We start from the raw sequence: 48,806 nt of genomic DNA, 5'->3' as shown, positions 1-48,806 counted from the left end.
GACCCGAGAACCACTACAAGGGCTGCACCCATATCACCAGCCGAAACGCCGAAAGTTGCACTGCCGATCGAACCCCTAACCGAACGGCATTGGGGTTAGGGCCTCTCGTTTGGATCATGCCGGCCGAGGCGGCGGCACGTAGGCTCGGATCATGAGCCTGCGCCTGAGCACCGTGATCCTCCCTGTCGACCGCTGGCACGAGGGGGGCCGGGCGAAGTGGCAGCGCGCCGAGGAGCTCGGTTTCCACACGGCGTACACCTACGACCACCTCTCCTGGCGTACCTTCCGCGACGGCCCCTGGTTCGGCGCCCTGCCCACCCTCACCGCCGCCGCGACGGCCACCACCCGCCTCCGGGTGGGCACCCTCGTCACATCGCCGAACTTCCGGCATCCGGTGACGCTCGCGAAGGAACTGATCTCCCTCGACGACGTCTCCGGCGGCCGGGTCACGCTGGGGATCGGGGCCGGCGGGAACGGCTTCGACGCGACGGCGCTGGGGCAGAAGGCGTGGACGCCGCGTGAGCGCGCGGACCGTTTCGGCGAGTTCGTGCCGCTGCTGGACCGGCTGCTCACCGAGGACGCGGTGACGCGGGAGGGGGCCCTCTACTCGGCGGTCGAGGCGCGGAACATCCCGGGCTGTGTGCAGCGGCCCCGGCTGCCCTTCGCCGTCGCCGCGACCGGCCCGCGCGGCCTCGGCCTCGCCGCGCGATACGGGCAGGCGTGGGTGACCACGGGCGACCCGAAGCTCTACGAGGAGGGCACGCCGGCCCAGTCGGACGAGGCGCTGCGCGGGCAGGTCGCGAGGCTCGGGGCGGCGTGCGGGGAGATCGGACGGGATGCGTCCGAGCTGGACAAGGTTCTGCTCACCGCGTTCACCCCGGACCGCTCCAGGATGCTTGCGTCGGTGGACGCCTTCGTGGACTTCGCGGGCCGGCACCGCGAGATCGGCTTCACCGAGATCGTGGTCCACTGGCCGATCCCCGACTCCGACTTCGCCGCCGATCAGGGCGTCTTCGAGCGCATCGCGACGGAAGCCCTCCGCCAGCTGGGCTGAGCCCGCCACGGTCTCGTCGTTGGCCGGAGCGCGGGGTGGCCGGCTCCAGGCCACCGGGTGCGTAGCCGTCCCGCTCCCGGGTCAGCCGGGCAGGCGCAGGAACTCCGGGGGCACCGCGGCGGTGAGCCAGACCCCGTTGGCGCTGACGCAGAAGGTGTGACCGGCCAGGTGCATCGCGCCGGTGTCCACGGACAGCACGACGGGCCGGCCGCGCCGGGCCCCGACGCGGGTCGCCGTCTCACGGTCCGGCGAGAGGTGTACGTGGGTGCGGTTCATCGGCCGCAGCCCCTCGCTCCGGATCGCGTCCAGGAACCGGCCGACCGTGCCGTGATAGAGGTACGCGGGCGGCTCGGCCGGTGGCAGGTCCAGGTCCACGTCGACGGTGTGTCCCTGGCTCGCCCGGATACGGCCGCCTTCGACCGCGAAGCGCTGCTTGTCGTTGGAGGCGACCACCTGGTCGAGCTCGGCCCGGGTGAGCGGGAAGTTATGGCGGTCCGTGGCCCGGAGCAGGTCGTCGATGGCGACCCAGCCGTGTGCGTCGAGCTGGAGGCCGATCCGTTCCGGCTGGTGCCGCAGGTGCTTCGAGAGGTACTTCGACACCTTGACGGTGCGTCTTTCGTCCATCCGTCCAGGGTGCCCGCGGCGTCTCCTCCCGCGCATCCGGATTTCGTACGCGATTCACAGAGCCAGTTCTTGTGCACAGGTTTGATCCACAGCCAACTCGACTTATCCACAGGTAATTTGCTGGTTCTGTGGACAAGTGACGTGCGATTCAGGCTAATTGGCGAAGTTAGTCTGCATTAACGTGAGATGAGGCAAGTGCATCTAATGTCCGTGCCTGTACCTCACGTTCGGTGGCCGCGGTGATGAAGGCGGCAGTGTTCTCCCGGCCAACCAGTCGCTCCACAGCGGTGATTGTCCCGGGCGGCAGAGCCACCGGCTTCGGCGGATGTGCGGTGGAGCCCGAGGTGAAGGGCTCCTCCGCGGTGAGGTGGTGTTCCAGATGGCGTGCGGCGAACGTACGCATGGCACGGGCGAGTTCGGCGTCCACCGTCTGCTGGGCGAGCGGGCGGAGTCTGCGTACCAGTGACGCGGCCTCTGCCGCGTCGGCGTCGGTCGGCGGCCGATGACCGAGATAGCGGGCGAAGACGTGCTCCGTGGTGAACTCCAGGAAACGGGAGGCTATCTGCTCGACCTGTCCCCGAAGCTCCCTCAGGTGCCCGGAGATCGCGCTCAACGGGACGCCCGCCGCGTGCAACTCCACAGCCACCGAGAGTTCCTGGGGACTCGGCACCAGGAACTCGTCCTCGCGGCCCGGGATGCGCTCCAGCACACCGAGATCCACCGCCTCCGCGACGGCCTGCTCGTCCTGGGTGCCGCCGAACCTCGCGTCCAGCTCGGTCCGGGTGATCCGGTCCGCCCGCTCGTCGGTCCACGGCCCGTGCACCTCCGCGACGAGCCCGAGCACCCCGCCGAGGCCACGGCCGGTGTCCCAGGCCTCCAGCAACTCCTTGATGCTGGCCAGGGTGTAGCCGCGGTCGAGCAGGTCCGCGATCTGCCGCAGCCGGGCGAGATGGGTGTCCCGGTACACATTGGCCCGGCCCCGCCGTTCCGGGGTCGGCAGCAGCCCGCGGTCCTGATAGGCGCGGATCGTGCGGACCGTGGCACCGCTGGCGTGCGCGAGGTCCTCGATCCGGTACTCCGACACCGCCCGCCCGGACGACGGCCCTTGGCCGCTCACAGCGGCGGCTTCAGCCGGGCGATGCCACGCAGCGCCCCGGGGCTGAGCCGGGACAGGAACCGGGCGGCATGCGACTCCGGCGTCACCGGGACGACGGCCTGGTTGCGTACGACCGCGCGCAGGACCGCCTCGGCGACCTTCTCCGGCGGGTAGTTGCGGACTCCGTACAGCTTGCTCGTCCGTTTCCGCAGCCGCTGTTCCTCCGCCGCGTCGGTCCCGGCGAAATGGGTGGTCGCGGTGATGTTGGTGTTCACGATGCCGGGGCAGACCGCGCTGACTCCGATCGACTTCTCGGCCAGCTCGGCGCGCAGGCATTCGCTGAGCATCAGCACGGCAGCCTTCGACGTGCTGTACGCCGGGAGCGCGCGCGAGGGCTGATAGGCGGCGGCGGAGGCCGTGTTGACGATATGGCCGCCCTGCCCGCGCTCGGCCATCTGCTTGCCGAAGAGGCGGCAGCCGTGGATGACACCCCAGAGGTTGACGTCGAGGACCTGCTTCCAGTCCTCGACCGTCGTGTCCAGGAACGAACCGGACAGCCCGATCCCGGCGTTGTTGACCAGCACATCGACGATCCCGTACTCGGTGGCGACCTTCTCGGCCAGCTTCTCCATGGCCGCCTCGTCACTGACGTCGACCGTCTCCCCCCAGGCGGCCGGCGCGCCGATCAGCCTGGCCAGCTCCGCCGTCCGGGCCGCACCCTCCGCGTCCCGGTCCACGGCCACCACCCGGGCGCCCGCGTCGGCGAAGGCGAAGGCGGTGGCCCGCCCGATGCCGCCGGCCGCGCCCGTCACCAGGACGAGCTGTCCGCCGAACCGGTCCGCGTGCGCACCCTTCGGCGCGGCGTCCCCCACCGGGACACCTCCCTGCATGGCCGATTCGTTGGCGGCGGCGAACTCATTGATCCAGGAGGCCAGCTGGTCCGGCCTGGTGCGCGGCACCCAGTGCTTGGCCGGCAGCGAGCGGCGGGTCAACTGCGGCACCCAGGAATCGAGTCCGTCGTAGAGCTGCTCCGAAAGGAAGATGTCGCCCGTCGGTGTGATCAGCTGGACCGGCACGTGCGCGTAGGCGTCGGTGCGGGGCCTGCGCAGCCGGGTCCGGACGTTGTCGCGGTAGAGCCAGGCCCCGTGCGCCGCGTCTTCGGGCAGGGACGCAGTCGGATAGTCGCCCGGCGGCACCTTCTCCAGCCGTTGCAGGATGCCGGGCCACCGCTTGCCGAGCGGCCCGCGCCAGGCGAGCTCCGGCAGGACCGGCGTGTGCAGCATGTACACGTACCAGGACTTGGCACCCTGGCCCAGCAGCTGGCCGACCCGGCGCGGAGTGGGCCTGGCCATCCGCTGCTTGATCCAGTGCCCGAAGTGGTCGAGGGAGGGGCCGGACATCGAGGTGAAGGACGCGATCCGGCCCTCGGTACGGCTGACCGTCGCGAACTCCCAGGCCTGGACCGAGCCCCAGTCGTGACCGACCAGGTGCACCGGACGGTCCGGGCTCACCGCGTCGACGACGGCCAGGAAATCGTCGGTCAGCTTCTCCAGGGTGAAGCCGCCGCGCAGCGGGACGGGCGCCGTCGAGCTGCCGTGGCCGCGCACGTCGTACAGCACGACGTGCCACCGCTCGGCCAGTTGCCGGGCGACCTGCGTCCAGACCTCCTTGCTGTCCGGATAGCCGTGCACGAGCACGATGGTCGGACGCGTCGCCTCGCCCAGCTCGACGACGCACAGTTCGATACCGCCCGTGGCCACCCGGCGCTCGCGCGCCCCCGGCAGATCCAGCAGACTCATGCCCCCACCCTCTCCTCGGCCCAGCGCCGCACGTGCGGCAGATCCTCGTCCAGCCAGAAGGCGCTCTGCTCGGGGTCCCGTGAGTCGGTGACGACCAGGATCTCCTCGAACTTCGCGCCGGTACCCCGGAATCCGATGTGGGGTTCCACCGCCCACAGTCCAGGCCGCGGGGGATGGTCGGAGAAGCGGTGCGGACTCCAGAGCGGCGACCAGCCGTCCCGGTGCCCGTGGACCGCATCGCTCAACAGTCCCTTGAGTGACTGGCTGCCGAACCCGAACACCCTCGGCGACCAACGGCGTTCGATGACGCGGTCGACCTTGTGGGCGATCACGCCGAATGGATACGCGCGGTGCCGGTTGGCGTAACCCTGCCTGATCATCAGGCGCTCGACGTCCTCGTATATCTCGCGCAGCGGGCGCCGCTCGCGCACCTCGCGCAGGATCAGGTCGCGGTGGGCCTCCAGGTCGGCGAGCAGCCTGTCGTGCAGCGGGTTCAGCCCCAGGCAGCCGGAATAGCCGATGTCCGCGGTGAACCCCTTGTACACAGGCGCCATGTCGAGGATGAACGGCATCCCCGGCTCCAGCCGCCGGTCGGTCGGGAAGAACTGCAGCGGCACCTTGAATCCGGTGAACGCCGTGCGGTCCCCGAACCAGGCGAAGGGCAGATGGAACCAGTCCCGCACCCCGCGCGAGGTCAGCCACTCGCGCTGCATCCGGGCCGCTTCCCGCTCCGTCACCCCCGGCCGCAGGCGGGCGGCGACCGCTTCCGCGCAGGCGGACGCGAGGCGCTGCACCTCTCTGAACCCACGAAGCTCCGGGGTCAGTTGGCTGTTCACTCGCGCACCCATGCCACCGTCCGTTCCCTGCCGTGTGCGGTACGTGCCCGTAACGTGACACTGATGAATGTGACAATGTCCGGCGGCTACGTCAAGAGGTCCGCCGGACCTGTGGACAACTGCGCGCACCATCCCGAGACCGTGCAATACGCGGTGGCCGCACACCACCCGGAGCGGCAACCGGAAGCCGGACCGCCTGCCTCCTCCCTCCTGGGGTCCCCCTACGGGTCTGTACATCTGGAGTCTGAGGGGAAACCAGCCGCCAGGTCTGACGACCGTTGTGGCCCGCGCCACTAACGTCGCTTACGTGACTGTCATTGCGACCGAAAGCCTGAGCAAGCGGTTCCCACGGGTGACCGCGCTTGACCGGCTCTCCTTGGACATCGGCCCCGGCGTGACCGGGCTGGTGGGCGCCAACGGAGCCGGCAAGTCCACCTTGATCAAGATCCTGCTGGGTCTGTCTCCCGCCACCGAGGGCCGGGCCGCGGTGCTCGGGCTCGACGTCTCGACCAGCGGCGCCGCCATCCGGGAACGGGTCGGCTACATGCCCGAACACGACTGCCTGCCGCCCGACGTCTCGGCCACCGAGTTCGTCGTGCACATGGCGCGAATGTCCGGACTCCCGCCGACCGCCGCCAGGGAGCGGACCGCGGACACCCTGCGCCACGTCGGCCTGTACGAGGAGCGCTACCGCCCCATCGGCGGCTACTCGACCGGCATGAAGCAGCGGGTGAAACTGGCCCAGGCGCTGGTCCACGACCCGCAGCTGGTCCTCCTGGACGAGCCGACCAACGGGCTGGACCCGGTCGGCCGCGACGAGATGCTCGGCCTGATCCGGCGGGTGCACACCGACTTCGGTATCTCGGTCCTGGTCACCTCGCACCTGCTGGGTGAACTCGAACGCACCTGTGACCACGTCGTCGTCATCGACGGCGGAGCGCTGCTGCGCTCCAGCTCCACCAGCGACTTCACCCAGACCACCACGACCCTCGCGGTCGAGGTCACCGACAGCGACACCCACCCCGACGGCACCGACGCGCTGCGCCGGGCCCTCAGGGAGACGGGTATCAAGCTGGTGGGCCTCGACGGGCTGGACGCGGAAGGGCTGCCCGGGGCGGGCCACATCCTGCTGATCGAGGCGACCGGCGAGGAGACGTACGACATCGTCCGCGACAGCGTCGCCGGCCTGGGCCTCGGCCTCGTCCGGATGGAACAGCGCCGCCACCACATCGCCGAGGTCTTCCGTACCGAAGAGGCACCGGCAGCGCAGGCCGCGGCGCAGCACGCGTCCGTGGCCGCCGGGGCCGTACAGCAGAAGGGGAGCGGTAGCGATGAGCACTGAGACCGGCGCCGCGACCGGGAGCGAGACCTCCCGGATCCACAACATCGGCTACCGCGCCTACGACGGGCCCCGCCTGGGCCGGGCGTACGCCCGCCGCTCGCTCTACTCGCAGTCCCTGCGCGGTTCCTTCGGACTCGGCCGTTCCGCCAAGTCCAAGGTGCTGCCCATGCTGCTCTTCGGCGTGATGTGCCTGGTCGCGGCGATCATCGTGGCGGTGGCGATCAACATCCCCGACTCGACGAAGCTGCCGGTCAAGTACACCTCGTACGCGGTCTACCTGCAGGCGGTCATCGGCCTGTTCCTCGCCTCGCAGGCACCTCAGTCGGTCTCCAGGGACCTTCGCTTCAAGAGCGTGCCGCTGTACTTCTCGCGGCCCATCGAGCGCGGCGACTACGTCATCGCCAAATTCGCCGCCATGGCCTCCGCGCTGTTCGTCCTCACCGGTGCGCCGCTCGTCATCCTCTACGTGGGCGCCCTGCTGGGTAAGTTCGACTTCGGCGACCAGACCAAGTGGTTCGCACAGGGAATGGTGTCGGTGGCGTTGCTCTCCGTCCTCTTCGCCGGGCTCGGCCTCGTGATGGCCGCGCTCACCCCGCGCCGGGGCTTCGGCGTCGCCGCGGTGATCGCCGTACTCACCATCTCCTACGGTGCGGTCTCCACCGTCCAGGGCATCGCCTGGTCGACGGGTTCCACCGGAGCCGTCCCGTGGCTGGGCCTCTTCTCGCCGATCACGCTGATCGACGGTGTGCAGACCGCGTTCCTCGGCGCCACCTCCGCCTTCCCCGGAGGGGAAGGCCCGGGGGCCGGTGCCGGAGTGGTCTATCTGATCGTTGTTCTCGCGCTCGTCGCCGGCTCGTACGCCGTACTGATGCGCCGCTACCGGAGGGTCGGGCTGTGACCACCATCGAGATCGACCACACCTCCCGCTGGTTCGGCAACGTGGTCGCCGTCAACGACGTGAGCATGACCGTGGGGCCGGGCGTCACCGGTCTGCTGGGTCCCAACGGGGCCGGCAAGTCCACGCTGATCAACATGATGGCGGGATTCCTCGCCCCGTCCACGGGCACCGTCACGCTCGACGGCAAGGCGATCTGGCGCAACGAGGCCGTCTACCGGCACATCGGCATCGTGCCCGAGCGGGAGGGCATGTACGACTTCCTGACCGGCCGCGAGTTCGTGGTGGCCAACTCGGAGCTGCACGGCCTCGGTGACGCCGAGGCGGCCCGCGCGCTGGCCACGGTCCAGATGGAGTACGCGCAGGACCGCAAGATCTCCACGTACAGCAAGGGCATGCGCCAGCGCGTGAAGATGGCCTCCGCGCTGGTCCACGACCCGTCCGTGCTGCTGCTCGACGAACCGTTCAACGGAATGGACCCGCGTCAGCGGATGCAGCTGATGGAGCTGCTGCGACGGATGGGCGCGGAGGGACGCACGGTCCTCTTCTCCTCCCACATTCTCGAAGAGGTCGAGCAACTCGCCTCGCACATCGAGGTGATCGTGGCCGGCCGGCACGCCGCGTCCGGTGACTTCCGCAAGATCCGCCGGCTGATGACGGACCGCCCGCACCGCTATCTCGTACGGTCCAGCGACGACCGGGCACTCGCCGCCGCGCTCATCGCGGACCCGTCGACGGCCGGCATCGAAGTGGACCTGGGCGAGAACGCCCTGCGCATCCAGGCGGTCGACTTCGGACGCTTCACCGTGCTGCTGCCGAGGGTCGCACGCGAGCAGGGCATCCGGCTGCTGACCGTTTCGCCGTCCGACGAATCCCTCGAATCGGTCTTTTCCTATCTCGTAGCGGCCTGAGTAGTGGCCGATAAGGAGCTGTGAAGCGTCATGTACGACCCCACAGTCGCCCGGCTCACCTACCGGGCCCTGCTCGGCCGGCGCCGGGCCGCAATCCTCTTCATCCTGCCCGCACTGCTGTTGGTCATCGCGGTGGCGGTACGGATGTTCGCCGGGGCCGATGACCAGGTCGCCTCGGACGTGCTGGGCGGTTTCGCGATCGCCACCATGGTGCCGCTGATCGGCGTGATCGCCGGAACCGGAGCGATCGGGCCGGAGATCGACGACGGCTCGATCGTCTATCTGCTGGCCAAGCCGGTGAGCCGGCCGACCATCATCTTCACCAAGCTGATCGTGGCGATCGCCGTGACGATGGTCTTCTCGGCGGTGCCGACCATGATCGCGGGCCTGATCCTCAACGGCAACGGCCAGCAGATCGCGGTGGCCTACACGATCGCCGCCCTGGTCGCCTCGATCGCCTACAGCGCACTGTTCCTGCTGCTGGGCACGGTCAGCCGGCACGCGGTGGTCCTCGGACTCGTCTACGCCCTGGTCTGGGAGGCCCTCTTCGGCAGCCTGGTCCCCGGTGCGCGCACGCTCAGCGTCCAGCAGTGGTCCCTCGCGCTGGCCGAGAAGGTCGGCGGGAGCGACGCCATCAGCTCCGACGTCGGACTGCCGGTCGCGACGGTGCTGCTGATCGCGGTCACCGTGGCGGCGACCTGGTACGCGGGCCAGAAGCTGCGCACCCTGAAGCTCGCCGGCGAGGAGTGAGCACGCACACCCCTCTGATGCGACAGCCCCTGTCCGATGTTCTGCGGACAGGGGCTGTCGTATGTCGGACAGTATTACGCGATTACGCGTAACTGTACGGATATCGGTTCGTTGTTCCGGATGCGTGGAGGCAACTGGAATCTGAGACGTCGAGCTTTCGTGAATTCGGGGATTGCCGATGCCGGCGGTACACGCCTACGGGCGACACCCGTCCACCGGGTCGGTCATAGAGCAAGTGGCAAACGTGAGCGTCCTCCGCCCCTGAAGCCCGGGGAGAGGGCTGTCCCTGTCACTCTCCCGATCGGAAGGCATGCCCATGCCCACGGAAGTCGCCCTGCTCGAATCACGCGCGCTGCGCGTCGAACAGATGGGGCGCGTAGACACCCTCGACAAGGTGAAGAGCCTCGTCATGCTCCCGGACGGAATTCACGTTCGCACCGAGGATGTGGCTCGTTACTTCGAAGTATCCACAGAGGTCGTCAAGAAGGTGATCCAGCGCCACCGCTCGGAGATGGAGGAGAACGGTCTGCGACTGCTTCGTGGCTCTGAACTGCGGGTTTTCAATAGGGACATGATGTCCCTATTGGGTGAGGGGCAAGGTGAAAGTTATCCACAGGCGCCTGCGCAGCTCACGCTCTTCACCCGCAGGACCGTTCTCAACGTCGCGATGCTTCTTCGCGACAGCGACATCGCGCGCTGCGTCCGTACGTACCTGCTCGACGCCGAGCAGGACCTGCGGGCGGGGTACGCCTCGCTCGAACACCGGGTCACCCGGGTCGAGAGCTGCCTGTCCGGAGTCGGTAGTGCTCTCCAGGAGCTGGGCCCGGTCCTCAACCGGATGTCGCTCAGGCTCGACAGCCTCGACCGGAGGCTGGAGGTCACACAGCAGGTGATCGGTGCCATGAGCGTGCGGCTGGGCGGGGTCTCGCAGGACATCGCCGGGCTGGACGGGCGGATGGACGAGTTCGCGCGGAACCTGAAGGACCTGAGCCGTCGCAACAGGAGCCGCTGAGGGTCCTGAGACAGCCCTGATGTCCGGTGCCACCCGGTCACGCGGATACCACCGGTCACGCGGATACCACCGGCCACGCGCCGCCCGTAAATGAGTGGCACCGGACATCGGGCGCGCGGCACAGTGGCGTTACGGCACCCGCCGGGAACGGCACCTGCCGGCAACGGCACCACAGACCGGGAGAGGAGCGCGGCGATGACCGGGAGTCCGAGTCCGTCGAGCTCCCTGCAAGGCGTGGCCGAGCGGGCCGCGGAGTAGTCAGCGACTGTCTCCGCCGAGCCGCTTCGAGCAGCACGCCGGGGCGGCCGTTCATGCGCATCGCGCGCGGCCGCCCTCCCCCTGGAGGATTGGCCGAGTGGTAAGGCAGCGGCTTGCTAAGCCGTCGTCGGGGTGCGAACCCCGCGCGCGTTCGATCCGCGCATCCTCCGCCTCAGGCAGCCGGCGCCGAAGGCTGCTGGAGCAGCTGCTCCAGCACCACGGCGATCCCGTCGTCCTCGTTCGACGCGGTGACCTCGTGGGCCACGGCCTTCAGATCCTCGTGCGCGTTGGCCATCGCCACACCGTGCCGCGACCAGGCGAACATCGGGATGTCGTTCGGCATGTCACCAAAGGCGATGGTGTCCGCCGCCTTCACGCCCAGCCGGCGCGCGGCCAGCGAGAGACCGGTGGCCTTGCTGAGCCCGAGCGGCAGGATCTCCACGACCCCCGGACCGGCCATGACCACGTCGACCAGATTGCCGACCGCCGCCCGCGCGGCCTTGGCCAGCGCGTCGTCGTCCAGATCCGGGTGCTGTATGTAGACCTTGTTGAGCGGGGCCGCCCACATCTCGGCCGGGTCCTGCACGAAGACGGCCGGCAGCGGGCCCTCCTGCACGCGGTAGCCCGGACCGACCAGCACCTCGCCGTCCAGCCCGTCGCGGCTGGCCGCCAGAGCCAGCGGACCGATCTCCGCCTCGACCTTGGACAGCGCCAGACCGGCGAGCTGCCGGTCCAGGGTCAGCGAGGTCAGCAGCTTCCGCTCGCCCGCGTGGTAGACCTGCGCGCCCTGACCGCAGACCGCGAGGCCCTCGTAGCCCAGGTCGTCCAGGATGTGCCGGGTCCACGGGACGGCGCGGCCGGTGACGATGATGTGCGCCGCACCGGCCGCGGTCACCGCGGCCAGTGCGTCACGTGTGCGCCCGGAAACCGTGTCGTCGGCACGCAGCAGCGTGCCGTCGAGGTCGGTCGCGACGAGCTTGTAGGGGAAGGTCACTTGGCGACCGGCTCCAGGACCTCACGCCCGCCCAGGTACGGACGGAGTACCTCGGGTACCCGTACCGAACCGTCGGCCAGCTGGTGGTTCTCCAGGATCGCCACGATGGTCCGCGGGACGGCGCAGAGCGTGCCGTTCAGCGTGGACAGCGGCTGGAGCACCTTCTTGCCGTCGCGGGTGTCGCGCATCCGGACGGACAGCCGGCGCGCCTGGAAACCGTCGCAGTTGGATGCCGAGGTCAGCTCGCGGTACTTGCCCTGGGTCGGGATCCACGCCTCGCAGTCGAACTTCCTGGAGGCGGAGGAGCCCAGGTCGCCGGTGGCGACGTCGATGACCTGGAAGGGCAGCCCGAGAGCGGTCAGCCACTGCTTCTCCCAGTCCAGCAGCCGCTGGTGCTCGGCCTGGGCATCCGCCGGGTCGACGTACGAGAACATCTCGACCTTGTCGAACTGGTGGACCCGGAAGATGCCGCGGGTGTCCTTGCCGTACGTACCGGCCTCGCGGCGGAAGCACGGCGAGAAGCCCGCGTAGCGCAGCGGCAGCTTGTCCGCCTCGATGATCTCGTCCATGTGGTACGCCGCGAGCGGTACCTCGGAGGTGCCGACCAGGTAGTAGTCGTCCTTCTCCAGGTGGTACACGTTCTCCGCGGCCTGGCCGAGGAATCCGGTGCCCTCCATGGCGCGCGGGCGGACCAGCGCCGGGGTGAGCATCGGGATGAAGCCGGCCTCGGTGGCCTGGGCGATCGCCGCGTTGACCAGGGCGAGTTCCAGCAGTGCCCCGACGCCCGTCAGGTAGTAGAAGCGCGAGCCGGACACCTTGGCGCCGCGCTCCATGTCGATCGCGCCGAGCGCCTCGCCGAGCTCCAGGTGGTCCTTGGGCTCGAAGCCCTCGGCGCCGAAGTCGCGGATGGTGCCGTGCGTCTCCAGGACGACGAAGTCCTCCTCGCCGCCGACCGGCACGTCCTCGTGGACGATGTTGCCGAGCCGCAGCAGCAGGCTCTTGGTCTCCTCGTCGGCCTCGCCCTGTGCCGCGTCGGCCGCCTTGACGTCGACCTTGAGCTGCTCGGCCTTCTTCAGGAGCTCGGCGCGCTCCTCCGGCGAGGCCTTGGGGATGAGCTTGCCGAGCGATTTCTGCTCGGAACGGAGCTCGTCGAACCGAACCCCGGACGACCTGCGCCGTTCGTCGGCGGAGAGCAGGGCGTCGACGAGCTCGACGTCCTCTCCACGGGCGCGCTGGGAGGCGCGAACACGGTCGGGGTCCTCACGAAGCAGGCGAAGGTCAATCACCCCTCCAGGCTACCGGTGTCGGCTTCCGTAGCTCGAACCGATATTGGCGAGCGTGTCACTTTGCCCGAATTGCCGGTATTGGTAATGCTGAAGAGGAATCCGCGGCGAGTGTTTGGGCGCCATCGTCAATAAAGAGGTCCTATTCCCCTAAATGGGGCAGAAGGTTCGTGGGTCTTGACGTATCGGCCTTGCCTGGAAGGGGAGTTGGTGCCCACTTGTCCACAGGGGTGGGCGCCTTCTGAAAGTTATCCACAGGCTGTGAAGAAGATCTGTGGACGCGAGGTAGATCATTCCGAAAGCGGTGCGAAGGCTCGCGGAATCCCCCTTCAAACCCCTTCTGCACGCTCGTTCGGGTGGGAATTCCTCGTCCTAAAGAGTTGATCAATGGAATTGCGGTGACACCGGGCGTCCTGCCGGTCTGTGGACGGGTCTGGGTGGACTGGGGAGATTTGTCGACCATGTCGCGTTGCGGTGTCGACTTGTCCCCAGGTCGAGACGTACGCCTGTGGATAACTTTTCGATGATGACAATCCACTGATCGCACTGGGCCTGTGGGCGTGCCGAAGTGAGGAAGGGCGCGTGTGCGGAAGTGTGGGTGTGCGGGTGTGCGGGAGCGCTGAAGTGCGGACGCACCGAGCCTGTCGGGCGGAGGGCGCCGACGGGCCGCGGACCGTCAGGCTCGCCCGTCCTGGTTCCGGGCCAGCCAGTCCGAGGCCACGGTGAACTCCGCGTCCGACGTACCCGCACGCAACGGACGTACGTCCGCCGCCGTCACGCCGGCCCGCGGATACGAGCCGAGGAAGCGGACGTTCGGGCAGATCCGCTTCAGCCCCATCAACGCCTCGCCCACCCGGCGGTCGGAGATGTGGCCCTCGGCGTCCACGGCGAAGCAGTAGTTGCCGATGCCCGCACCCGTCGGCCGGGACTGGATCAGCATCAGGTTCACCCCGCGCACCGCGAACTCCTGGAGCAGTTCGAGCAGCGCACCGGGGTGGTCGTCGCCCAGCCAGATGACCACCGACGTCTTGTCCGCACCCGTCGGCGCCGCCGGCCGGGCCGGGCGGCCCACCAGCACGAACCGGGTCTGGGCGTTCTCCGCGTCGTGGATCTCGGTCACCAGCGGTTCGAGCCCGTAGGTCGCCGCGGCGAACTCACCGGCGAACGCGGCGTCGTACCGGCCCTCCTGCACCAGCCGGGCACCGTCCGCGTTGGACGCCGCCGACTCCCATACGGCCTGCGGGAGATGGGCGGCCATCCAGTTGCGTACCTGCGGCTGCGCGGCCGGGTGCGCGGTGACCGTCTTGACGTCGGACAGCTTGGTACCGGGGCGCACGAGCAGCGCGAAGGTGATGGACAGCAGCACCTCGCGGTAGATCATCAGCGGCTCGCCGCTGGTGAGCTGGTCCAGGGTGGTGGTGATGCCGCCCTCGACGGAATTCTCGATCGGTACGAGTGCCGCTGCCGCCGTGCCGTTGCGCACCGCGTCCAGCGCCGCCGGCACGGAGACCATCGGGACGAGCTCACGGGTGGCGGCTTCCGGGAGCGTACGGAGGGCGACCTCGGTGAAGGTGCCTTCGGGGCCGAGATAGGCGTAGCGCGTGGCGGACATACCGTCACCCTAATGCGCCGGGGTGGCTCAGGACTCCAACAACCGCTGCCCCACGTACTCCCCGGCCGCCGCACCGCCCGGCACCGCGAAGAGGCCGCTCGCCTCGTGGCGGAGGAAGGGCGACAGGGCGTCTCCCCGGTCGAGTTTGCGCTGCACCGGTACGAAGCCCCGCAGCGGATCCGCCTGCCAGCAGATGAAGAGCAGCCCGGCGTCCGGGGTGCCGTCGGTGGCGATTCCGTCGTGGTACGAGAACGGGCGGCGGAGCATGGCCGCTCCGCTGTTGCGCTCCGGGGAGGAGATCCGGGCGTGCGCGTTGTCGGGGATCAGGAGCTTGCCGTCGGGGCCCGCCTTGTCGAGATCCATGGTGGTGGTCTCGGTGCCGCCGCTGAGCGGGGCCCCGTCCGCCTTGCGCCTGCCGATGACCCGTTCCTGGCGTTCCACCGGGAGCTTCTCCCAGTCGTCGAGCAGCATCCTGATCCGCCGGACGACCGCGTACGAGCCGCCGGCCAGCCATTCGTACTTCGCGTCATCGGAGCCGGACGGGACGAAGACGCGCCGGTCGAAGTCGCTGTCGGCCGGTTTCGGATTGCCGGTGCCGTCGATCTGGCCCATCAGATTGCGAGCGGTCATCGGCTTGGCGGTGGCACCGGGTGTGCGGTTGAAGCCGTTCATCTGCCAGCGCACGGTGGCCGTCGAAGCGGCCTCTTTCTGCACGGCCCGCAGCGCGTGGAACGCGACGAGCGCGTCGTCGGCGCCGATCTGCACCCAGAGGTCGCCGTTGGAACGGGCGCCGTCGAGGTGGTCCGCGGAGAACGGCGGCAGCGGGTCGAGCCCCGGCGGCCGGCGGTCGACGAGGCCCGTGCGTTCGAAGAAGGTGGCGCCGAAACCGAAGGTGACGGTCAGCGAGGACGGCCCGGCATCCAGCGCGATACCGGTGTCGTGCCCCGTGCCGTCCGCCGCGCCACCGGCGGTGGGCTCGCCGGCCATCAGCCGCTGCGCGGCGGCTGACCAGCGGCGCATCAGTGCGGCCGCCTCCTTCCGGCCGGTGCCGGGGGCCAGGTCGAAGGCGATGAGATGGCCGCTCGCCTGGAGCGGGGTGGTGATGCCCGGCTGATGTTTCCCGTGAAACATCACCTCGGAGGAGCCCACGGAGGTCAGTGCGGTGGGCGTCTCGTCCCGTGTCGCGGCGTAGCCGGTCGCCCCACCGGCCGCCCCGAGCACCAGCCCGGTGGCCCCGGCCGCGCCGGCTGTGCCGAGCAGCCGGCGCCGCGAGAGGGCGCCGGGCGGCTGTGCACCGTCGCCGCCGGTTCCGTCGGCCGCGCTGCTTCCGCTTCCGGAGCGGCCTGTGCTGCCGGAGCTGCCTCGGCTGTCTGCCTTGGCTGTCCTGCCTGCCATGTTCGAACTGTTTTTGCTCACGGTCCTGCTCAGCCGATCTTCACGTTCTTCTCGACCGTCGTCTGGTCGATGTCCGACGTCCGTACGGTCGCCGCGACGGTCCAGTCGCCCGCCATCGGGATCTGGAGGCCGGTGGCCGTCCAGTGCCCCTCGGTCAGCCGGACCGGAACCACCGGAAGGGGGCCGATGTCCTTGGACTTCAGGGTGAGGGCGAGTTTCACCTCGGGGACGTCCATGGCCTTCCCGTTGGCGCCCTCGATCCAGACGTGGACCGCGTTGGCCCCGGTGCGGCCCGGGTCGATGTCCATCTCGAGTGTGCCCTTGCCGTTCTTGCCGCCGGTGTCGAACGGCAGCGTGAGGTTGACGGGGCCGCTCGCGGCCGGTGCGGCGGCCGCGTTCGACGCACGGGCCGCCTCCTCCTCGGTACGGCCCGGCTCGGTCGACGTCAGGATGGTGGTCACCACCAGCAGGGCCACCGCGACGCCGACTTCGGCCAGCACCGAGCGGCGGAGGCCGGAGCGGTCGGGGTCGGCGTCACGCACCCGCTTCTTCTCGGCGGTGGCCACGGCGGCCTTCTGCCGTGCGAGCTGAACGGCCCGCGCGGGGTCCTGCGACGCCGAGCCGTCCGACGACGGCGTAAGGCCGTCCGCCGACGACGTCGGCACCGACTTGGCCTTGACCTGGTCCTTGACCTTGGCCTCGACCTGGGGTTCTGCTTCTGCTTCGGTCTGCGCCGCTGCCCCCGCCGCGGCTGCGCCTTCGTCGTCAGCTGTAGCTGTAGCCGCCGGGGCCGTAACCGCGCTCCCGCCCGATGCCAGCCTTCCCGTCCACCGGCGGGAGAACGACGCGACCCCGACCAGGACCGCGACGAGCCCCACCTTCACGAGCAGCAGCTGCCCGTATCCGGTGTCGGTCAGCGCGGACCAGGAGCCGAGCTGGCGCCAGGACTGGTAGATCCCGGTGGCGACGACCACGAGCACACTGCCGAACGCGATCCGGGAGAAGCGCCGCACGGCGTCGGCGGTGACATCGGGGGTGCGGTACAGGGCGACCAGCAGGGCCGCGAGCCCGCCCAGCCAGGTGGCCACGGCGAGCAGGTGGAGTACGTCGACCGGCATGGCGATCCCCGACTGGATGCCGGTCGACGCGTGCTCGGCGAGCGCCCAGGTCGCGGCGATCCCGGCGGCGATGACCGCGCCGCCGGCGGCGAGGCCGAAGGTGAGGTCCGCCTTCTCGCGCGCGTCCTCGCGCTTCGCGTACGCCCCGAACAGGACGGCGATGAACAGCGCGCTGGCGCCGAGCAGCAGCAGCCGTGAGACGAGTGCGGCGCCCGGCTTGGTGTCGAGGACGGCCTGCAGCCCGTCGAGGTCGAAGGCGTCCGCGAGCTTCCCGGAACCGGTGTACGGGGTGCGCAGCAGCAGCATGGCGAGGGTGGCCGCGGTGAGGGTCATCCAGCCGCGTACCACGAGGCGTTGCAGCGGGCGGGCGCCCGCCCCGCGCTGCCAGCAGGCCAGTACGAAGGCCGCGCCGCCCGCGAGCACGATGAAGCCGGCGTACGCGGCGTAGCGCGCGATGCCGTAGAGCGTGCCGACGAGGCCGCCCCCGGCCTCGCTGTCGGGGAGGGCGACGGCGGTCTTGGAGGGGGCTCCGATGGAGAAGGTGAAGGCGCCGGAGACCGGATGGCTGTCGGCGGAGACGGCCTGCCAGGCGACGGTGTACGTGCCGTCGGGCAGGCCGGTGTGCAGGGCGACGCCGTATTTCACGGTGGAGCCGCTGTGCAGATCGAGCGGGGCGGCCTCGGTGTCGGCGCGCTTGCCGTTCGGGTCCAGGATCCGGATGGAGCCCTCGCCCACGGCGACCTGCTCGGAGAAGGTCAGTGTGACCTGTTCGGGGGCGGTGGCGACGACCGCCCCGTCCTGTGGATCGCTCCCGGTGAGTGCGGCGTGAGCCGACGCGGGACCCGCGACCGCCAGCAGCAGGCCGAACACCACGCCCAGGAGCGCGGCGATGAGTCCGGCAGCGGCGAGCGGCCTGCGTATGGCGGGTACGGACGGGGGCGGCCCGAAGGGCGGGGCGGTGGCTGTCATGGTGTGTCAGTCCCTCACTGCTTCTTCGGGTTGTGGGTGGTCTCCTTCACGGGAAGGTCGACCTTGATCGGGCCGGCCTTCTCGAAGTGCAGCTCCATGGACACCTTCTCGCCCTGCTTCGGCTGCTGCTTGAGCTTCATGAACATGATGTGGTTTCCACCGCGTTCGAGGTCCAGCTCACCGCCTGCGGGTACGGCGAAGGACGTCACCATGCGCATCGCCTGGTTCTTCGTCTCGTGGATCGTGACGTTGTCCGAGAGCGGGCTGGTGACAGAGGTGAGCCGGTCGGAACTGCCGCCGCTGTTCCGCACGACGAGGAAGGCTGCCGCCATGTCGTTGACGGGCTGCGGCATGAACGCGCCGGTGACCTTCAACTCCGGCTTGCTGCCCGGGGAGGAGCACCCCGCCAGCGCCAGGCCCGTGGAGAGGGCCAGGACGCCGGCGAGGACGGTGCGGCGGTTCACGGAGTCTCCCCCTTGAGGAGCTTGGGGAGGTCCTTGGTGTAGTCGTCGGGCGTGGTGTCCTCGCTGTACAGCACGTACCCCTTGTCGGTCTTCGGCGAGAACGCCATGACCTGCGAGCCGTGCATCGAGACGATCGTGCCGTCCTTCTCCTTCTTCGGCGCGTCGATACCGATGCCGATCTGCCGGGCGCCCGCCTGGATGGTCGGGAAGTCGCCGGTGAGACCGATGAACGACGGGTCCTGGGACTCGAGCCAGCTGCCCAGCGAGGACGGGGTGTCCCGCTCCGGGTCGGTGGTGACGAAGACGACCTGGAGCTTGTCCCGCTCTGCCTGCGGGAGAGACTTCTTGGCGATCGCGATGTTGCTCATGATGAGCGGGCAGACGTCGGGGCAGTTGGTGTAGCCGAAGTAGATGAGTGTCGGCTTGCCCTTGGTCTTCTCGCGGAGGTCGTACTTCTTGCCGTGAGTGTCGGTGAGGACGAGATTCGGCTTGGTGAACGGATCGTCGAGCACCGTCGCGGCCTTGGTCTTCGCCTCCGTCGAGACATCGGCGATCGGCTTCTTGCTTTCGTTGTCACTGCCGCCGCAGGCGGACAGGGTGAGCGCGGCCGCGGCGACGAGCGCCGCGGCCAGCACAGACTTCTTAACCATGGAGCACTGATTCCTGAGGGGTGGGTGTGGCGGGTGGGGCTTGTGGAGATGGTCAGGCGGTACGGCGCCGTCCGGCCAGGACGCCGAAGGCGACACCGGCGACGCCGATGACGATGCCGACGATGCCGAGAGTGCGGGCCGTGGTGTCGCTCGCGGAGGAGGACGCCGAGGCCGTTGTCTTCTCGTCCTTCGGCTGGTCGGCTGCGGCGTTCTTGTCCTCGGAGGCGGCGGCCGCGCCGTGCGCGTCGTCGGTGGCGGCGGTCAGCTTGAGGACCGGAGCGGGGCTCTCGGGCTCCTCGGCCCCGTCCTTCTGCTCCTCGATCCAGCGGACGACTTCCTTGTTGTCGTACGTCTGGATGGCCTTGAACACCAGCTGGTCGGCGTCCTCGGGGAGCTGGCCGACGGAGAGCGGGAACTGCTGGAAGCGGCCGGGCTCGATCTTGCCGCCGTCCGCGGTCCAGGTGACCTTGGAGACGGCCTCGTTGATCTTCTTGCCGTGCATGTCGAGCGGCTTGGCCAGCTTGCTCGTGGTGACCTTGATGTCCCAGCCGGGCACGGGCTGCGGCATGACGGAGGCCAGCGGGTGGTCGGTCGGGAAGTTGACCTCGAGCTTGGTCGTCGCGGCGTCGTCGCGCTCGTTGGGGACCTTGAAGTTGATGACGGCGTAACCGCCCTTGGCGGCCTCGCCCTGCGGCTGGACGCTGACGTGGGCGGAGGCCGTACCGGCGAGGATCAGCACGGTGGACGCGGCGACGCCGCCGGCGAGGGCGATGCGGGAAACGTTCATGTCAGGGATCACTCCACAAAGCACGAAGGAAAGGTGCTCCGACACGCGGGTGCGCGACGGCATCGCGACACCTCTTCCCCTCACGAGCGGTGCGTGCGCGCCGCCCCGCGCCTGCACCGGTGAGGTGCCTGCGAGGGTTGCGCGTGCGTCGTGTGGAGGTGACGGGTGTCGCGTCAGGCTGCGAGAGCGAATGCGGGTGGCGGCCCGCGCCTGATCACCATGTGCTGCAAGGGATCCCCGGTGGCCGGGGCCGGTGCGTCCACCGCCGTGCGCAGCGTGCGCGGCCCGTTCGCCGGTCCGTCCGGAAGGCCGGTGTGCAGTGCGGATACGAGGACGAGCGCCGCGCGCAGGGCCCGCAGCCGGGCTCCGGCCGCGACCTGCTGGGCGCCGTGCGCCGAGAGCCGGGCGAGCCGGAACAGGGCGATCTCGCCGCGCCGCAGCAGCCAGCCGGTGGCCAGCGCCGCCAGCAGATGGCCGAGCAGCATGGGCAGGCTGGGAAACATTCCGGCGAGGCCGGCCGCTCCGGAGCCGGTCATGCCGTCGGAGGGCGTGGCGGCCATGTGCTGATGCGCCTGCGCGGTGACCGATGCCGGGTCGATGCCCGCGGTGGTGACGATGCGATGGGCGTCGGCCGCGTTCAACTGGGCGGGGCCCGCACCGCAGACGAGGCTCGCCGCGAACCGGATCAGCGAGTCGTCACCGGCCGCCGCGGGCTGCGGCGTAGCGGCGTGCGTACCGACACCGAAGAGCGTGTGCAGGGCGATCTGCCCGCCGGCCAGGGCCGCGGCGATCGACGGCAGTGAGCGTTCGCGGCCGGCCAGTGCCACCGCCACCGCCAGGATCCCGAGGAATCCGGCGAGCAGGGTCCACCCGGGTACCGCCGCGCATGCTGCCATCGCGTGTCCGGCCGCGGACAACGCGACGCAGACCGCGGCGAACACCGCGGCCCTCAACAGCCGCAGACCGGCTCCGGCGCGTCCCACAGACGTAGACATGGCGGGGTCATCATCGCACTGCGCCCCCGTCCGCCGTACGGCAGGTCCGGAAGGTCAGCTTCCGCCCGATTGGCTGCGCGCCGGGCTGTTGGGGATGGTTGCGGGCGGGGTAGGAGAGGTCCTGTGGGCCGGGCATGCACAGGTGTGGTGAGCCCGGGTATCCGCCGAATGAGCGGTCTCACATCCCGTCCGTGCTTACGAACGGCACAGGGCGGCAATACGTATCGGTATGTCGAGCCGCAGCCAGGAGGCTGGAGCATGAGCATGTGGTGGTCACTCCATCTGCGGCGCGAAGCTGCGAGCGTTCCGCTCGCCCGTCGTTTCCTGCTGGGCACGATGGAATCCGCGGGCGTGGACCCGGACATCTCCTTCGACCTGTCGGTCGCGCTCAGCGAGGCCTGTGCGAACGCCGTCGAGCACGGCGGTACCCGCGACGGGGCCCGTGGAGGCACGGACGAGGCCGGGGATCACTGGGACGCCTGGGAGGAGCCGTCCGGTACGGCCTGCGGGCAGTACCGGGTGACCGCGTATCTGGACGGCGAGAAATGCCGTATCGAAGTCGCGGACTCAGGCCCCGGCTTCCCCGCGCGACGCACGCTTCGCGATGCCGCACAGCAGCAGCAACCGCAGCAGCAACCGCAGCAGCAACCGCAGCAGCAACCGCAGCAGCAACCGCAGCAGCAGAGCAAGCAACAACCGCAGCACCAACTTCGGCAGTGCCAGCCGAAGCAGGCCGGGCATCCGCCGCCGGCCGCAGAGAGCGGGCGCGGCCTCTGCCTGATCGAGGAGCTCGCCGACCATGTCCACTTCGGCAACAGGCCGGGGCACGGCGGTGCTGTGGTGAGCTTCGACAAGATCCTGAAAATGCGGGAGGGCGCCCTGCTCATGGTTTCCTGAGCAGGGCGCCCTCCGGCGCGCGCCGACGGCCGTGACCGGCCGGCGGCGGGTCAGCCCTTGAGCCGGCCCATCCACGCCTCGACCTCGTCGGCCTGACGCGGCAGCTTGTCCGAGAGGTTCCGGTTGCCGTCCTCGGTGACGAGGATGTCGTCCTCGATCCGGACGCCGATGCCGCGGTACTCCTCGGGGACGGTCAGGTCGTCGGCCTGGAAGTAGAGACCGGGCTCGACGGTGAGGCACACCCCGGGCTCCAGCGTTCCGTTGACGTACGACTCCGTCCGCGCGGCGGCGCAGTCGTGGACGTCCATGCCGAGCATGTGACCGGTGCCGTGCAGGGTCCAGCGGCGCTGCAGCCCCAGCTCCAGGACCTCGTCCACGGTCCGGTCGCCGAGCAGGCCCCACTCGACGAGCTTCTCGGTCAGGACGCGCTGCGCGGCGTCGTGGAAGTCCCGGAAGGCCGCGCCGGGCTTCACCGCGGCGATACCGGCTTCCTGGGCCTCGTACACCGCGTCGTAGATCTTCCGCTGCAGCGGCGTGAAGGTGCCGTTGATGGGAAGGGTGCGGGTCACGTCGGCGGTGTAGAGGTCGTTGGTCTCCACGCCGGCGTCGAGCAGCAGCAGCTCGCCGGAGCGCACCGCGCCGTCGTTGCGTACCCAGTGCAGGGTGGTGGCGTGCGGGCCCGCGGCACAGATCGAGCCGTAGCCGATGTCGTTGCCCTCGATGCGGGCGCGCAGGAAGAACGTTCCCTCGATGTAGCGCTCGCTCGTCGCCTCGGCCTTGTCGAGGACCTTCACGACGTCCTCGAAGCCGCGCGCGGTGATGTCGCAGGCCTTCGTCAGCTCGGAGACCTCGAAGGCGTCCTTGACCACGCGGGCCTCGGAGAGGAAGACACGCAGTTCCTCGTCGCGCTCCGCGGTGACCTTGTCGGTCAGCGCGGCCTCGATGACGGCGTCGTGGCCCCGGACGCCGCGGACCGGGCCGGTGGCCTCGGTCAGCGCGGCGGGCAGCTCCCGTACGTCCTTGGCCGGGATGCCGAGCAGCTGCTCGGCCTCGGTGAGGGAGTGACGGCGGCCGACCCACAGCTCGCCCTGTCCGTCGAGCCAGAACTCGCCGTTCTCACGGTCCGAGCGCGGCAGCAGGTAGACGGTCGCCTCGTGGCCGCCGTCCTTCGGCTCCAGTACGAGGACGCCGTCCTGGGTCTGGTCACCGGTGAGGTACGCGTACTCGGTGGAGGCGCGGAAGGCGTACTCGGTGTCGTTGGAACGGGTCTTCAGCCGGCCTGCGGGAACGACCAGCCGCTCGCCGGGGAAGCGCGCGGAGAGCGCGGCGCGGCGGTCGGCGGTGTGCCCGGCCTGAGCGATCGGCTCCAGCCCGTGCAGCTCGGTGTCGGCCCAACCGGCCTTCATGCCGGCGGCGAGCTCGTCGGAGACGCCCGGGTACAGGCCGTTCTTCCGCTGCTTGACCGGCTCTGTCTCTTCGGTCTCCGGGTTCTCCGGGGTGAGCTCCTCAGACACGACTTGTCTCTCCTTGATACGACACTGGGCCCCCTCCATCGTACGGGCGTACGGAAGGGGGCCCAGGGCCGGAAGACCTCTTACCGGTAGGTCCCCTGCCGGGAGGGTCCGGGGCGCGCGGGGCCACTCAGTCGAACCGTGCCGCCAGCAGGACCACGTCCTCGGTGTCGTCACCCTGTTCGGGCCCGTCGGGCAGCACGGTGCGCAGCACATGGTCGGCAACCGACGCGGCGTCGTGGCGCAGCGCCCTCGGGACGCTCGCCGCCGCCGAGTGGAGCCGGGTGAACGCGCGGTCCATGGAGTCCCCGGCCCGGCGCAGCAGGCCGTCGGTGTACAGCAGTACGGTCTCGCCGGGTGCCGGTTCGATCTCCACGCTCGGCGCCTCCCAGCAGGCGAGCATGCCCAGCGGCGCGGACAGGGTCGTCTCGACGTACTCGGTGCGCCGCTCACCGATGATCAGCGGCGGGGTGTGCCCGGCCCCGGCCAGCAGGATCTTGCGGCGGGCCGGCTCGCAGTAGGCGAAGAGCGCGGTCGCGGACCGGGCGGGTTCGGTCAGCCGCAGCAGGAGCTCAAGATCGGAGAGCACGGCGACCGGGTCCTCGCCCTCCATCACCGCGTACGCCCGCAGGCCGGCCCGCAGCCGGCCCATCGCGGCCAGGGCGCTCGGCCCGGAACCGCTCACCGAGCCGACGGCGAGGCCGAGCGCACCCTCCGGCAGGGCCAGCGCGTCGTACCAGTCGTTGCCGCCCTGCGGGGCCGCGTGGTGGCGTACGGCCAGCTCCACGCCGGGGACCCGGGGCATCCGGCTGGGCAGGAGCTCCTCGGTGACGGTGGCGACATCGGCCCTGGCCCGTTCCAGCTCCAGCAGCCGGGCCAGGTGCTCGGCGGCGTACCCGGCGTAGAGCCCGGCCAGGTGGCGCTGGCGCTCCAGGGGCTCGGCGGGTTCGTCGTACAGCCAGACGGCGGCGGCGAGCCGGCCGGTCCGGTCGGTGGTGATCGGCAGTGCGTAGCTGGCGGCGTAGCCGAGCCGGGCGGCGACCTCGCGTCTGCGGGGGTCCAGGGCGGTGTCGCCGAGCAGGTCGGGGGTGGTCAGTGGGCCCTCGGGGTTGGGCAGACCTTCCAGGATGCGCCCGTAGGACGTGGCGCTGCGCGGCACCGTCTCGATCTGGCCGAGCTCGGCGTGGGCCAGGCCGAGGCCGATGGTGCTGACGGGGCCACGGCGGTCGGACGGTTCGAAGACGATCAGCCCGCGGCGCGCTCCGACCAGAGCGGCTCCGGCGTCGAGCAGCTCGTGAAGTGCGTCGTCCAGGGTGTTCGTTCTGGCCAGCCGCTCGGTGAGCTCGTGCAGCGTGGTGAGGTCGGAGACCCAGCCCGCCAAGCGGTCCTGGATGAAGGCACTGGGGGCGGCGGGCACCTCGGAGAGAGGCCCGTCAGTGTGCGTCGAAACCGGAACTGTGGGATCGATTCCAGCCACTTTCGGCAGGTGCGGGGCGCTCATGGTTGCCGGCTTTCCGACTGGTGTGTTTCGTCGAATAGCATCGCAAACCCCCATGTCATTCTGCGCCGCTATCAGTGCATCCACATGTACACGCACAAGTAACGTGATGTCCAGCATTGTCCCCACGGGATTTGTGGTGTCCAAGTGATAGTGAACTTGGCCAAAAAATGCACCCTGCGGTAGCCATTTGCGGTCGACTGGGGCTGCTCGGCAGGCGGTGCTCTCGGGGTGAAGTCCCGAGGGGAGCGTCATTGCGGGCATGCTGGGTACGTAATCGATAGATGGCCAGGGGTGGTTCCGACCGCCCTCGGAACCTGGCAGCGGGCCCGGACGTCCTCATCTGTGACGGCCACGCCCCACCCCCGAGTGGCGAGGTTGTACGCACGGACGGCAGGCGCGATACGCGCCCTGCGCCTGGCCACGATTTTCGACTGGAACCGGCTCGATTCGGCTCAGCACAGCTCACGCTCGGTAGCGACGACCAACCCGTACCGCAGGCTCGACGAGCACGTACACACAGTGAAATTCCGCACACGCGATGTGACGCACGCGTGGTGTGATGTGGACCCTCGGCGTTCAACGGAAAGGAACGAGCGCTCATGCGCGAGATCCTCGGAAGGCGACGCAGGCTCCGGTTCCGGGACAGGCCCGCCCAGCTCGACGCGGCCCTGACCTGTGCTACCGAGTGGCAGTGGCCCGTACTCCCGGGAGTGGGGCTGCGGACGGCCGACGGCCGCGGTGAGCGCGGCTGCGCCTGCCCCGATCCAGAGTGCGCCGTGCCCGGCGCACACCCCTTCGAACCCGGACTGCTCGCGGCGACCACGGACCCGCGAATGGTCCGCTGGTGGTGGACGAACCGGCCGACCGCGCCGGTCGTACTGGCCACCGGCGGGCGGGCGCCGTGCGCGCTGAGCCTGCCGGCGGCTGCCGGCGCCGGAGCGCTGGCCGAACTCGACCGGATGGGAGTGCGGCTGGGCCCCGTGGTGGCGACGCCGACCCGGTGGTCGCTGCTGGTCGCCCCGTACACCCTCGAACGGCTCGGGGAGCTGCTGCACGCACAGGACTGGGTGCCCAGCTCGCTGCGGTTCCACGGTGAGGGTGGCTATCTCGTCCTTCCGCCGTCCGGAATCGGCGCGGGACAGGTGCGCTGGGTGCGGGCGCCGGCCCGGGTCTCCCGGCTGCGCCTGACGGGCGGAGCGCCCGTCGCGGCGGCCGCCTCGCCGTGGCTGCCGGATGTGGGGACGGTGCTGGACGCGTTGGTCGAGGCGAGCAACAGTGCACCGGACGGCGGAAGCCGGCTCGCTTACTGACGGGGACGGGGACGGGGGCTTGAGGCGTGAGCCGGGGGCGTGGGGCGGCGGCGGGGCGCAATTCCCGGCGCACCGTCAGGGATTTCCTCGGGCCGGGGAAGCGGGCGCCCCGCCGGGAATGGCCCGGTACCCGGAACGGCGTGCTGTCGGCTTCAGCTCTCATCGGCCGCCGGCCGGGCTCGTAACGACTGTGCGCAAAGCCCGCCGCTACAAAGCCGTTCGAAGGTTGGCTTTCTGATGCCTCATTCGAACTCACGCGATGCCTCGCCCGATGCCTCATCCGATGCCCGGTCCCATGTGTCATCCGATGCTCCGTCCGACACTTCACGCGAAACACGTTCGAGGAATGTTCGAGGTTCTCTTTAGGGGATCGCGCCGGTAGTTGTCCGGCGCTGTCCGGACCGTCGGGCACGTGCTGGAACGCGACTGCGCCCTGCCGCCCGCGTCGGGTTGGCGCAGGCCCCGGGGCCACCGCTGCTCTGCCTGCCTGCCGGTCCTGCTTGCCCGCCCCGCATGTCCGGGCTGCTGGGGGCGTTGTGAGACGTGGCGGAGCCAGGGGGAAGGGTGGCGCGGGGCCGGTGTTTCCGGGGGGCTCGTCCGGGGACCTGCGTCAGGTCTGTGCGCGGCGCGCGCGCCGCGAGATGCGCCGGTGGGCGCCGTACCCGGAAATGAGGATGCCCGATCGCTGGCGACGGGGGATGCACCAGCGACCGGGCTTCTAGAACGGTAACAAGAGATCTGCCGTTCGCAAATTCGATCTCACGTATTCGGACAGCGATTTACCTGCCAGTACGGCGAGTTGTGACGGGAGTCACCGTACGGTCGGGGTAGTGGTCACTGTCAGCTGAGCGTCACCTGGCGGTTGGTGAGCCCGCCGCGCGCACGGCGCTCCTCGGGGGTGAGAGGCGCGTTGGAAGCGAGCGCCGTTGCCAGCCGTTCGGCGAACACCGCTGCGGGCTTCTCGCACTCCTCGGCCCCCATCGCGCTCGGCAGGTCCCAGACGGGGACCATCAGGCCGTGCGCGCGGAAGGAGCCGACCAGCCGCGTGCCCTCGCCGAGGGACGAGACGCCGGCGGCGTGCAGTCGGGCGAGAGCGTCGAGGAGCTGCTCCTCGGGGTGCGGCATGACCCACCGGAGGTGGTTCTTGTCCGGCGTCTCGCACCAGTAGGCCGCGTCGACCCCGGTGAGCAGGACGGTCGGGATCGCCGCTTCGTTCGCGCGCTCCAGGGAGGCGGACACCTCGGCCGTGGCGTTCTCCGAGTCCGGCACCCAGAACTCGAAGCCGGAGTGCACGACGGGCGCGAACGGTGCGTCCGGGTCCAGGACATCCTGCAGCCGGGGGCCGTCGGCCGGAACGCGCCGGGCGGCGACCGGCGAGCCGGGTTCGGTCTCGAGCGCCCGCTGCAGGGTGTCGGCGAGGTCCCGGCTGAGGTCGCCGGAGGAGGTGTCGTTCTGCAGGGCGAGCAGGACCGAGCCGTCATCACGGCGCAGCGCGGGCCAAGCCATCGGGAGCACGGTCGCGAGCGTGACGGACGGTACGCCCGAGGGCAGCCCGCCCTTCAGCGTCAGCTCGACCGTGGCTGCGGGAACCAGCTCGCGCAGCGCGACCCAGTCGCATTCGCCGGCCAGCCCCTCGAAGGGGCGCTGGACCAGCTCGGTCACGGCCTGGGCGGCGGCGCGGCCGTGGCAGGCCTTGTAACGGCGGCCCGAACCGCACGGGCAGGGCTCGCGAGCCCCGACCACCGGGATCTCGCCGTCCTTGAGTTGCTGCTTCCCGGCCTTGGTCTGAGGGCGCTTCTTGGCCATGGTGGGCTTTCTCCCGGTTGCGACGGTTGCGACAGTGCGGTCTGGGCCGCGAGCCTAGCCGTCCTTACGGTGCCCGTTGCGCAGCTGCCCGGCCGCACCGGCCGCCGACAGTCACGGAGTGCGGGAACGCGGCCTGCCGAAGGCACCTACACGGTTGGGCCTTCCCGGTAGCGCGCTCCCGGGATCGTGTTCCTGGTATCGCGGTCCCGGTATCGCAGCGCGCTTCGCCCGGGGGCCGGGGGGAGTGCCCTTGCCCCGGGTCAGCCCGCGCCGTCGAACGCGTCGGCGAGATCCAGCCCGTCGAGCCCCGGTACGACGGGCAGCGTGGTCGCGCCCGTTGCCCGGCCGTTGCCCCGTCCACCGGTATGGCCGTTGCCCCGTCCGCCGGGGCGCTGCGGTCCATCGCCGACTCCTGCGCCGGCTCCTCCACCAACACTGTCGTCGGCACCTTCGTCGACCAGCACCCAGACCGTGACCTCGCCGGAGGAGTCGTCGCGGACGCCCCACTTCTTGGCGAGCGCGCTGATGATGTTGAGCCCCCGGCCGCCGCGAGCGGTAACCGACGGAGTGGCCGGAACCGGTCGGGTCGGACCGCCCCCGTCCGTCACCTCGACGGTCAGCCCGCCTGTTCTGTCGACGCGCCAGGCGGCGCGCACGTCGCCCTCGCCCACGTCGCTGTGCCGGCCCAGTGGCCTGCCGTGACGGCAGGCGTTGCTGAGCAGTTCGGAAAGGATCAATACAGCATCGTCGACGACCGAATCCGACACTCCGTGGGTGCGCAACTGCTCACGCATCCGGTGTCGTGCCTGACCCACGCCCGCAGGGCCATGGGGTACGGCCATGCTCGACGACGTGGGCACTTCTTGTGCCACCACCAACGCCACCCCCGAGACCTCCTTTGCCCCACGCCACGGTGTGGATGCCCCCCCGGGCTGGGCCGGAAACCGGCCAGTGGTCTGACAGTGACGCACTCGCAACGATCGAACACACCTTGAATGCGCCGGTGTACTCCCTGTTACTGATACTAAGAGCGGCCCAATTGGGACAGGACCTGCTTCGGGCGGTTCGTGATGATCGCCTCGACTCCGAGTTGGATGCAGAGGTCGACGTCCGCCGGTTCGTTCACCGTCCAGACGTGGGCCCGGTGGCCCGCGCGGTGCAGGCGGTCGATGTAGCCGGGGTGGCTGCGCACGATCCGCATCCCGGGACCCGCGATCAGGGCCCCGGCCGGCAGCCGTCCGTCACGCAGTCGCGGCGAGACGAACTGCATCAGATAGACGGTGGGCAGATCCGGTGCGGCGTCCTGGATGCGGTGCAGGGAACGGGCCGAAAAACTCATCACGCGGACCGGTGAGGGGCCCTCGGCCGGCGGTGCGTCGAGTTCGAAACGCTTCAGCAGATGCAGCAGCCGCTCCTCGACCTGCCCGGCCCAGCGGGTCGGGTGCTTGGTCTCGATGGCCAGCTGCAGCGGCCGCCCGGCCGCTCTCGTCTCGACGAGCAGTTCCAGCAGCCGTTCCAGGGTCAGTACGGAGGTGAGCTCGCCCGGCACCGGGTCCCAGTCCGGCGACTCCGACTCGTCGCGGTCCTTCCACGAGCCGAAGTCGAGCGCGGCGAGCTCGGAGAGCTCCAGGGCGGAGACCGCACCACGACCGTTGGACGTACGGTTCACCCGACGGTCGTGCACGCATACGAGGTGGCCGTCGGCGGTGAGCCGTACGTCGCACTCCAGGGCGTCGGCGCCGTCCTCGATCGCCTTCCGGTACGCGGCCAGGGTGTGCTCGGGGGCGTCGTCGGACGCGCCTCGGTGTGCGATGACCTGGATGGGATGCTGCGTGGTGTGCTGCTGCTGCCGTGCTTGGGTCACCGCGTCATGGTGTCACCGGCGGGCCCGGGTGCGCGAACCTTGCGGAGGGAGGTCGTTTTGCCCGATGTAAAGACTCGTGCGCGGATGCACAGGTCCTGCTTACAGTGGTCTGACGTGCTGTGGGAAAAGCTGACTCCAGACACGTACACAGCGGATCTCTTGCCGAATGATGATGTGGAACCGAGGAGTATAGAGCTGTGAGCACAGAGAACGAGGACAACGAGGGCAACGCGGCCGAGGCCGCCCCGTCCGTTCCGTCCGCACCTCCAGTGCCGGCCGATGCTCCCCAGGGGTCTCCTGGAAGCACGCCTCCGGCACCGCCGCAGCCGGACGTGACCGCCGCGCAGCCGCAGGTCCCCCCGGCGCACGACCCGGCGACCACGCCCATGGCCCAGGTCCCCCAGGCGCCGCAGCCGCACACGGCTCCCCCCGTACCGCAGTCGGCGGCGGACGCGGGCTGGCCCCCGCCGCCGCCCGCAGTCCCCGCCTACGCCCACGGTGCCCACGGTGCCCAAGGCGGCGGCCCGGTGTGGGGCCCGCCCGGCCAGCTGCAGACCCCCGACGCTCCCCGCAAGCGAGGGGCGGGCGGCCTGGTGGCCGCGGCGGTCGTGGCAGCGCTCGTGGCGGGCGGAGTCGGCGGAGCCCTCGGCTACTGGGCCGCGGACAGCAACGACGGCTCCGGCTCGTCCGGTTCGACCACCGTCGCGGCGTCGGCCAACCCGCAGGACCTCAAGCGCGACCCGGGCACGGTCGCGGGTGTGGCTGCCAAGGCGCTGCCGAGCGTGGTCACCATCGACGCGCAGGGCGGCGACGGCGAGGGCGGCACCGGCACCGGCTTCGTGTACGACAAGGAGGGCCACATCCTCACGAACAACCACGTGGTGGCCTCCGCAGCGGACAACGGCCAGCTCACGGCGACGTTCTCGAACGGCAAGAAGTACGGCGCCGAGGTGGTCGGCCGGGCCGAGGGCTACGACGTCGCGGTGCTGAAGCTGAAGGACCCGCCGAAGGGGCTCACCCCGCTGGCACTGGGCAACTCGGACCAGGTGGCGGTGGGCGATTCGACGATCGCGATCGGCGCCCCGTTCGGCCTGTCCAACACGGTCACCACGGGCATCATCAGCGCCAAGAACCGCCCGGTCGCCTCCGGTGACGGCTCCGGCGGCAGCAACTCGTACATGAGCGCCCTGCAGACCGACGCCTCGATCAACCCGGGCAACTCCGGCGGTCCGCTGCTGAGCGCCGGCGGCGCGGTCATCGGGATCAACTCGGCGATCCAGTCGACCGGCAGCAGCACCGGCCAGAGCCAGGCGGGCTCCATCGGCCTCGGCTTCGCGATCCCGATCAACCAGGCGAAGAACGTCGCCGAGCAACTGATCAAGACCGGCCGGCCGGTCTACCCGGTCATCGGCGCCACGGTGACCATGGACGAGAAGACCGGCGGCGCGGTCATCTCGGACCAGGGCGCGAGCGGCACGGAAGCGGTGACGAAGGGCGGCCCCGCGGCCGATGCGGGCCTCAAGCCGGGTGACGTCATCACGAAGTTCAACGACACCGTGGTCGACAGCGGCCCGACCCTGATCGGCGAGATCTGGACCCACAAGCCTGGCGACAAGGTCACGCTGACGTACAAGCGCGACGGCAAGACGTCGACTGCCGAAGTCACCCTGGGCGAGCGCAAGGGCGACAGCTGACCGGCTAGGCTGTCCTCGCGTCGAAAGCGGGCAGCTGCCCGCCGTCGGCGCGAGGTGGGTTGCCCGAGCGGCCTAAGGGAACGGTCTTGAAAACCGTCGTGGCAGCGATGTCACCGTGGGTTCAAATCCCACACCCACCGCAGGTGAACGGCCCCCGACCAGTAGGAATGGTCGGGGGCCGTTCCTGTCCCGCCCCCGCCGCCGAGCTCCCCGGCGCTTGCGGTTACCCGGCCTTGGCCGGGTCGATTCCGTACAGGGCGGAGGCGGTCGCTGCCTGGTCCGCGCCACAGGGCTCCTGCTCGTCGGCGGGGGCGAGCCACAGGGGTATCAGGCGGGATGCGGAGGGTGAGGAGTCCATGCGCAGGTAGTGGCAGCTGCCGTTGACGCGCAGCGCGAGAACGTAGACGTCTTTGCCGGCTGCCTTGCCGGCGATCACGCGCACGGTGTCCTCGGCCGATACCAGCCGCTTGTCCTTGAGCAAGTCCGCGGCGCCTGCCGGGGTATGCGGATGGCCTGTGGTCGGGGTCTGCCGGTACAGGTTCGTTCCGGTGGGCTGCCGTGTGAGCAGTGCGCCCATCTGTGCCACGAGGCTGCCGGGCTTGTCGTCGGTGCGTGAGGTGGGGCAGTCCGTCGTGGACTGATGCACGCTGTGAGCGCCGAGGGCGAAGGTGTAGCGGTAGCAGCGAACGGGGTACGCGTTCGCGGCCACCGTCTTCGTACCGGGCGGCGGCAGCAGTCCCAGCATCACGGTTGCCGTGTGGGTGCGGGCGGCCGATTCCCCCTCCTCCGAGCCGACGCTCAGCAGTGCTCCGCCGTGCGCCTGGGCGTGGGAGACGAGCGTGCCTTCGGTGAACTGTCCCCCGAAGGTCTTGCCCGGTGACCAGAAGCCTGCGTTCAGGTCGTGGCGCAGGTCCTGGGCGAGTTCGGCGGCCTGGGCGTCGACGGCTGACGTGTCCGGAGCGGTGATCCGCTGCTGGAGCAGGGTGCCCGCCACTCCGGTGGCGCCGGCCACGAGCGCTGTCACCGTGAGGAGCAGGGCCTGCCGTCCGGCGCCGCGCTTCCGCGTCTGCCCGGGACGGGGCGACTGGTTCTGCTGAGCTTCCACGGCGTGCGTCGTCATGTCATTTCCCCTGTCGACAGGAGGCTTCGAATGCCTCGCCGTCGCCGTATATTGCCAGCCCCGCGATCTCGGACAGGTGAGTCCGTGGCTGCTGAGACGCTCCCCTCCGTACCGATGTGCAGAAGTGCGGAGGGATGCCGGGAACTTCCGGTTTCACCCGGGGGGTTCGCAGCGGGTCGTGGTGAGGCGGGCCGCCGAGGCGATTGTCGCGCGGGCCTCGTGTTCGGGGAGGCCGGTGCGGACGGCGGCTTCGGTGAGGGCGCTCGCCAGGCTGTCGCCGAAGCCGTGTTCGTAGGCGCGGCAGGCGGCCCAGAAGAGCCGGGTGTTGCGCTGGCCCTCGGCTGCCGCGAGGACGAACCGGATCAGTCCTCGGCCCCGGTCGTCGGAGTGGCCGAGGCGGCGATGAGCACGGGGCGGGGGCGTCAGCAGCTGGAGGAGAGCGTCGGGGCAGGGGGCCGGGGGGAGGCTGCCGGTGCCCGGGACGAGCCGGTAGGAGCCGTGGGTGGTGGATGAGCCGGGGCCGACCAGGTAGCCGCCCGTGCCGCGGACGTCTATGCCGGGGGCGAGGCGTCCCGCGGAGTTCGGTACGGCCACTCCGGGTGGTCCGGACAGCCAGATGTGGCGGCCGCCGCTGGGGGTGAGCACCGTGACGGTCGGCGGGATGGTGAACAGGTGGTGCAGTGCCAGCTGTTGCAGGGCGGCCACGGAGTCGCTCCGGCCCGTGGTGTCGATGTCGAGGTCGATACCGATGAGGTGGTGCGGGGCGCGGCCGCAGGCGATGCCGTAGCCGCTGGCCCAGGGAGCGGCTTCGAAGAGGGCGCGTACGGCGACGGGGTCGGTGGTGGCGTCGTGGACGCCGTGTCCGGGCAGGCCGCAGGCGCCCCGGCAGTGGATCGTCCGGTCGTCGTCGCGGTGCGGGGAGCGCAGGGCGGGGAGCTTGGTGGCGGACAACGGGATGACGGGGAGCCCGTGTTCGGCCGCCGACAGTGCGTGGGCCAGGGCCAGGGTGAAGGTCCGACGGTCGTGGATGGCCATGGTTCTATGTTCGTACTAATGTTCGAGTAAGGGAAGAGGGGGCGGGTCTGCGGGCGGGATGCGGAGTGTTGTGGCGGAACGCTTCTTCTCTTGCGGGGCAAGGGCTGTCGGCATGCGTCGGGCTGACCTGGGGGTCTGTTCTGTTCAGGGGTTTATCGGCTCTTCCTCACGCTTGCGAGGGAATCGAAAAGCATGGGTGGTTCGTCGGGGCGGCGGTGGGCAGTCTTGAGCTCGCGACGTCGTGACCATCACCCGGGCGGTCGGCCAACCGGCCCGGGGCCGGCATTACTTTCGGTTCCTGGAGGAATAGACATGGCAAGCATCCGTACCGCTCGTGCCCTCGCCATTGTTGCCGCTCTGCCCCTCGCCGCCGCTCTCCTCGGTGGTGTGGCCCAGGCCGACAACGGCTCGTTCGCGAACGACGGATCGAACGCCGGTGTGGCCGCTATCAGCGGCAGTGGCGTCGGTGGGGCCAACCTCGGCAACTCGTCCACCTCGCAGCAGCAGGCCATCGGTGACGGGGCGTCGAATCACAGCAACTCCGCCCAGGTGAACGGTTCCGGGTTCACCGCCATCGACCAGTCCAGCCACAACCTCGCGGTGAACTTCACCAATCTCTGGTGATCCAGTGCCTGCCGCGGGCCGGTCGGGGGGTCGGGACGCGGTCGGGGGGAACGACGGCCCGCGCGGCGTCACTTCGGTGGCGGCGCGCGGGCCGCTCGTCGTTTCCGTGCGATGACGGCCCAGTGGTGTGGTCTGTGAAAAGGAATCGGTGGTGGGGTGAGCGCGGGGCGGAGGTGCTGGGGTGGGGCCGGGACGGAAGGGGTGAAACGGGGAGCGGCGGGAGCGGCGAGCTGTCGGGTGGCTTGACAGGTGAACGGAATCTGACGGACAGTCAGAAATCCTGATCCGCAGGCCTTTCCCGGGAGGCAGCCGCCGTGCATCTGGCCCCTACGGACCGCCAGCTACAGCTGCGCGCCGAACTCCGCACGTACTTCCACGAGGTGATGCCGGAGCCCGGTGACCGGACCGGGCCGGCCACCGGCAGCCCGGCCGAGCAGCGACGGCTGCTGCGCCGGATCGGCGCGGACGGCATGCTGGGACTCGGCTGGCCCGTCGAGTACGGCGGCCAGGGACGCGGCGCGGACGAACAGTTCGTCTTCTTCGACGAGGCCTACCGGGCGGGCGCCCCGGTTTCGATGGTCACCCTCAACACGGTGGGTCCCACCCTGATGAAGTACGGGACCGAGGCGCAGAAGGACTACTTTCTGCCCCGGATCCTGGCCGGGGAGATCGTCTTCGCCATCGGCTACAGCGAGCCGGAGGCCGGAACCGACCTGGCGGCGCTGCGGACCAGGGCGGTGCGGCAGGGCGACTCGTGGGTCATCGACGGGCAGAAGATCTTCACCAGCAACGCGCAGAACGCCGACTGGATCTGGCTCGCCTGCCGCACGGACCCGGATGCGCCCAAGCACCGGGGCATCTCGATCATCCTGGTACCGACGGACGCGCCCGGCTTCTCCTGGACACCCATCGAGACCGTCGGCGGGTTGACCACGACCGCCACGTACTACGACGGCGTGCAGGTGCCCGCCACCGGGCTGGTCGGCGCCGAGAACGGCGGCTGGGGGCTGATCACCAACCAGTTGAACCATGAGCGGGTCGCACTGGCCGCGATCGGGATGCAGGCCGAGGACTTCTACGACGCGGCGCTCGCTTTCGCCCGCACGCCCGATCCAGCGACTGGACGGCGTCCGGTTGACGAGCCGTGGATTCGGTCCAGGCTGGCCGAGGCCTATGCGCGGCTGGCGGCGACACGCCTGCTCAGCTGGCGTCTGGTGGGGGATGTCGGGGCCGGTGAGCTGGCCCCCGGCGACGCGAGCGGCGTGAAGTTCGCGGGAACCGAAAGCGCTGTGGAGGTGTATCGAATGTGCCAGGAAATCACGGGGCAGGCCGGAATGATCCGGGCCGGTTCGTCCGGCTCCTTCGGGGACGGGGAGCTGGAGCGGATGAACAGGGCGGCACAGATCAACACCTTCGGGGGCGGGGTGAGCGAGGTGCAGCGGGAGATCGTCGCGACGATGCGGCTCGGGATGAAGAGGGGGAAGCGGTGATGGACGGACAGGGCGTGCGGGACGAACTGTACGAGCGGCTCAGGGCGTACGAGGGGCAGGCGGCCGCCATCGCCGGCAGCGGCAAGGACCTGGTCAACGAGCCCATGATCAGGCACTGGTGCGAGGCGATGGGAGACACCAACCCGGCATACACCGGACCCGGTGCCATCGCCCCTCCGGCCATGCTGCAGGCGTGGACGATGGGCGGGCTCTCGGGGCACACGGACCGGGGCGAGGCCTACGACGAGCTGTTCGGCCTGCTCGACGGGGCGGGGTACGTCTCGGTGGTCGCGACCGACTGCGAGCAGGAGTACCTGCGGCCGCTGCGGCCCGGTGACCGGATCACCTTCGACGCGGTGATCGAGGCGGTGTCGGAGCGGAAGACGACGAAGCTGGGGACGGGCTACTTCATCACCACGCGTATGGACGTCCGGGCACAGGACGAGCCGGCGGGGACGCACCGCTTCCGGATCCTCAAGTACCGGCCTGCGGCGAGGCCTGCGGCGAGGGCGGCGGCGAGGGCAGTGACAACGAGTGGCAGCGGCGGCCTGGAGCCACAGGAGGCAGAGAAGCCACAGGAGCTACTGAAGGAGCAAGAGCCACAGGGGGCGCTGGAGGCAGGGGCGCCGGCCGAGGAGACGACGCGGGGCAGAGGGGCGGGCCAGGGCAAGGGGGCCGAGCGGTCCGGGGAGACGCGGGGCGGCAGGAGCCTGCGGCCGAGGCCGGTGATCAACCGGGACAACGCCGGGTTCTGGCAGGGCATCTCGTCGCACCGGCTGCTGATCCAGCGCTGCCGGGCATGCGACACACTGCGTTTCCCCTGGCTGCCCGGCTGCAACGCCTGCGGCTCGTCCGAGTGGGAGACGGCCGAGGCATCCGGCGAGGGCACCGTCTTCTCCTACGTGGTGATGCATCACCCGCCCTTCCCCGCGTTCAGCACGTCCGAGGAGGCGGGGCCGTACGCGGTGGCGCTGGTGGAGCTGGCGGAGGGTGTCCGGATGGTCAGCAACGTGATCGGGGTGCCGTACGACAAGGTGCGGGTGGGGATGCCGGTCCGGCTGGAGTTCCTGCGTGCGGACCCCGAACTGGAACTGCCGGTCTTCCGGGGGAGCGAGAGCTGACATGGACTTCACGCCCACTGAGGAGCAGGCCGCCGCACAGGGGCTCGCCGCCCGGATCTTCGGTGATCTGTCGACGCACGAGCGCCTGGTCGCGGCCGGCACCGGTACGGACTCCGAGCTCTGGAAGGAGCTCTGCGCGGCCGGACTGCCGGGGGCGGTCGAGGAGATCGGACTCCTCGGCCTGGTTCTCCTGCTGGAGGAGCAGGGCCGGACGACCGCGCAGGTGCCCTTCGCGGCGAGCTGTGTGTATGGCCTGCTCGCCGTCGCCGGACACGGTAAGGACGAACAGCGCGAGCGGCTGCTGCCGCGGTTCCGGGACGGCACGGCGGTGGCGACGGGGGCCTTCCCGTCAGCCGGTGCCGTGCGGGTCGGCCCCGAGGGGGGCTTGAGCGGCACGGCGCCGCTGGTGCCGTGGCTGCGGGAGGCCACCCATGTCCTGGTGGCGGCCGCGGACCGCTCGCTGTGGATGGTGCGGACGGCAGGCGCCGGGGTTCTCACCGAGCCCGTGGAGACCACAGCCCCATGGGCGGCGGGACGGCTTGTGCTCGACGGCGCACCGGGGGAGCGGCTCGGCGGGGCGGCGGCGTACGAGGAGGTGCTGGCGACGGCCCGGACGGCGTTCGCGGGTCTGCAGGCGGGGGTGTGCGCGGGTGCGGTGGCGCGCGCTGTCGAACACACCGGCACGCGTGAGCAGTTCGGGCGCCCGCTCTCGACGAACCAGGGCGTGCTGCTGCGCGCCGCCGACGCCCATATGGACACCGAGGCGATACGGGTCACGGCCTACGAGGCCGCCTGGCTGCACGACCGGTCGCTGCCCCGGGCGGCGCAGGCGCTGACCGCCGCGTGGTGGGCGTCCGAGGCGGGGAGGCGGGTCGTGCACGCGGCCCAGCATCTCCACGGAGGCACGGGCGCCGACCTCGACCACCCCGTACACCGGCACTTCCTCTGGGGGCGCCAGCTCGACGCCTATCTCGGCTGCGGCAGCGAAGTGCTTCAGGAACTCGGCGGACTGCTCGTGGAGGAGGGATCGCAATGAAGGCCGCAGAAGAAATGAAGGCCGGAGAAGAAATGCAGGCCGGTGAAGAGATGAAGGTCGGAGATGAGCTGGCACCGCTGGAGATCGCGGTGACCCGCACCCTGATCGTGGCGGGGGCGGTCGCCTCCCGCGACTACCAGGACGTGCACCATGACGCGGAGCTGGCCCGGGAGAAGGGCTCCCCGGACATCTTCATGAACATCCTGACGACCAACGGCCTGGTCGGGCGGTACGTCACCGACCACTTCGGGCCCTCGGCGGTGCTCAGAAAGGTCGCCATCAGGCTGGGCGCTCCGAACTATCCAGGCGACACGATGGTGTTGAGCGGCAAGGTGACCGCCCTCGCCGGCGACGGGACGGCCGAGGTGTCGGTAGTCGGCGCCAACGGGCTCGGCAGCCACGTCACCGGCACGGTGACCGTCAGCGTTCCGGAGGGACCCGCATGAGCGTGCGCAGAGCCGATTCGCTCGGCGGACGGGCGGCCGTGGCCGGGATCGGGGCGACCGAGTTCTCCAAGGACTCGGGCCGCAGCGAACTCAAGCTGGCCGTCGAGGCGGTGCGGGCGGCGCTCGACGACGCGGGGCTCAGCCCCGCCGACGTCGACGGGATGGTCACCTTCACCATGGACACCAGCCCCGAGATCACCGTCGCCCAGGCGGCCGGCATCGGTGAGCTGTCGTTCTTCTCCCGCATCCACTACGGCGGCGGGGCGGCCTGTGCCACCGTCCAGCAGGCGGCCCTCGCCGTCGCCTGCGGGGTGGCCGAGGTGGTCGTCTGCTACCGCGCGTTCAACGAGCGGTCGGGGCGGCGCTTCGGCTCGGGGGTGCAGCAGCGGGAGCCCACCGCCGAGGGCGCGGCGCTCGGCTGGAACCTGCCCTTCGGACTCCTCACCCCGGCCTCCTGGGTGGCCATGGCCGCCCAGCGGTACCTGCACGCCTACGGGCTGACGCCGGAGGCCTTCGGCCATGTCGCGGTCACCGACCGGCGCCATGCCGCGCGCAACCCGGCGGCGTACTTCTACGAGAAGCCGATCACTCTCGCCGAGCACGCCGCGTCCCGCTGGATCGTCGAGCCGCTGCGGCTGCTCGACTGCTGCCAGGAGACCGATGGAGGGCAGGCGATCGTCGTCACCAGCGCGGAACGGGCCAGAGATCTGCGGCAGCCGCCCGCGGTGATCGTCGCCGCCGCTCAGGGGGCCGGGCGGGCACAGGAGCAGATGACCAGCTTCTACCGTGACGGGCTGACCGGCCTGCCGGAGATGGGTGTCGTCGCCCGCCAGCTCTGGCGTAACTCCGGCCTCTCCCCCGCCGACATCGACGTGGCGATCCTGTACGACCACTTCACCCCGTTCGTGCTGATGCAGCTGGAGGAGTTCGGTTTCTGCGGACCGGGCGAGGCCGCCGACTTCGTGGCGGCGGACGCGCTGCCGCTGAACACTCATGGCGGCCAGTTGGGGGAGGCGTACCTGCATGGCATGAACGGCATCGCGGAGGCGGTCCGGCAGATCCGGGGCACTTCGGTGAACCAGGTACCCGGCGCGGCCCGGTCCCTGGTCACCGCGGGCACGGGGGTGCCCACCTCAGGCCTGGTCCTGGGCCGGGGGGAGTGAGGGGCGCGGCCGGGCCCGCGGAGCGCGGTCTCCGGGGCGACCCTGAGTACCGCCGTGCGGCCCCTCCACCTACAGGAGGTGGAGGGGGGACCGGCCCTACACCCTGAGGCGGACCCGGGGTCGGGACCTGGGGCCGATCCCCGGGGCGGCGCCCGCTCCTAGCGTGGAGGCATGACCACGCCAGTCTGCACGGACACCTTCAGGGGAGCCGCTGCCGGCGCCGGACGCACGCCGCACAACCCGCATGCGCCGCTCGCCGGACATCCGCCACTCGTATCGGCACACGCGTCGACACACGGGTCGACGGACGTATCGACACACGCATCGGCACACGCATCGACGGCCCCGCGTGCTCCACAGGCGTCCGTCGCTCCGTACGCGGTGCCGCGCACGTCGGCCGCCGCGCCGCGCACCTCGTACGGCGCTCGCGTTCCGTACGTCCCGTATCCGTCGTTCACGTCCTTCGTGAAGGCCCGGGGGCCCGTGCTGCTGCGCGCGGCGCGCTCGCTCACCGCGAATCCCAGCGACGCCGAGGATCTGCTGCAGACCGCCCTGACCAAGACGTATGTCGCCTGGGAGCGGATCGAGGACCACCGGGCTCTCGACGGCTATGTACGCCGGGCGCTGCTGAACACCCGGACCTCGCAGTGGCGCAAGCGCAAGGTCGACGAGTTCGCCTGCGACGAGGTGCCCGAGCGGGAGACGTCCCCGGGGCCCGACCCCGCGGAGCAGCAGTCCCTGCACGATGCCATGTGGCGGGCCGTGCTGAAGCTGCCCGACCGCCAGCGGGCGATGGTCGTCCTGCGCTACTACGAGGACCTCAGCGAGGCGCAGACGGCCGAAGTGCTGGGAGTGTCCATCGGCACGGTCAAGAGTGCGGTGTCCCGGGCGCTCGGCAAGCTGCGCCAGGACCCGGAGCTGACGCCGGTCAGGTGAGGCGTCGGCGGCGGCCGAGGAGGGTGCGACGAGAAGGACGCGCCGGGGGAGGGCATACGGGCCGGAGAGAGCGCACGGGCCGGGGGAAAGCGTACGGATGGTGTGATTTTGTCGGGCGACACCGATCCGTACATCCAGGAGTAGTGACATACCGCTCGGTATGTGCGCAGAATCAGCGGAACCTTACTGCCGCGTAGCGCCCACCGGGAGGACGCCGTGCTCAGCACCATGCAGGACGTACCGCTGACCGTCACCCGCATCCTGCACCACGGGATGACCATCCACGGGAAGTCACAGGTAACGACCTGGACCGGAGAGCCCGAGCCGCAGCGGCGCAGTTTCGCCGAGATCGGCCGGCGGGCCACCCAGCTCGCCCATGCCCTGCGCGACGAGCTCGGTGTCGACGGGGACCAGCGCGTCGCGACGCTGATGTGGAACAACGCCGAACACGTGGAGGCGTATCTCGCCATCCCGTCCATGGGCGCCGTGCTCCACACCCTCAACCTGCGGCTCCCCGCCGAACAGCTGGTCTGGATCGTCAAGCACGCCGACGACAGGGTCCTCATCGTCAACGGCTCCGTGCTGCCCCTGCTCGCGCCGCTGCTGCCCCAGCTGACGTCGCTGGAGCACGTGGTCGTGGCGGGGCCGGGTGACCGTTCCGTCCTGGACGGCGCCGTGCCCCGGGTGCACGAGTACGAGGAGCTGATCGCCGGCCGGGCCACCACGTACGACTGGCCCGAGCTGGACGAACGCCAGGCCGCCGCCATGTGCTACACCTCCGGCACCACCGGGGACCCGAAGGGCGTCGTCTACTCCCACCGTTCGATCTACCTGCACTCGATGCAGGTCAACATGTCCGAGTCGATGGGCCTGACCGACCAGGACACCACCCTGGTGGTGGTCCCCCAGTTCCATGTCAACGCCTGGGGCCTGCCGCACGCGACGTTCATGGCCGGCGTCAACATGCTGATGCCGGACCGCTTCCTCCAGCCCGCCCCGCTCGCCGACATGATCGAGCGCGAGAGGCCGACCCACGCCGCCGCCGTCCCCACCATCTGGCAGGGACTGCTGGCCGAGGTCACCGCCAACCCGCGCGACCTCACCTCCATGGCGCGCGTCACCATCGGCGGCGCCGCCTGCCCGCCCTCCCTCATGGAGGCGTACGACAGGCTCGGCGTCCGGCTCTGTCACGCCTGGGGCATGACGGAGACCTCGCCGCTCGGCACCATGGCCAACCCGCCCGCCGGGCTGACCGAGGAGCAGGAGTGGCCCTACCGAATCACCCAGGGCCGGTTCCCGGCCGGTGTCGAGGCCCGGCTGGTCGGGCCCGGCGGTGAGCACCTGCCGTGGGACGGCGAGTCGGCCGGCGAGCTCGAGGTACGGGGCGCCTGGATCGCCGGTGCGTACTACGGCGGCGCGGACGGCGAGGCGCTGCGGCCCGAGGACAAGTTCAGCGAGGACGGCTGGCTGAAGACCGGCGACGTCGGGGTGATCAGCGACGACGGCTTCCTCACGCTCACCGACCGCGCCAAGGACGTCATCAAGTCCGGTGGCGAATGGATCTCCAGTGTCGAGCTGGAGAACGCCCTGATGGCGCATCCGGATGTGGCCGAGGCGGCGGTCGTGGCCGTCCCGGACGACAAGTGGGGCGAGCGTCCGCTGGCCACCGTCGTCCTCAAGGAGGGCGCGAGCGCCGACTACCTGGCGCTGAAGGCGTTCCTCGCGGAGCAGGGCATCGCCAAGTGGCAGCTGCCCGAGCGCTGGTCGGTCATCGCGTCCGTACCGAAGACGAGCGTCGGGAAGTTCGACAAGAAGGTGATCCGCAAGCAGTACGCGCAGGGCGAGCTGGACATCACCCAGCTCTGAGCCGCGCGGGGCGCAGACGAGGAGGGCGGTACGGGATCACTCCCGTACCGCCCTCTTCCGGTCCGTACGGGAGTGATCCCGCCCCGGCCCTCTTCGTCACCGTACGGCGGTCAGTTCGTGCCGATCTTCGCGAGTAGGTCGACGATGCGGGCCTGCACCTCGTCGCTCGTGGAGCGCTCGGCGAGGAAGAGCACGGTCTCGCCCGAACTCAGCTTCGGCAGGTCCGACTGGCTCATGTCCGCCGAGGTGTAGACGACCAGCGGGGTGCGGTTCAGCTGGCCGTTGGCGCGCAGCCAGTCGACGATCCCGGCCCGGCGGCGGCGTACCTGCATCAGGTCCATCACCACCAGGTTCGGCCGCATCCGGGTCGCGAGCGAGACCGCCTCGCTGTCCGTGGCGGCGCAGGCGACCTGCATGCCGCGGCGCTCCAGCGTCTGCGTCAGCGCGTGCGCGATGTCCTCGTGCTCCTCGATCAGGAGGACCCGGGGCGGGTGCTGCTCGCTGTCGCGCGGGGCGAGCGCCTTCAGGAGGACGGCCGGGTCGGCGCCGTACGCGGCCTCCCGCGAGGCCTGCCCCAGACCGGCCGTCACCAGCACCGGCACCTCGGCCGCCACCGCGGCCTGGCGCAGCGACTGGAGCGCCTTGCGGGTGATGGGACCGGTCAGCGGGTCGACGAAGAGCGCGGCGGGGAACGCCGCGATCTGGGCGTCGACCTCCTCGCGCGAGTGCACGATCACCGGCCGGTAGCCGCGGTCGCTCAAGGCCTGCTGGGTGGAGACGTCGGGCGCCGGCCAGACGAGCAGCCGGCGCGGGTTGTCCAGCGGCTCCGGGGGCAGCTCGTCGTCCACGGGCTGCGGGGAGGGGCGGTTGGCGACCTCGACCGCGCCACCGGGGCCGTCCAGCGGCTCCGGGCCCTCGGCTGCCCCCTCGTCCGGTGCGCCTATGGCGTACGCGCGTCCTTCGGCCGCCTGAGCGGGGAGCAGCGTCCCCGAGCCCGAACCCTGCACCGTGCCGCCGGTGCCGCCGGGGCCGGGGCCGCCGGAGCCGCTGGTACCCGTGCCGGACTGCGCGTTCGTCTGCTGCGGTGCCGAGGCGGCGGACGCCGGCAGGGCGGCCTGTTCGGCCGGGTCGCTCTCGGGCGGTGCGGCCAGCTTGCGGCGCCGGCCGGCGCCGCCGAGCGTCTGGTTCTGCTGGTGCGCGATGTGCTGGGCGAACGGCACACCCTGCCCCAGCGTCCGCACGCTGAACGCGCGCCCGTGCGTCGAGTCCGAGGACCCTGCGGGCATCGGCGCCTCGGCGGGCAGCGGCTGCCTTCGCGCGTCAGGTCCGGGCACGAGGGGCCGCGGACGGGTCTCCTCGGGCCCCACGGGAGCGCCGGGACCCGCGGAGCCGTCGTCGGGGCCGGAGCCGCGCGCGTTGCCGGCGGCCGTGGTCGTGCCGGTGGTGTGCGTGGTCTGACCCGTCCCGGGCCACTCCGCGTCGCGTTCGGGCTGCTCCCGGGGAGCGCCGGCGGCCGCCGGGACGGCCTGGGCGTCTGCTCCCGGTGCCCCTGCCGTCGCCGCTGCGGCGTCCGCGTCGGCGGTCGCGTCCGAGTGGCGGGCGCGGCGGCGGCCGGTCGGGAGCGGGTGGGCCTGCGGCGGGGTGTGGTCGTGGTCCACCGGGCCGGACACGGTGTCGTGCCGCCCGGGCAGCGAGGCGTCGGCCTCGGCGGCGGGCGACGGCAGCCGGTCGGCGGCGGCGGGCGGCAGCGCGAAGGGGACCCGGGGGCCCGTCGGCTCGGCCTGGGCGGCCCGGTCCTGTGCGGCGGAGAGCGCGCGCCGGGCCCGTCGCCCGGTCGGCTGCTGCCGCGCGGGTACGGGTGCGGATTCCGGAGCGGGCGCCGCGGGACGGGCCTGCTGCGCCGACGCCTGCGTCCGGGCGGCGTCGTCCAGGTCGGAGAAGGCGGCGGAGCCCTCGGACTGGACGGCGTTCACCGACGGCATGGCGGCCGGGAGGGCCAGCCGGTTCTCGCCGCCCTGGTTCGCGCCGCCCCGGTGCGCCCGGTGTCCGCCGGCCGGAACGGGCGTCGGCACCTCGGCCGGAACGCCCTGCGGGGGCACGGTCTGCCCGCGCTGCGGACGGCCCCCTGCCCCCTGAGCGCCCTCGGCAGCCGTCACCACGGAGCCCTCGGACGGCGCCCCGGAGGCAGCGGGCAGCGCCAGGGCCTGCCCCGGCCCCTGCCGCCCATCGGCGCCCTGGGCACCGGTCTCCGCCGGGCTGGGCCGGCCGCGCCTGCGCCCGGAGCCCCCGCCCCGCTCGGCCGGAACCATCTCGTTCGGGATCTGGCCGTCGTGGTCGAGGACGGCCGCGGCCGAGGTCACCGCCGCGGCAGTCGCGGACGGGTCCATGGCCTGGGCCGCGGACTCGTCAACGGTGTCGGCCGCAGGCCGCCGGGCCCGCCGCCGGCCGGTCGGTTCGGCCGCCCCGGTGTCCCCGGTCGCGGCCCCGGGCTCGCCCGCCCCCTCGGAACCGTCCGCGGGGCTCTCCAGGAAGGCATCGGTGGAGGCCCTGCGCGCCCGGCGCCGCCCCCCGCCCTGCTGACCACCCGCGCCCCCGGGAGCCGCGTCAACCTGAGGAACTTGCGGTGTCTGAGGTGCCTGAGGTGCCTGAGAAACCTGGGGCGTCTGAGGTACCTGAGCGTTCTGAGGCGCCTGAGCGTCCTGAGGTGCCTGAGGTGCCTGAGGTGCCTGAGCCACCTCCAGCCCCCCGGAACTCGCCGGCCCCCCGGAACCGTCCAGTCCCCCCGGAAGCTCCGGAGCTGCCGGGGCCATGGGAGGCATTACGGTGCCCGAGCCCGCGCCGAGCGGTACCTCGAGCACGTACGCGCTCCCGCTCATGCCCGGCATCTCATGGGTCTGGAGCACGCCGCCGTGCGCCCGTACGATCCCGCGCACGATCGGCTCGTGCACTGGGTCTCCCCCGGCGAACGGTCCTCGTACCTCGATCCGTACGACCTCGCCGCGCTGTGCGGCCGCGACGACCACCGTCGAGTCGATGTAGCCGCCGCCCGGCACCAGCCGGGCCTTGCCGGTCGAGTCGACCCCGGCGACGTCCGCGACGAGGTGCGCGAGCGCGGTCACCAACCGTCCCGCGTCGACCTCGGCCTCGATCGGCGGGGCGTGGACGGCGAACTGGGCGCGGCCGGGGCCGATCAGCTCGACGGCCGCGTCGATACCGGCGGTCACCACGCCGTCCAGCAGTACGTTCGTCTTGATGAGCGCCTCGGCGCCGCCGTCCAGACGCTGGTAGCTCAGTACGTTGTCGACGAGCGTCGTCATCCGCGCGTAGCCGGCGGCCAGGTGGTGCAGGATCTGGTTGGCCTCGGGCCACAGCTGGCCCGCGGGGTCGGCGGCGAGCGTGGACAGCTCGCCGCGCAGCTCCTCCAGCGGTCCGCGCAGCGACTCGCCCAGCACCGCGGTCAGCTGGGTGTGACGGGCGGACAGCTCCGCCAGCCGCCCGGCCTGTTCCTGCATCCGGTCGGCCTGCTCCTCCAGCGCGGAGGCGTAGCGCTCGGTCCGGTCGGCCAGCTCGGCCGCGTGCTGTTCCGTGAGCCCGGTGATCTCGGCGGCGTGGTTCGCGGTGAGCTCGGTGACCGCGCCGGTGTGGTTCGCGGTCAGCTCGGTGATCTCGGCCGCGTGCTGCTCGCCGAGCTCCTCGTACGGCCGGCGGTCGGTGAACGTCATCACGGCGCCGACCAGCTGGTCGCCGTCCCGCACCGGGGCCGTCGTCAGGTCGACCGGCACCTGCGCGCCGCTCTTGGACCACAGGACCTGCCCGCGCACCCGGTGCTTGCGCCCCGACTTGAGGGTGTCGGCCAGCGGCGATTCCTCGTACGGGAACGGATCGCCCTCGGCCCGCGAGTGCAGGATCAGCGGGTGCAGCTCCTGGCCGCCGAGGTCGGTGGCGCGGAAGCCGAGGATCTGGGCTGCGGCGGGGTTGACCAGGACGACCCGGCCGTCCGTGTCCGTACCGACGACGCCCTCGGAGGCGGCCCGCAGGATCATCTCGGTCTGCCGCTGCGAGCGGGCCAGCTCGGCCTCGGTGTCGACGGTGCCCGAGAGGTCGCGCACGACGAGCATCAGCAGCTCGTCACCCGTATAGGTGCCGTTGTAGCTCACCTGGACGTCGTTGTACGCGGCCTGCCCGTCCTCCAGGCTGGCGCTCGTCACCTCGACGGGGTACTCGTTGCCGTCGGTCCGCCGCGCGGTCATCCGCGTGGGCTTGGTACGGCCCCGCTCGTCCGCAGCCTCCGGCCTCCGCATCGACCCCGGGATCAGCTTGGAGTCGAACTCCGGCAGCAGATCGAGCAGTCCGCGTCCGACGAGCGCGGTGCCCGGCGTCTCGAACATTTCGAGGGCGATGGTGTTGGCGTTGACGACCGTGCCGTTGCAGTTGACGAGCAGGAGCCCGTCCGGCAGGGCGTCGAGTATGGCTGCGAGGCGAGCAGCGCCTCGGGATGGCCTGCTGCTCACGACGACGCTTCCTCCCTGATTACTGCACCTTGCCGACAGCGGCCCCATCTTGCCCCTCGGGCCTCAGGCTGTCACTGGAGGAGTCTAAAGGCAGGGGAGGGGCAAGGGGCGGCGGATGAGGGGGAGCTCTCACCAAGGTTCTGTACATACGGTGTACGACTCTGGCCCATTACGTGCCCCCGCGCGCCCTCCCGCGCCCCGCGCGGCCGCTGCTCAGCGGACGTTCGGGAGCACCGGACGCATGCTGTTCCAGCGCCCGATCTCGCACCCGTTGCTCCGGTCGAACGCGGCATCGATGCTTCGCCCCCGCCAGCTACCGGTGATCCGTGCGGTGGCCGGTCCGCCGAACTGCTGCGTGCACATGGCGTCCCTGGACACCGGCGTGAACGGGTCGGTGCTCTCGCCGGGCAGCTGCGCCAGCCGCTCGCAGGCCTGCTGCGCCACGGGGTGGCTGCCGCCCGCCGGCTCGCACTCCAGCTCGTAGCTGCCGTCCGCCTCCGGGTTTCCCGACCCCGAGACGACCACGGTCAGATGCGTCCCGTCGTCCCCGCCCTGGAGCACGGGCAGCGAGAGCAGGGGCCGTGGCAGAGGGCCGTCGGAAGCCGTGGCGGCGGGTGCGGTGGCGGACAGTACGGCGAGGGACGCGACAGCGGTGAGGGCGAGACGACGCATCATGCGGGCTCCTGTGGTCGTGCACGTCGCGGACGACGGCAGGCGACGGAGGGAAACAGCGGGGGCGGCGCCCCCGCATGACTAACGCTTCGCACGCCACGGCGTTGCGCAACCGCAGGCGCTTTGCCCTCGCGGCCGACTGCCTAGTACCGTAGGCAGCGATTGGTGACGCGGCATTGAGCTGTGTCATCATCTGCACGCACCACTCGCGCTCGCGTGGGTGTGCTGGAGGCGTCGCCTAGTCCGGTCTATGGCGCCGCACTGCTAATGCGGTTTGGGTCTTAAAGCCCATCGAGGGTTCAAATCCCTCCGCCTCCGCGTGATCACCGAAGCCCCGAGCCACTGGCCGGGGCTTCGGTCGTTCCCGGGCTGGACGGGCTTGCGGCGAGGCCGATCGGGGACGCCTCGAACCGATGTTCTCGCAGCTCAGCAGCGGTACGGCTAATGGATTTCGCGTGACGCCGCAGGTCATGTAATGTTGTTCTCGCAACGCCGACGGGGCACAAAAGCCCAGGACGCCAAGCACTCGTAGCTTAACGGATAGAGCATCTGACTACGGATCAGAAGGTTGCAGGTTCGAATCCTGCCGAGTGCACGCAGCTCAGAAGCCCCCCGGACATCGTCCGGGGGGCTTCTGACATCAGCGGGTGACATCAACGCACCCGGAATCCGGGATCAGGCGTCGTCGTCGGGCGCAGTCTCCCCCTCTTCTTCGCTGCCGAACTCCAAGGCGTCGTCCATGCGCTCGGCTGCTGCCCGCAGCGTCGTGTCCATCACGTGCGCGTAGGTGTCCAGCGTCATGGTGATGGTGCTGTGGCCGAGCGTCTCCATGATCGTGCGAGCGTCGACCCCTTGCGCCAGCAGCAGCGAAGCGCAGGTGTGGCGCAGATCGTGCACGCGCACCCGCCGCACCTTGGCGTCCCGGCACAGGATGGTGAGCATCCGGTTCAGGCTGCGGGGGTCCGTGACGCGACCCGTCACCGTGGTGAACATGAGGCCAGTCGGGTGTTCGGGTACCGGCTTCCACTTAGGGCCTGCCACCTTGCGCTCCCGTTCCTGCTGCTCGCGGTGCTCGGTGAGCGCCCGCACGCACCCTTTCGACAGAGCTACCGTGCGCACGGACCGCATGGTCTTCGGAGTTCCGAAGATCAGCTCACGCCGGATGCGCTGCACGTTCCGCCGGACTCGGAGCTGACCGCCCGCAAGGTCGACATCGGACCAGGTGAGCGCGAGGGCCTCTCCGCGGCGTAGGCCGGTGGAGATGAGCAGCAGCCACAAGGCCTGGAGGCGGTGGGACTGGGCGGTCTTGAGCAGCATGCGAACTTCCCCGGTGTCCAACGGACGTACCTCCTTGGCGTC

Annotated in this window: 40 protein-coding genes and 4 tRNA genes (1 of these 44 only partly in view); 21 read left to right on the top strand and 23 right to left on the bottom strand. The window is 70.7% G+C overall.

Features of this window, described 5'->3' with window-relative positions:
* Positions 1-151: 151 nt before the first annotated feature.
* Entirely contained in the window at positions 152-1,054 is a 903-nt protein-coding gene (locus ACGFU6_RS27130) for an LLM class flavin-dependent oxidoreductase (RefSeq protein WP_393614573.1), read from the top strand.
* 81 nt (positions 1,055-1,135) lie between these two features.
* Here the strand turns inward: ACGFU6_RS27130 and ACGFU6_RS27125 are convergent, their stop codons facing one another.
* The 4 genes from ACGFU6_RS27125 to ACGFU6_RS27110 form a co-directional block, all read right to left on the bottom strand.
* Complete coding sequence (locus ACGFU6_RS27125) at positions 1,136-1,678, bottom strand: RNA 2'-phosphotransferase (protein WP_393614571.1); 543 nt, start codon at positions 1,676-1,678, stop codon at positions 1,136-1,138.
* A gap of 166 nt (positions 1,679-1,844) precedes the next feature.
* Positions 1,845-2,795 (bottom strand): MerR family transcriptional regulator, encoded by a 951-nt coding sequence (locus ACGFU6_RS27120; protein ID WP_393614569.1) that lies wholly within the window; start codon positions 2,793-2,795, stop codon positions 1,845-1,847.
* On the bottom strand, positions 2,792-4,573 hold the full coding sequence (locus ACGFU6_RS27115; protein ID WP_393614568.1) for an SDR family oxidoreductase: 1,782 nt from the start codon (positions 4,571-4,573) through the stop codon (positions 2,792-2,794). Before ACGFU6_RS27115 ends, ACGFU6_RS27120 begins: the two co-directional genes overlap by 4 nt.
* Positions 4,570-5,421 carry a M24 family metallopeptidase gene (locus ACGFU6_RS27110; protein ID WP_393614566.1) on the bottom strand — a complete coding sequence of 284 codons (852 nt, stop codon included), beginning with the start codon at positions 5,419-5,421 and terminating at the stop codon, positions 4,570-4,572. Before ACGFU6_RS27110 ends, ACGFU6_RS27115 begins: the two co-directional genes overlap by 4 nt.
* Before the next feature lie 340 nt (positions 5,422-5,761).
* Between ACGFU6_RS27110 and ACGFU6_RS27105 the strand changes: the two genes are divergently transcribed.
* The 6 genes from ACGFU6_RS27105 (at position 5,762) to ACGFU6_RS27080 (ending at position 10,747) form a co-directional block, all read left to right on the top strand.
* Positions 5,762-6,751, top strand: a complete 990-nt coding sequence (locus tag ACGFU6_RS27105; protein ID WP_393614580.1) for an ABC transporter ATP-binding protein — start codon at positions 5,762-5,764, stop codon at positions 6,749-6,751.
* The gene (locus tag ACGFU6_RS27100; protein ID WP_123524813.1) at positions 6,741-7,649 is read left to right on the top strand and encodes an ABC transporter permease; all 909 of its coding nucleotides are present in this window, start codon (positions 6,741-6,743) and stop codon (positions 7,647-7,649) included. The genes ACGFU6_RS27105 and ACGFU6_RS27100 overlap by 11 nt, the downstream gene beginning before the upstream one ends.
* Positions 7,646-8,557, top strand: coding sequence for an ABC transporter ATP-binding protein (locus ACGFU6_RS27095; RefSeq protein WP_393614564.1), 912 nt, complete (start codon positions 7,646-7,648; stop codon positions 8,555-8,557). The genes ACGFU6_RS27100 and ACGFU6_RS27095 overlap by 4 nt, the downstream gene beginning before the upstream one ends.
* A 30-nt stretch (positions 8,558-8,587) precedes the next feature.
* A complete protein-coding gene (locus tag ACGFU6_RS27090; RefSeq protein ID WP_123524811.1) occupies positions 8,588-9,307 on the top strand; it encodes an ABC transporter permease in 720 nt (239 codons plus the stop codon).
* Positions 9,308-9,623: 316 nt separating this feature from the next.
* Positions 9,624-10,319 (top strand): hypothetical protein, encoded by a 696-nt coding sequence (locus ACGFU6_RS27085; protein ID WP_393614562.1) that lies wholly within the window; start codon positions 9,624-9,626, stop codon positions 10,317-10,319.
* A gap of 341 nt (positions 10,320-10,660) precedes the next feature.
* Positions 10,661-10,747, top strand: a tRNA-Ser gene (locus ACGFU6_RS27080).
* Between the two features lie 2 nt (positions 10,748-10,749).
* Here the strand turns inward: ACGFU6_RS27080 and ACGFU6_RS27075 are convergent.
* From ACGFU6_RS27075 to ACGFU6_RS27035, 9 genes are all read right to left on the bottom strand, one after another.
* Entirely contained in the window at positions 10,750-11,571 is an 822-nt protein-coding gene (locus ACGFU6_RS27075) for an HAD family hydrolase (RefSeq protein ID WP_393614560.1), read from the bottom strand.
* Positions 11,568-12,857 (bottom strand): serine--tRNA ligase, encoded by a 1,290-nt coding sequence (gene serS / locus ACGFU6_RS27070; protein WP_393614558.1) that lies wholly within the window; start codon positions 12,855-12,857, stop codon positions 11,568-11,570. Before serS ends, ACGFU6_RS27075 begins: the two co-directional genes overlap by 4 nt.
* 673 nt (positions 12,858-13,530) lie before the next feature.
* Complete coding sequence (gene pheA / locus ACGFU6_RS27065; RefSeq protein WP_393614556.1) at positions 13,531-14,466, bottom strand: prephenate dehydratase; 936 nt, start codon at positions 14,464-14,466, stop codon at positions 13,531-13,533.
* 27 nt (positions 14,467-14,493) lie between these two features.
* Positions 14,494-15,861 (bottom strand): iron uptake transporter deferrochelatase/peroxidase subunit, encoded by a 1,368-nt coding sequence (gene efeB, locus ACGFU6_RS27060; protein ID WP_393614554.1) that lies wholly within the window; start codon positions 15,859-15,861, stop codon positions 14,494-14,496.
* Between the two features lie 29 nt (positions 15,862-15,890).
* Positions 15,891-17,948 carry a copper resistance CopC/CopD family protein gene (locus ACGFU6_RS27055; protein ID WP_393614552.1) on the bottom strand — a complete coding sequence of 686 codons (2,058 nt, stop codon included), beginning with the start codon at positions 17,946-17,948 and terminating at the stop codon, positions 15,891-15,893.
* 14 nt (positions 17,949-17,962) lie between these two features.
* On the bottom strand, positions 17,963-18,412 hold the full coding sequence (locus ACGFU6_RS27050; protein WP_393614550.1) for a copper chaperone PCu(A)C: 450 nt from the start codon (positions 18,410-18,412) through the stop codon (positions 17,963-17,965).
* Complete coding sequence (locus ACGFU6_RS27045) at positions 18,409-19,062, bottom strand: SCO family protein (RefSeq protein ID WP_393614549.1); 654 nt, start codon at positions 19,060-19,062, stop codon at positions 18,409-18,411. The genes ACGFU6_RS27050 and ACGFU6_RS27045 overlap by 4 nt, the downstream gene beginning before the upstream one ends.
* A 52-nt stretch (positions 19,063-19,114) precedes the next feature.
* Positions 19,115-19,849, bottom strand: a complete 735-nt coding sequence (locus ACGFU6_RS27040; protein ID WP_393614548.1) for a YcnI family protein — start codon at positions 19,847-19,849, stop codon at positions 19,115-19,117.
* Positions 19,850-20,022: 173 nt separating this feature from the next.
* Complete coding sequence (locus ACGFU6_RS27035; protein WP_393614547.1) at positions 20,023-20,844, bottom strand: hypothetical protein; 822 nt, start codon at positions 20,842-20,844, stop codon at positions 20,023-20,025.
* Between the two features lie 258 nt (positions 20,845-21,102).
* Between ACGFU6_RS27035 and ACGFU6_RS27030 the strand changes: the two genes are divergently transcribed.
* On the top strand, positions 21,103-21,741 hold the full coding sequence (locus ACGFU6_RS27030) for an ATP-binding protein (RefSeq protein WP_393614546.1): 639 nt from the start codon (positions 21,103-21,105) through the stop codon (positions 21,739-21,741).
* A gap of 50 nt (positions 21,742-21,791) precedes the next feature.
* On the opposite strand, the gene ACGFU6_RS27025 is transcribed toward ACGFU6_RS27030, so the two are convergent.
* Both ACGFU6_RS27025 and ACGFU6_RS27020 read right to left on the bottom strand, forming a co-directional pair.
* A complete protein-coding gene (locus ACGFU6_RS27025) occupies positions 21,792-23,255 on the bottom strand; it encodes an aminopeptidase P family protein (RefSeq protein WP_393614545.1) in 1,464 nt (487 codons plus the stop codon).
* Positions 23,256-23,382: 127 nt separating this feature from the next.
* On the bottom strand, positions 23,383-24,870 hold the full coding sequence (locus ACGFU6_RS27020) for a PP2C family protein-serine/threonine phosphatase (RefSeq protein ID WP_393614543.1): 1,488 nt from the start codon (positions 24,868-24,870) through the stop codon (positions 23,383-23,385).
* A 482-nt stretch (positions 24,871-25,352) separates the two neighbouring features.
* On the opposite strand from ACGFU6_RS27020, the gene ACGFU6_RS27015 reads away from it, so the two are divergent.
* Positions 25,353-26,063, top strand: a complete 711-nt coding sequence (locus ACGFU6_RS27015) for a bifunctional DNA primase/polymerase (protein ID WP_393614542.1) — start codon at positions 25,353-25,355, stop codon at positions 26,061-26,063.
* A gap of 840 nt (positions 26,064-26,903) precedes the next feature.
* Here ACGFU6_RS27015 and ACGFU6_RS27010 read toward each other — a convergent pair.
* The 3 genes from ACGFU6_RS27010 to ACGFU6_RS27000 all read right to left on the bottom strand — a co-directional run bounded on the left by ACGFU6_RS27010 (position 26,904) and on the right by ACGFU6_RS27000 (position 29,733).
* Positions 26,904-27,869, bottom strand: a complete 966-nt coding sequence (locus ACGFU6_RS27010) for a DUF5926 family protein (protein WP_393614540.1) — start codon at positions 27,867-27,869, stop codon at positions 26,904-26,906.
* A gap of 260 nt (positions 27,870-28,129) precedes the next feature.
* Positions 28,130-28,753, bottom strand: coding sequence for an ATP-binding protein (locus ACGFU6_RS27005; protein WP_393614539.1), 624 nt, complete (start codon positions 28,751-28,753; stop codon positions 28,130-28,132).
* Between the two features lie 140 nt (positions 28,754-28,893).
* Complete coding sequence (locus tag ACGFU6_RS27000; RefSeq protein ID WP_393614537.1) at positions 28,894-29,733, bottom strand: glycerophosphodiester phosphodiesterase; 840 nt, start codon at positions 29,731-29,733, stop codon at positions 28,894-28,896.
* Between the two features lie 197 nt (positions 29,734-29,930).
* Between ACGFU6_RS27000 and ACGFU6_RS26995 the strand changes: the two genes are divergently transcribed.
* Positions 29,931-31,427: a trypsin-like peptidase domain-containing protein gene (locus ACGFU6_RS26995; RefSeq protein WP_393614536.1), complete on the top strand. Its 1,497-nt coding sequence runs from the start codon at positions 29,931-29,933 to the stop codon at positions 31,425-31,427.
* Between the two features lie 53 nt (positions 31,428-31,480).
* Positions 31,481-31,567, top strand: a tRNA-Ser gene (locus ACGFU6_RS26990).
* Between the two features lie 83 nt (positions 31,568-31,650).
* Here the strand turns inward: ACGFU6_RS26990 and ACGFU6_RS26985 are convergent.
* Positions 31,651-32,547: a hypothetical protein gene (locus ACGFU6_RS26985; RefSeq protein WP_393614535.1), complete on the bottom strand. Its 897-nt coding sequence runs from the start codon at positions 32,545-32,547 to the stop codon at positions 31,651-31,653.
* A gap of 153 nt (positions 32,548-32,700) precedes the next feature.
* A complete protein-coding gene (locus tag ACGFU6_RS26980; protein ID WP_393614533.1) occupies positions 32,701-33,582 on the bottom strand; it encodes a bifunctional DNA primase/polymerase in 882 nt (293 codons plus the stop codon).
* Positions 33,583-33,894: 312 nt separating this feature from the next.
* Between ACGFU6_RS26980 and ACGFU6_RS26975 the strand changes: the two genes are divergently transcribed.
* The 8 genes from ACGFU6_RS26975 to ACGFU6_RS26940 all read left to right on the top strand — a co-directional run bounded on the left by ACGFU6_RS26975 (position 33,895) and on the right by ACGFU6_RS26940 (position 42,264).
* The gene (locus tag ACGFU6_RS26975; protein WP_393614532.1) at positions 33,895-34,206 is read left to right on the top strand and encodes a hypothetical protein; all 312 of its coding nucleotides are present in this window, start codon (positions 33,895-33,897) and stop codon (positions 34,204-34,206) included.
* Between the two features lie 314 nt (positions 34,207-34,520).
* Positions 34,521-35,696 carry an acyl-CoA dehydrogenase family protein gene (locus ACGFU6_RS26970; RefSeq protein ID WP_393614530.1) on the top strand — a complete coding sequence of 392 codons (1,176 nt, stop codon included), beginning with the start codon at positions 34,521-34,523 and terminating at the stop codon, positions 35,694-35,696.
* Positions 35,696-36,817, top strand: a complete 1,122-nt coding sequence (locus ACGFU6_RS26965; RefSeq protein ID WP_393614528.1) for a bifunctional MaoC family dehydratase N-terminal/OB-fold nucleic acid binding domain-containing protein — start codon at positions 35,696-35,698, stop codon at positions 36,815-36,817. The genes ACGFU6_RS26970 and ACGFU6_RS26965 overlap by 1 nt, the downstream gene beginning before the upstream one ends.
* A 1-nt stretch (position 36,818) precedes the next feature.
* Entirely contained in the window at positions 36,819-37,853 is a 1,035-nt protein-coding gene (locus tag ACGFU6_RS26960) for an acyl-CoA dehydrogenase family protein (protein ID WP_393614526.1), read from the top strand.
* A 50-nt stretch (positions 37,854-37,903) separates the two neighbouring features.
* Positions 37,904-38,299, top strand: coding sequence for a MaoC family dehydratase (locus tag ACGFU6_RS26955; protein WP_393614579.1), 396 nt, complete (start codon positions 37,904-37,906; stop codon positions 38,297-38,299).
* Positions 38,296-39,462, top strand: a complete 1,167-nt coding sequence (locus tag ACGFU6_RS26950) for a lipid-transfer protein (RefSeq protein ID WP_393614525.1) — start codon at positions 38,296-38,298, stop codon at positions 39,460-39,462. Before ACGFU6_RS26955 ends, ACGFU6_RS26950 begins: the two co-directional genes overlap by 4 nt.
* Positions 39,463-39,843: 381 nt before the next feature.
* Entirely contained in the window at positions 39,844-40,398 is a 555-nt protein-coding gene (locus tag ACGFU6_RS26945; protein ID WP_393614523.1) for a SigE family RNA polymerase sigma factor, read from the top strand.
* Between the two features lie 216 nt (positions 40,399-40,614).
* Positions 40,615-42,264, top strand: a complete 1,650-nt coding sequence (locus tag ACGFU6_RS26940; RefSeq protein ID WP_393614522.1) for a long-chain fatty acid--CoA ligase — start codon at positions 40,615-40,617, stop codon at positions 42,262-42,264.
* 110 nt (positions 42,265-42,374) lie between these two features.
* On the opposite strand, the gene ACGFU6_RS26935 is transcribed toward ACGFU6_RS26940, so the two are convergent.
* Together ACGFU6_RS26935 and ACGFU6_RS26930 are read right to left on the bottom strand one after the other, a co-directional pair.
* A complete protein-coding gene (locus tag ACGFU6_RS26935; RefSeq protein ID WP_393614520.1) occupies positions 42,375-46,775 on the bottom strand; it encodes a PAS domain-containing protein in 4,401 nt (1,466 codons plus the stop codon).
* 213 nt (positions 46,776-46,988) lie between these two features.
* The gene (locus ACGFU6_RS26930) at positions 46,989-47,450 is read right to left on the bottom strand and encodes an SSI family serine proteinase inhibitor (protein ID WP_393614519.1); all 462 of its coding nucleotides are present in this window, start codon (positions 47,448-47,450) and stop codon (positions 46,989-46,991) included.
* Between the two features lie 224 nt (positions 47,451-47,674).
* Here ACGFU6_RS26930 and ACGFU6_RS26925 point away from each other — a divergent pair.
* Both ACGFU6_RS26925 and ACGFU6_RS26920 read left to right on the top strand, forming a co-directional pair.
* Positions 47,675-47,765, top strand: a tRNA-Ser gene (locus ACGFU6_RS26925).
* A 204-nt stretch (positions 47,766-47,969) separates the two neighbouring features.
* Positions 47,970-48,042 (top strand) — tRNA-Arg (locus ACGFU6_RS26920).
* 80 nt (positions 48,043-48,122) lie between these two features.
* Here the strand turns inward: ACGFU6_RS26920 and ACGFU6_RS26915 are convergent.
* Positions 48,123-48,806 carry the 3' portion of a tyrosine-type recombinase/integrase gene (locus ACGFU6_RS26915; RefSeq protein ID WP_393334103.1) on the bottom strand. 591 nt of this gene lie beyond the right edge of the window, so the window shows 684 of its 1,275 coding nt (coding positions 592-1,275); the start codon falls outside the window, past its right edge — the gene reads right to left on this strand; the stop codon is at positions 48,123-48,125.

The organism is Streptomyces sp. NPDC048462 (assembly GCF_043200175.1).
Classification (GTDB): Bacteria; Actinomycetota; Actinomycetes; order Streptomycetales; family Streptomycetaceae; genus Streptomyces.
The sequence above is the reverse complement of the archived record's forward strand: the minus strand, read 5'-3'. Positions and strand labels throughout refer to the sequence as shown.

Coding starts and splice junctions, on each gene's coding strand:
- ACGFU6_RS27015 (WP_393614542.1), top strand. CDS start 25,353: ATGCGCGAGATCCTCGGAAGGCGACGCAGGCTCCGGTTCCGGGACAGG.
- ACGFU6_RS26985 (WP_393614535.1), bottom strand. CDS start 32,547: ATGACGACGCACGCCGTGGAAGCTCAGCAGAACCAGTCGCCCCGTCCC.
- ACGFU6_RS26950 (WP_393614525.1), top strand. CDS start 38,296: ATGAGCGTGCGCAGAGCCGATTCGCTCGGCGGACGGGCGGCCGTGGCC.
- ACGFU6_RS27035 (WP_393614547.1), bottom strand. CDS start 20,844: ATGTCTACGTCTGTGGGACGCGCCGGAGCCGGTCTGCGGCTGTTGAGG.
- ACGFU6_RS27055 (WP_393614552.1), bottom strand. CDS start 17,948: ATGACAGCCACCGCCCCGCCCTTCGGGCCGCCCCCGTCCGTACCCGCC.
- ACGFU6_RS26965 (WP_393614528.1), top strand. CDS start 35,696: ATGGACGGACAGGGCGTGCGGGACGAACTGTACGAGCGGCTCAGGGCG.
- ACGFU6_RS27100 (WP_123524813.1), top strand. CDS start 6,741: ATGAGCACTGAGACCGGCGCCGCGACCGGGAGCGAGACCTCCCGGATC.
- efeB (WP_393614554.1), bottom strand. CDS start 15,861: ATGGCAGGCAGGACAGCCAAGGCAGACAGCCGAGGCAGCTCCGGCAGC.
- ACGFU6_RS27125 (WP_393614571.1), bottom strand. CDS start 1,678: ATGGACGAAAGACGCACCGTCAAGGTGTCGAAGTACCTCTCGAAGCAC.
- ACGFU6_RS27045 (WP_393614549.1), bottom strand. CDS start 19,062: ATGGTTAAGAAGTCTGTGCTGGCCGCGGCGCTCGTCGCCGCGGCCGCG.
- ACGFU6_RS27110 (WP_393614566.1), bottom strand. CDS start 5,421: ATGGGTGCGCGAGTGAACAGCCAACTGACCCCGGAGCTTCGTGGGTTC.
- ACGFU6_RS26955 (WP_393614579.1), top strand. CDS start 37,904: ATGAAGGTCGGAGATGAGCTGGCACCGCTGGAGATCGCGGTGACCCGC.
- ACGFU6_RS26980 (WP_393614533.1), bottom strand. CDS start 33,582: ATGGCCATCCACGACCGTCGGACCTTCACCCTGGCCCTGGCCCACGCA.
- pheA (WP_393614556.1), bottom strand. CDS start 14,466: ATGTCCGCCACGCGCTACGCCTATCTCGGCCCCGAAGGCACCTTCACC.
- ACGFU6_RS27085 (WP_393614562.1), top strand. CDS start 9,624: ATGCCCACGGAAGTCGCCCTGCTCGAATCACGCGCGCTGCGCGTCGAA.
- ACGFU6_RS27040 (WP_393614548.1), bottom strand. CDS start 19,849: ATGAACGTTTCCCGCATCGCCCTCGCCGGCGGCGTCGCCGCGTCCACC.
- ACGFU6_RS27115 (WP_393614568.1), bottom strand. CDS start 4,573: ATGAGTCTGCTGGATCTGCCGGGGGCGCGCGAGCGCCGGGTGGCCACG.
- ACGFU6_RS27020 (WP_393614543.1), bottom strand. CDS start 24,870: ATGCTGGACATCACGTTACTTGTGCGTGTACATGTGGATGCACTGATA.
- ACGFU6_RS27030 (WP_393614546.1), top strand. CDS start 21,103: ATGAGCATGTGGTGGTCACTCCATCTGCGGCGCGAAGCTGCGAGCGTT.
- ACGFU6_RS26975 (WP_393614532.1), top strand. CDS start 33,895: ATGGCAAGCATCCGTACCGCTCGTGCCCTCGCCATTGTTGCCGCTCTG.
- ACGFU6_RS27090 (WP_123524811.1), top strand. CDS start 8,588: ATGTACGACCCCACAGTCGCCCGGCTCACCTACCGGGCCCTGCTCGGC.
- ACGFU6_RS26960 (WP_393614526.1), top strand. CDS start 36,819: ATGGACTTCACGCCCACTGAGGAGCAGGCCGCCGCACAGGGGCTCGCC.
- ACGFU6_RS27130 (WP_393614573.1), top strand. CDS start 152: ATGAGCCTGCGCCTGAGCACCGTGATCCTCCCTGTCGACCGCTGGCAC.
- ACGFU6_RS27010 (WP_393614540.1), bottom strand. CDS start 27,869: ATGGCCAAGAAGCGCCCTCAGACCAAGGCCGGGAAGCAGCAACTCAAG.
- ACGFU6_RS26930 (WP_393614519.1), bottom strand. CDS start 47,450: ATGATGCGTCGTCTCGCCCTCACCGCTGTCGCGTCCCTCGCCGTACTG.